The 46,397-nt window shown below is 62.3% G+C and carries 48 protein-coding genes and 1 tRNA gene; 32 read left to right on the top strand and 17 right to left on the bottom strand.

Annotation, left to right across the window (positions count from 1 at the left end):
• Nucleotides 1-150: 150 nt before the first annotated feature.
• Entirely contained in the window at nt 151-663 is a 513-nt protein-coding gene (locus tag ACTHNE_RS02985) for a hypothetical protein (protein WP_324945729.1), read from the bottom strand.
• Nucleotides 664-855: 192 nt separating this feature from the next.
• Between ACTHNE_RS02985 and ACTHNE_RS02980 the strand changes: the two genes are divergently transcribed.
• Nucleotides 856-1,359: a DUF4142 domain-containing protein gene (locus tag ACTHNE_RS02980; protein WP_440268537.1), complete on the top strand. Its 504-nt coding sequence runs from the start codon at nt 856-858 to the stop codon at nt 1,357-1,359.
• Between the two features lie 315 nt (nt 1,360-1,674).
• On the opposite strand, the gene ACTHNE_RS02975 is transcribed toward ACTHNE_RS02980, so the two are convergent.
• Nucleotides 1,675-1,875: a hypothetical protein gene (locus ACTHNE_RS02975; RefSeq protein WP_324945724.1), complete on the bottom strand. Its 201-nt coding sequence runs from the start codon at nt 1,873-1,875 to the stop codon at nt 1,675-1,677.
• Between the two features lie 188 nt (nt 1,876-2,063).
• Between ACTHNE_RS02975 and ACTHNE_RS02970 the strand changes: the two genes are divergently transcribed.
• A complete protein-coding gene (locus tag ACTHNE_RS02970) occupies nt 2,064-2,537 on the top strand; it encodes a DUF421 domain-containing protein (RefSeq protein ID WP_324945721.1) in 474 nt (157 codons plus the stop codon).
• Between the two features lie 72 nt (nt 2,538-2,609).
• Nucleotides 2,610-3,119: a DUF6496 domain-containing protein gene (locus tag ACTHNE_RS02965; protein ID WP_324945718.1), complete on the top strand. Its 510-nt coding sequence runs from the start codon at nt 2,610-2,612 to the stop codon at nt 3,117-3,119.
• 341 nt (nt 3,120-3,460) lie between these two features.
• Here the strand turns inward: ACTHNE_RS02965 and ACTHNE_RS02960 are convergent, their stop codons facing one another.
• From ACTHNE_RS02960 to ACTHNE_RS02925, 8 genes are all read right to left on the bottom strand, one after another.
• Nucleotides 3,461-3,664 carry a hypothetical protein gene (locus ACTHNE_RS02960; RefSeq protein ID WP_324945715.1) on the bottom strand — a complete coding sequence of 68 codons (204 nt, stop codon included), beginning with the start codon at nt 3,662-3,664 and terminating at the stop codon, nt 3,461-3,463.
• Nucleotides 3,665-3,691: 27 nt separating this feature from the next.
• Nucleotides 3,692-6,265: a DNA ligase D gene (gene ligD, locus ACTHNE_RS02955; RefSeq protein WP_324945712.1), complete on the bottom strand. Its 2,574-nt coding sequence runs from the start codon at nt 6,263-6,265 to the stop codon at nt 3,692-3,694.
• Nucleotides 6,266-6,565: 300 nt separating this feature from the next.
• Complete coding sequence (locus ACTHNE_RS02950) at nt 6,566-7,429, bottom strand: DUF72 domain-containing protein (RefSeq protein WP_324945709.1); 864 nt, start codon at nt 7,427-7,429, stop codon at nt 6,566-6,568.
• 100 nt (nt 7,430-7,529) lie between these two features.
• Complete coding sequence (ku, locus tag ACTHNE_RS02945; protein WP_324945706.1) at nt 7,530-8,426, bottom strand: non-homologous end joining protein Ku; 897 nt, start codon at nt 8,424-8,426, stop codon at nt 7,530-7,532.
• Nucleotides 8,427-8,500: 74 nt separating this feature from the next.
• A complete protein-coding gene (locus ACTHNE_RS02940; RefSeq protein ID WP_324945704.1) occupies nt 8,501-8,893 on the bottom strand; it encodes a response regulator in 393 nt (130 codons plus the stop codon).
• Nucleotides 8,894-9,001: 108 nt separating this feature from the next.
• The gene (locus tag ACTHNE_RS02935) at nt 9,002-10,537 is read right to left on the bottom strand and encodes a DHA2 family efflux MFS transporter permease subunit (RefSeq protein ID WP_440268536.1); all 1,536 of its coding nucleotides are present in this window, start codon (nt 10,535-10,537) and stop codon (nt 9,002-9,004) included.
• A gap of 261 nt (nt 10,538-10,798) precedes the next feature.
• Nucleotides 10,799-12,139 (bottom strand): efflux RND transporter periplasmic adaptor subunit, encoded by a 1,341-nt coding sequence (locus ACTHNE_RS02930; protein WP_324945697.1) that lies wholly within the window; start codon nt 12,137-12,139, stop codon nt 10,799-10,801.
• A complete protein-coding gene (locus tag ACTHNE_RS02925) occupies nt 12,136-13,647 on the bottom strand; it encodes an efflux transporter outer membrane subunit (protein ID WP_440268535.1) in 1,512 nt (503 codons plus the stop codon). Before ACTHNE_RS02925 ends, ACTHNE_RS02930 begins: the two co-directional genes overlap by 4 nt.
• A gap of 277 nt (nt 13,648-13,924) precedes the next feature.
• Here ACTHNE_RS02925 and ACTHNE_RS02920 point away from each other — a divergent pair, with 277 nt between their 5' ends.
• The 4 genes from ACTHNE_RS02920 to ACTHNE_RS02905 all read left to right on the top strand — a co-directional run bounded on the left by ACTHNE_RS02920 (nt 13,925) and on the right by ACTHNE_RS02905 (nt 17,730).
• On the top strand, nt 13,925-14,086 hold the full coding sequence (locus tag ACTHNE_RS02920; protein WP_324945690.1) for a hypothetical protein: 162 nt from the start codon (nt 13,925-13,927) through the stop codon (nt 14,084-14,086).
• 32 nt (nt 14,087-14,118) lie between these two features.
• Complete coding sequence (gene tkt, locus ACTHNE_RS02915) at nt 14,119-16,191, top strand: transketolase (RefSeq protein ID WP_440268533.1); 2,073 nt, start codon at nt 14,119-14,121, stop codon at nt 16,189-16,191.
• Nucleotides 16,192-16,428: 237 nt separating this feature from the next.
• Nucleotides 16,429-16,683 (top strand): hypothetical protein, encoded by a 255-nt coding sequence (locus ACTHNE_RS02910; protein ID WP_324945684.1) that lies wholly within the window; start codon nt 16,429-16,431, stop codon nt 16,681-16,683.
• A 567-nt stretch (nt 16,684-17,250) separates the two neighbouring features.
• Nucleotides 17,251-17,730, top strand: coding sequence for a PA2169 family four-helix-bundle protein (locus ACTHNE_RS02905; protein ID WP_440268532.1), 480 nt, complete (start codon nt 17,251-17,253; stop codon nt 17,728-17,730).
• Nucleotides 17,731-17,739: 9 nt separating this feature from the next.
• Here ACTHNE_RS02905 and ACTHNE_RS02900 read toward each other — a convergent pair whose 3' ends face one another.
• The gene (locus ACTHNE_RS02900; protein ID WP_324945678.1) at nt 17,740-17,868 is read right to left on the bottom strand and encodes a hypothetical protein; all 129 of its coding nucleotides are present in this window, start codon (nt 17,866-17,868) and stop codon (nt 17,740-17,742) included.
• Nucleotides 17,869-18,101: 233 nt separating this feature from the next.
• Between ACTHNE_RS02900 and ACTHNE_RS02895 the strand changes: the two genes are divergently transcribed.
• The 3 genes from ACTHNE_RS02895 to ACTHNE_RS02885 all read left to right on the top strand — a co-directional run bounded on the left by ACTHNE_RS02895 (nt 18,102) and on the right by ACTHNE_RS02885 (nt 20,858).
• Nucleotides 18,102-18,452, top strand: a complete 351-nt coding sequence (locus ACTHNE_RS02895) for a response regulator (protein WP_324945675.1) — start codon at nt 18,102-18,104, stop codon at nt 18,450-18,452.
• A 115-nt stretch (nt 18,453-18,567) separates the two neighbouring features.
• Nucleotides 18,568-20,415, top strand: coding sequence for a CHASE3 domain-containing protein (locus ACTHNE_RS02890; protein WP_324945672.1), 1,848 nt, complete (start codon nt 18,568-18,570; stop codon nt 20,413-20,415).
• A 98-nt stretch (nt 20,416-20,513) separates the two neighbouring features.
• The gene (locus tag ACTHNE_RS02885) at nt 20,514-20,858 is read left to right on the top strand and encodes a glycine zipper 2TM domain-containing protein (RefSeq protein WP_324945669.1); all 345 of its coding nucleotides are present in this window, start codon (nt 20,514-20,516) and stop codon (nt 20,856-20,858) included.
• A 164-nt stretch (nt 20,859-21,022) separates the two neighbouring features.
• Here ACTHNE_RS02885 and ACTHNE_RS02880 read toward each other — a convergent pair whose 3' ends face one another.
• A complete protein-coding gene (locus ACTHNE_RS02880; protein ID WP_324945666.1) occupies nt 21,023-21,922 on the bottom strand; it encodes an SDR family oxidoreductase in 900 nt (299 codons plus the stop codon).
• A gap of 152 nt (nt 21,923-22,074) precedes the next feature.
• Here ACTHNE_RS02880 and ACTHNE_RS02875 point away from each other — a divergent pair, with 152 nt between their 5' ends.
• The 19 genes from ACTHNE_RS02875 (at nt 22,075) to ACTHNE_RS02785 (ending at nt 38,150) form a co-directional block, all read left to right on the top strand.
• A complete protein-coding gene (locus ACTHNE_RS02875) occupies nt 22,075-22,323 on the top strand; it encodes a hypothetical protein (RefSeq protein WP_324945663.1) in 249 nt (82 codons plus the stop codon).
• Nucleotides 22,320-22,511 (top strand): hypothetical protein, encoded by a 192-nt coding sequence (locus ACTHNE_RS02870; RefSeq protein WP_324945660.1) that lies wholly within the window; start codon nt 22,320-22,322, stop codon nt 22,509-22,511. Before ACTHNE_RS02875 ends, ACTHNE_RS02870 begins: the two co-directional genes overlap by 4 nt.
• Nucleotides 22,512-22,604: 93 nt before the next feature.
• On the top strand, nt 22,605-23,099 hold the full coding sequence (locus ACTHNE_RS02865) for a hypothetical protein (RefSeq protein WP_324945657.1): 495 nt from the start codon (nt 22,605-22,607) through the stop codon (nt 23,097-23,099).
• A 100-nt stretch (nt 23,100-23,199) separates the two neighbouring features.
• Complete coding sequence (locus ACTHNE_RS02860; protein ID WP_324945653.1) at nt 23,200-23,847, top strand: cytochrome c3 family protein; 648 nt, start codon at nt 23,200-23,202, stop codon at nt 23,845-23,847.
• A complete protein-coding gene (locus tag ACTHNE_RS02855; RefSeq protein ID WP_324945650.1) occupies nt 23,835-26,774 on the top strand; it encodes a TAT-variant-translocated molybdopterin oxidoreductase in 2,940 nt (979 codons plus the stop codon). The genes ACTHNE_RS02860 and ACTHNE_RS02855 overlap by 13 nt, the downstream gene beginning before the upstream one ends.
• Nucleotides 26,771-28,129 carry an NrfD/PsrC family molybdoenzyme membrane anchor subunit gene (gene nrfD / locus ACTHNE_RS02850; protein WP_324945647.1) on the top strand — a complete coding sequence of 453 codons (1,359 nt, stop codon included), beginning with the start codon at nt 26,771-26,773 and terminating at the stop codon, nt 28,127-28,129. Before ACTHNE_RS02855 ends, nrfD begins: the two co-directional genes overlap by 4 nt.
• Nucleotides 28,129-28,659, top strand: coding sequence for a DUF3341 domain-containing protein (locus ACTHNE_RS02845; RefSeq protein ID WP_324945644.1), 531 nt, complete (start codon nt 28,129-28,131; stop codon nt 28,657-28,659). The genes nrfD and ACTHNE_RS02845 overlap by 1 nt, the downstream gene beginning before the upstream one ends.
• Nucleotides 28,660-28,901: 242 nt before the next feature.
• Nucleotides 28,902-29,438 (top strand): c-type cytochrome, encoded by a 537-nt coding sequence (locus ACTHNE_RS02840; protein WP_440268531.1) that lies wholly within the window; start codon nt 28,902-28,904, stop codon nt 29,436-29,438.
• Nucleotides 29,435-30,502 carry a hypothetical protein gene (locus tag ACTHNE_RS02835; protein WP_324945638.1) on the top strand — a complete coding sequence of 356 codons (1,068 nt, stop codon included), beginning with the start codon at nt 29,435-29,437 and terminating at the stop codon, nt 30,500-30,502. Before ACTHNE_RS02840 ends, ACTHNE_RS02835 begins: the two co-directional genes overlap by 4 nt.
• Nucleotides 30,499-30,843, top strand: a complete 345-nt coding sequence (locus tag ACTHNE_RS02830; RefSeq protein WP_324945635.1) for a hypothetical protein — start codon at nt 30,499-30,501, stop codon at nt 30,841-30,843. Before ACTHNE_RS02835 ends, ACTHNE_RS02830 begins: the two co-directional genes overlap by 4 nt.
• Nucleotides 30,840-31,628 carry an SCO family protein gene (locus tag ACTHNE_RS02825; RefSeq protein ID WP_324945632.1) on the top strand — a complete coding sequence of 263 codons (789 nt, stop codon included), beginning with the start codon at nt 30,840-30,842 and terminating at the stop codon, nt 31,626-31,628. The genes ACTHNE_RS02830 and ACTHNE_RS02825 overlap by 4 nt, the downstream gene beginning before the upstream one ends.
• Nucleotides 31,625-32,575 carry a cytochrome c oxidase subunit II gene (coxB, locus tag ACTHNE_RS02820; RefSeq protein ID WP_324945629.1) on the top strand — a complete coding sequence of 317 codons (951 nt, stop codon included), beginning with the start codon at nt 31,625-31,627 and terminating at the stop codon, nt 32,573-32,575. Before ACTHNE_RS02825 ends, coxB begins: the two co-directional genes overlap by 4 nt.
• 177 nt (nt 32,576-32,752) lie before the next feature.
• Nucleotides 32,753-34,369 (top strand): cytochrome c oxidase subunit I, encoded by a 1,617-nt coding sequence (gene ctaD / locus ACTHNE_RS02815; protein ID WP_324945626.1) that lies wholly within the window; start codon nt 32,753-32,755, stop codon nt 34,367-34,369.
• Nucleotides 34,369-35,022, top strand: a complete 654-nt coding sequence (locus ACTHNE_RS02810; protein WP_324945623.1) for a cytochrome c oxidase subunit 3 — start codon at nt 34,369-34,371, stop codon at nt 35,020-35,022. The genes ctaD and ACTHNE_RS02810 overlap by 1 nt, the downstream gene beginning before the upstream one ends.
• Nucleotides 35,019-35,318 (top strand): cytochrome C oxidase subunit IV family protein, encoded by a 300-nt coding sequence (locus tag ACTHNE_RS02805; protein WP_324945620.1) that lies wholly within the window; start codon nt 35,019-35,021, stop codon nt 35,316-35,318. Before ACTHNE_RS02810 ends, ACTHNE_RS02805 begins: the two co-directional genes overlap by 4 nt.
• A 395-nt stretch (nt 35,319-35,713) precedes the next feature.
• A complete protein-coding gene (locus tag ACTHNE_RS02800) occupies nt 35,714-35,869 on the top strand; it encodes a hypothetical protein (protein ID WP_324945616.1) in 156 nt (51 codons plus the stop codon).
• A 3-nt stretch (nt 35,870-35,872) separates the two neighbouring features.
• Nucleotides 35,873-36,370 (top strand): cupin, encoded by a 498-nt coding sequence (locus tag ACTHNE_RS02795; protein WP_324945613.1) that lies wholly within the window; start codon nt 35,873-35,875, stop codon nt 36,368-36,370.
• Between the two features lie 167 nt (nt 36,371-36,537).
• The gene (locus ACTHNE_RS02790; RefSeq protein WP_440268530.1) at nt 36,538-37,557 is read left to right on the top strand and encodes an SDR family oxidoreductase; all 1,020 of its coding nucleotides are present in this window, start codon (nt 36,538-36,540) and stop codon (nt 37,555-37,557) included.
• 32 nt (nt 37,558-37,589) lie between these two features.
• On the top strand, nt 37,590-38,150 hold the full coding sequence (locus ACTHNE_RS02785; RefSeq protein ID WP_440268529.1) for a DUF4142 domain-containing protein: 561 nt from the start codon (nt 37,590-37,592) through the stop codon (nt 38,148-38,150).
• Here ACTHNE_RS02785 and ACTHNE_RS02780 read toward each other — a convergent pair.
• On the bottom strand, nt 38,147-38,326 hold the full coding sequence (locus ACTHNE_RS02780) for a hypothetical protein (RefSeq protein ID WP_324946312.1): 180 nt from the start codon (nt 38,324-38,326) through the stop codon (nt 38,147-38,149). The genes ACTHNE_RS02785 and ACTHNE_RS02780 overlap by 4 nt on opposite strands.
• A 353-nt stretch (nt 38,327-38,679) precedes the next feature.
• Here ACTHNE_RS02780 and ACTHNE_RS02775 point away from each other — a divergent pair, with 353 nt between their 5' ends.
• On the top strand, nt 38,680-38,886 hold the full coding sequence (locus ACTHNE_RS02775; protein WP_324946310.1) for a DUF2795 domain-containing protein: 207 nt from the start codon (nt 38,680-38,682) through the stop codon (nt 38,884-38,886).
• Nucleotides 38,887-38,966: 80 nt separating this feature from the next.
• Here ACTHNE_RS02775 and ACTHNE_RS02770 read toward each other — a convergent pair.
• Nucleotides 38,967-39,041 (bottom strand) — tRNA-Val (locus tag ACTHNE_RS02770).
• A gap of 399 nt (nt 39,042-39,440) precedes the next feature.
• On the opposite strand from ACTHNE_RS02770, the gene ACTHNE_RS02765 reads away from it, so the two are divergent.
• A complete protein-coding gene (locus ACTHNE_RS02765) occupies nt 39,441-39,770 on the top strand; it encodes a lipid-A-disaccharide synthase N-terminal domain-containing protein (RefSeq protein WP_324946308.1) in 330 nt (109 codons plus the stop codon).
• Between the two features lie 67 nt (nt 39,771-39,837).
• Here the strand turns inward: ACTHNE_RS02765 and metH are convergent, their stop codons facing one another.
• From metH to ACTHNE_RS02750, 3 genes are all read right to left on the bottom strand, one after another.
• Nucleotides 39,838-42,522 carry a methionine synthase gene (gene metH / locus ACTHNE_RS02760; RefSeq protein WP_440268528.1) on the bottom strand — a complete coding sequence of 895 codons (2,685 nt, stop codon included), beginning with the start codon at nt 42,520-42,522 and terminating at the stop codon, nt 39,838-39,840.
• A gap of 184 nt (nt 42,523-42,706) precedes the next feature.
• Nucleotides 42,707-43,792, bottom strand: coding sequence for a homocysteine S-methyltransferase family protein (locus tag ACTHNE_RS02755; protein ID WP_440268527.1), 1,086 nt, complete (start codon nt 43,790-43,792; stop codon nt 42,707-42,709).
• Between the two features lie 9 nt (nt 43,793-43,801).
• Nucleotides 43,802-44,728 carry an ArsR/SmtB family transcription factor gene (locus ACTHNE_RS02750; RefSeq protein WP_440268526.1) on the bottom strand — a complete coding sequence of 309 codons (927 nt, stop codon included), beginning with the start codon at nt 44,726-44,728 and terminating at the stop codon, nt 43,802-43,804.
• 292 nt (nt 44,729-45,020) lie between these two features.
• Between ACTHNE_RS02750 and ACTHNE_RS02745 the strand changes: the two genes are divergently transcribed.
• Nucleotides 45,021-46,181 carry an acyl-CoA dehydrogenase family protein gene (locus ACTHNE_RS02745; protein ID WP_440268525.1) on the top strand — a complete coding sequence of 387 codons (1,161 nt, stop codon included), beginning with the start codon at nt 45,021-45,023 and terminating at the stop codon, nt 46,179-46,181.
• The last annotated feature ends 216 nt before the right edge of the window (nt 46,182-46,397 follow it).

Below are 46,397 nucleotides of genomic sequence, written 5' to 3'. Positions count from 1 at the left end.
TGAGCGTTGGCTAACACCACGCGGCTTGCGCCTGTAAGCGCGGCAATAATGCCGTGCGTGTTGAATTCGTAGGTTGGTTTAGCGCAGCGTAACCCAAAAACCGCTTCTAACACGTTGGGTCACGCTGCGATAACCCAACCTACGGGTCATTCATCGACGCCGTCGCGTGTCCAGCGATGCACCGCCTTTGGCGGCATCCACGCTGCGCTGAACGTCTTCGCGCGATGCGCGGCCGATCGATGGCCACATATCCGGGTTCTCCTCGATGCGCCGCTTGACGTGTTCATGCGCACGAATGGAGTTGGCGCCGGCGTTGTCGAGCAGGGCGCAGGCATCGTCCATCGACATCTCGCCGCGCAATTCCACTACCAGCGTGGTGTGGCCGATCAGCGCCGGATCAGGCAGCGTCGGCGTGCGGGAAGCAGAGATCAACGACGAGCCGCCTTTCTTTTTCTCGCGGCCGGTGCTGGTATCCATGCGGCCGGTGTGGCTGGCGGTGGACACCACCGAGGTCGGCGCACTGGAGCTGGATGGCGACTTGCCTACGCTTTCGTCGAAGCTCAACACGATCTGTTCACGTTGCAGCCCGCGGGACAGCAGCTTTTCTGCTGCGGCGTTGGCGTCGAATTGCGTAGCGAAACAGGCAACGACTAGTTCGGCCATGACGTGCCTCCTCAAGGTCGTTCGTCGCTGCACTGTAGGACGGCCTGCATAACCCGCGCGTGAGTGGAGCATGTCATACCCATGTTCGCTTGCTGGATACGCACGAGTCACGCCGGCGATGTTAACTATGAAGTCGCCTTCCGCTTTGGAGATGCAATCATGTCGCGACTCATCAAGGCCTTTATTGTGCCCATGTTTATGTTGGTGACGGTTTCGTCCGCACTCGCACAAAGCGGCACATCCAACGCGGTGCCGGCAGTCGGTGCGGCCGGTGCGCATACGGCACAGGACGTCCGCTTCGTGATGAACGCTTCGGCGGCGGGACAAACCGAAATCCTGGCCAGCAGGCTGGCGCAGACGCAAGCGCAATCGACCAAGGTCAAGGCGTTCGCTGAAACCATGATCCGCGATCATGGCAAGGCCAACAGCGAACTGAAGACCATTGCGCAGAAAGACGGCTACACCCTGGCAAGCACACCCACGCAGGAACAGCAAAACAATCTCGCCAAGTTGCGTTCATTGCACGGGAAGGATTTCGATAGCGCATTCGCGGCGATGATGGTCAAGGACCATCGCGATGCAGTGGCGCTGTTCCAGGCCGAATCGACGTCGGGCAACGATGGTGATTTGAAAAATTTCGCGACGCGGACGCTGACGACGCTGCAGCATCATCTGGCGTTGGCGAATGCGCTTTGATGATGTGAACGCTGGTTGGCGTTGATTATCTGAGCGCACCGAAATGCATCTCCCTCCCCTGCGAGCACTTGATTGGCGTCGAATCTCAGCTTGCCGGAATGTGTTCCCTCCCCTGCGAAGTAGGGCAGGGGTTAGGGTGGGGTTGCACGAGCTTGCCGAGAAACACGAATCATCGCGAGATTGCTTGACCCCACCCCCCCCCTCCCCTGCCCGTGGGGGTTGGTGGTAGTCATCTTTGGCGCTGCTGAGATTCGACGCTACTCAGATGCAAGCAGGGGAGGGAGCCATTGATTCACGCAACTTTATCCGGCGAACTTAAATCAACGCCTGCGGCACCGGCGGCGTACCCACCGGATCGCCGATCGGCGCCGGCGGCGGTTCAGGATCGGTCAGCGGCGGACGTTCCGGTGTCGGCAATGGCGGCTCCGGACCGGGGTCGGGGAGATCGGGTGACGGTGTCGGCGCGGGTGGCGTTTTGGGATCCGGTGCCGGCACTTCTGCATGGATACGGTTCATGACTTCACCAACACGCCTTGAAACGGTAAGGCTCACTGTGAGCGCGCAGGTGTGCAAGCGAAAGGAATTCCTTGTGACGATCGCAGCGCATGCGCGCGCATGAAAACAGGCGTTCACATGTGTTCCACGGTTTCTCATCCGCGCACGCGACATAGTGCCGGCGTATCAGGGAAACAGGAGCATGTCACATGAATACGTTCGAGCTGGCTTTGCCGTGGTGGGAATTCGTATGGCGTGGCATCGGTGCCTATCTGGCGGCCTTGATCATGATGCGCATTGTGGGCAAGCGATCGTTCGGCGACATGTCCACGTTCGACATCATCGTGCTGGTGCTGGTCGGCGGCACCCTGCGCAATTCCATTCTCGGGCCGGACGTGTCCTTCTTCGGTGGACTGATCGCCGTGGCAGCCATTCTTGCGGCTGACCGCGCGCTCGCGTGGGCCTGCACGCGCTCGCCATGGCTCAATCGCCTGGTGGAAGGGCACCCCACCGTGCTGGTGCACGAAGGCGACATCGTGCCGGGGTCATTGGAAAGCGTCAGTCTTCCCATGGCGGCGTTTCGGCGCGCCTTGCATTCGGCGGGTATGGAAGACACCCACAATATTCGCATTGCACGCCTGGAACCGAATGGCCGCATCACCTTCATTCGCAAGCATTCCTGATTGATTGCATTGACAACGTATCGACGCAAACGCGAGTAAAGCTGTTTCGCCCGCACAGATGGGAGACACGACATGCCTGAGAAGAAAACGCGACAAGCGGCCGCCAAAGCCAAGCGTCAAGGTAAATCACCCAGCACGCAGGCCGGCGAATACGTCCATGAGGAAATCGAGCATGTGCGCGAAGGCAAGCATGGCGCGCGTTCGCCGCAGCAGGCCATCGCCATCGGCCTTTCCAAGGCGCGGCGTGCCGGCGTCAAGGTGCCGCGCAAGAAGTCGTCCAGCTCCAAGAAGTCCTCGACGCGCAAGCGTGCCAGCACCGGCAAATCCACTTCCAGCCGCAAGCGCGCCACCACCAAGCGTTCGAGCGCCAAGCGCGCCCGCGCTTCGTCGCGTGCGTTGAAGCGCGAAGGCAAGAGCGCAACTTCGAAGCGTTCGCTGTCGGCGCATGCCAAGCGTGCAGCGTCCAAGCGCAGTTCGTCATCGCGTTCGGCGGCAGCGAAGAAGGCGGCACGCACGAAGGGTGCACGCGGTCGGTCTGCGGCGGCGAAGAAGGCGGCGAGGACGAGGAAGAAGGCGGCGTAGTGTCCATGTCACGTGCCGCGCGGGTCCCTTTCCCTCCTTCAGCCTGATTGGCGTCGAATCTCGGCTGCGCAATTGATGGCTCCCTCCCCTATGACGTAGGGGAGGGCTGGGGCGGTCAGGCAACCTCGCGATGAACTTGTGTTGCGCGGCAAGCTCATGCAACCCCACCCTGGCCCTCCCCTGCGCGCAGGGGAGGGAATACATTTGGGCGCAACTGAGATTCGATGCTAATCGGGTCCGGGTGAGAGATTCACTCAGAAAGTATTTCGCATGCCGCTACATGAGATGGTGTCGCGGAACCACCGCCATCGGCCATTGACGACCGTGGTAGATCGCGAAATCTACCCCTGCTCATTTGCTACCGATGCATTCAAGGCCGCCGCCACCGCCGCATCGCCGTTGATCACATCGCTCCATTTCAGCTCGATGCCTTTGCGATGCGCCTTGCGCGTGATCTTGATGCCCTGGGCATCGAGCACCACCGTATACGCTTGTCCCTCCACGTCGATTTCGCGTCTCAAGGGTTTATCCAGCGTGGTCGTCATGTGCGAACCTCCGGGTCGAAAAGATGGCTAGCTTTGCTTCAACTGCTCGATTGCGGTGTCGAGTGATTGCTCGACCGAGTCGATGCCTTCCCATGGATCCTTGCGCAGCCGCGCCAGGCGCTTGGGCAGGGTGTGGATGTTGAACGCGTCGCCGCTCTCGATCTTCGCCAGTTCTTCCCAGCGTAGCGGCGTGGCGACGGGTGCGCCTTTGCGGGCACGCAGCGAATAATTGGTGACGCTGGTCGAGCCGCGCGCATTGCGCAGGTAGTCGACAAAGATCTTGTCGGTGCGCTTGGCCTTGGTGGCGGTGTCGACGAATTCGTCCGGATAGGCCGCGGCCATGGTGCTGGCGATGGCGCGCGCAAAATCCTTGACCTGCGGCCATGGGCAGCCAGGGTTGAGCGGCACCACCACATGCAGACCCTTGCCGCCGGTGGTGCGCAGGAAGGATTGTAGGCCGATACGATCCAGCCATTTCTTGAGCAGGCGGGCGGCGGCGACCACGCGCTCCCACCCCACCTTCGGCGCAGGATCGAGGTCGAACACCACGCGATCGCACTTGTCGGGCTGCTCGGCGGTGGCGCCCCATGGATGGAATTCCAGCGTGCCGAACTGCACCAGTTCCATCACCGAATCGGCATCCTTGGCATACATGTAGACCGCTTGCGAACCTTTTTCCTCCTTCAAGCGCTTCAGCCCGACGCGGTGCAAACCTTGCATCGGGTGTTTCTGGAAGAAGCAGGCTTTTTCCGAACCTTCCGGACAGCGGATGATGGAGAGCGGACGGCCGAGCATGCCGCGCAGCAACCATGGCATGACGCCCTGGTAATAGTCGGCCACGTCCTGCTTGGTGATGTTGTCGCCCGGATAGACCACGCGTTCCGGATGCGTGATCGTGACGTTGCCGTTGGATGCGCTGCGCGTACTTGCCGATGTCTTGGTCGGCGCTTTTTTTGCCGTCTTTGTGGCTTTGGGCGCCGCCGGCGCACGGTCGGCATTTCTCAGGTCGTTCGGGTTCTTGTCCATGCGCAGCGTTTTCAGGCTCGGTTGACGCAACAGATCGTTGTTGCCGATGCCACGATAATTCACTTCCACCACCAGGCGCGGCGTGACCCACCAGGCATCGCGCAGCAGGGGATCGATGTTGCGAAGATTCGAAGGCGTCTTGCGCGATGCGTTCTTGGTGACCAGGGCGGCGGTTTTCGCCAGCAGCATGTCGGTAAAGCCGGTGCCGACGCGACCGGCGAACAGCCATCCGTCGCGATGCTCCGGATCGGGCTTGGCCAGCAGCAAGGAACCAAAACCGCTGCGGCTGCCTTTCGGCGGCGTATAACCGACGACGGCAAATTCGTCGCCTTCCAGGCGCTTCACCTTGATCCAGTCACCACTGCGCCCGGCGTGATAGCCCGAGTCGATACGCTTGGAGACGATGCCTTCCAGATGAAATTCCACCGCATGCTGCATGGCCTGCGCGCCATCGCCTTGCGTGTGCGAGCTGAAGGCCAGATGCCGGCGGCCATGGCCGAGCATGCGCTCCAGCAGGGTCTTGCGTTCCAGCAGCGGCGTGCGCGACAGGTCGTAGCCTTCGAAGTAGGGCAGGTCGAACAACACATAGACCAAGGGATGTTGCGACTCGCCGGATAGCGTTTTCTGCAGCGCGTTGAAATCGCTGTGCCCGCGGCTGTCGGTGGCGATCAATTCGCCGTCGAGACGCGCCGAATCGAGCCCTAGGGATTGGATCGCCTGCAGGATGTCGGGAATCTTCTCGTCCCAGCGCAGTGCATTGCGCGACCAGAGCGCCACCTTGCCTTTGGCGATGGTGGCGAGGATGCGGTAACCGTCCCACTTCACCTCATGGATCCAGTTGTCGCCGGATGGCGGTTCCAGCCGCAGCTGGGTCAATGCGGGCGGAAAGAACTCTGCCTTGGGCGCAGCCTGTTTGGCATGCGTCAGCGCCTTGGCCTGGTTGATCAGGGTGCTCTTGCTGAGCTTGCGCCCGCTGGGCGGCTTGCGCACGCGTGCGGTCGATTTTTTTGCCGCGGCGCGCGTGCTTGCCGACTTGGCAGCTTTGCGCGTGCTGTCGCGCATCTTCGCGTCGAGCAGATCGTCGGCTTCGATCTCGCCGGCAAAGGCGTCCTTGTCCTTGATCAGGAACCACGGCTGCTTGCTTTCCCTGCGGCTGCTGCGCACCAGGTGCCAGCTTCCCTTGAGACGCGTGCCGAACAATTCGAAATGCAGATGGCCTTTCTTCAGCTGCGCTTGTGGATCGCCGTCGGTGGCCCACACGCCACGATCGAACTGATCGACGTGGCCCTTGCCGTAACCTTCCTCGATGTCGCCTTCGAAATCGGCATAGGCCACCGGATGGTCTTCCACTTCCACCGCGAGGCGCTTCACCTGCGGGTTGTAGCTGGGGCCCTTGGGCACTGCCCAGCTTTTGAGCGTATTGCCTACCTGCAGGCGAAAATCGAAATGGCGGCGCCTGGCGTGATGCAGCTGCACCACGAACAGCGCGCGGCTTCCCTCGGGAATGGCGGCATCGGGTTTGGGCTCCCGGGTGCTTTCGAAATTGCGTTTACGCTGGTATTCCCGAAGGGTCACGGTTGCTCCGCTGGCAGGCCGTACGGATGCGCTCAACGGTAACTTGCAACGGCATATGTCAAGGACAGGGCAACTGAATGTGACCAGGATGTTGGGTGGGTTTTGATTTCGGTGATTCGGTGTGCGCTTTGACGGCTTTGGATGAATGTCTCTGCTTGCCATGATTTGCTCCCTCCCCTGCCTGCAGGGGAGGGCTGGGGTGGGGTTGTTCGAGCTTGCCGTATCACTCACTTTCATCGCGAGGTTGCTTCACCCCACCCCGACCCTCCCCTACTTCGCAGGGGAGGGAGTAGTTCCGGATCAGCCCAGCTTTTCCGCCAGCTTGCGCGCATCGAATGGCGCTTTCACCTTGGTGTCGTTGTCGAAGTAACAATAGATGTCGCGACCGGCACGCTTGCGCGGTGGCGTGTTGCTGCAGCGGGTGGCGTCTTTCGGTTCGCTTCCGCGCCGCCATGCGTCGATATGCCTGCACCAGCGATTCAGCGCTGCATTGGTATAGCCGCTGGCGTACAACTCCTTGTCGCCATGCAGGCGCATATACACGAAGCTGGCGGTGACGTCTTCCAGGAACGGCCACTTGCCGGCGGTATCGGCCACCACCAGGGCCACGCCATGGCGGCGAAGCTGCGCAATGAAGGTTTCGTTGACAAAGCTGGTATGCCGCACTTCCATGGCGTGCCGTATCGAACGCTTGCGGTCGGCCTTGACCAGCGCCTTGGCGATGGTGCGGTCGTGATTCCTCGCCACCGCGGCGAGCGTTTCGCTGTCGTGCGGCAATTGCGAAAAGAAGGTTTCCAGCCGCTCTTCGTCGTAGCGAAAGCTCGGCGGAAGCTGCCACAGGATCGGGCCGAATTTTTCGCGCAGCGCCAGCACGCCGGAAGCGAAAAAATTGGCCAGGCCCTGCTCGACGTTCTTGAGCCGATGGATATGCGTGATATAGCGCGGCGCCTTGACCGCGAAAACGAAGCCGCGCGGCGTTTCGTCGTACCAGCGTTGGTAATTGGTCGGGTTTTGCAGCGAGTAGAAACTGCCATTGATTTCGATGGTATTGAACTGGCGCGAGGCGTAGTGGAGTTCTTCACGCTGGGGCAGGTCTTCGGGATAGAACACGCCACGCCAGGGAGCGTAGCGCCAACCGGAGATGCCGATGCGGGTTTTTGCCATGTGGGAGCTCCGTCACTAGCAGGGCATGCTGGTCTGCCACATCGTCATTCCGGCGTTCGCCGGAATGACGATGTGGAGGATATGCGGATCATCGTTCACATCAACTTGCCTTGCGCCGCGCACCACTCTTCTTGGTCGCCTTGCCTTTCTTCGCCGCCTTGCGCGCAGGCGTCTTCTCCGCCTTCTCCGCCGGCGTACGCTTCTTGGTATCGATGCTCTTTTTGAGCAGCGCCATGAAGTCGACCACGTTGGTGGCTGCTTCAGCTTCCTCGGCTTCGGGCTCTTCGATGGAGGCCAGGGCGCCCTTGGACTTCATGCGCTTCTCGATCACCTGGCGCAGGCGATCGCGGAAGTCGTCCTTATATTCCACCGGGCGCCATTCGCTGGTCATCGATTCGATCAGCTGTTCGGCCATCGACAGCTCGCGCTCGCTGATGCGGTAATGCTTGATGTCTTCGGAAGGAATGGAAAATTCCTCGGCGTCGACCAGTTCCTGTTGAAAACGCATCAGTACCAGGATCAAGGCATGCTCGCGGGGAATCACAGCGGAAAGGTATTCGCGCGTGCGAATCACCACCCTGGCGATGCCGACCTTGCCGGTGCGCTTGAGCGTTTCGCGCAGCAGCACGTAACCCTTCTCGGCCTTCTTGCCGGGCACCAGGATATAGGGTTTTTCGAAATATTCCGGACCAATGTCCGCCGCCTCGACAAAGGCTTCCACCTCAACCGATTCACGGTTTTCGCTCGAGGCGGATTTGATGTCCTCCGGCTCGAGCACGACGTAATTGCCTTTCTTGTACTCGAAGGCCTTGACGATTTCCTTCCACGGCACTTCCTCGCCGGTTTCGGCATTGACGCGCTCGTAGCGCACCGGCGCCTTGTTGCGGCTGTCCAGCATGCGGAAGTGCAGGTCGGTGCCGCGTTCGCCCGACATCAGCGAAACGGGCACGTTGAGCAGGCCGAAGGTGAGATTGCCAGTCCAGATCGGGCGCGCCATGACTGCCTCCGGCTCGGGAAAGGATCTTCTTTATTCCGGATGACACGTGATGCCGGCGACAAATTGCGCCTGGGTCACGCCTCGCGCTGCAGCGAGCCGGCAAACACCGCGCATGCCTTGCCGGTGCAGATGCTGATGGCGCGCAAAACATCCTGCTTGCCATAGGGTTTGCGCAACATGGTCATGTCTTTCTGGCAGGAGGACGCATGCGTGTCCCAGTCGCCTGAGGCCAGGATGTAATGCCCATCGGGCAGGCGCTGGCGCAGTTCCTGCGCCAAGGTCATCATCGCTGGCCAGGGCCAATGGGGCAGGTCCATGAACACTACGTCGATATTTGGATGCACGCGCGTAACCCGCAACGCGTCGGTGGGCCCGAAAGCCTGGAACACCTCGTGACCTTCCTTCCTCAGTGCATGCTGCAGCAAGTCGCGGGTATCCAGATCGTCCTGGACGAGCAGCACGTGCATCCTCGCCTCCGTTCAACACGGCGTCCTGCAATTCCCCCTTCAGCATCTTTCACTTGGACGGTGACCTGGGTGTGAAAAGAAAATGTCGTAGATGTGTCAGCGTGTGCTTCAGCCTGCCTGCCCGCTGGATGCGAACGGCGGTTTTGCGAACCAAATCGCGACCATGGCGAACAGGAAGATCAGGCTGAAGCACCAGAACACATCGTTAATGGCCAGCGTGGCGGCCTGGTTGTTGAGCATCTGGTTCAGCGCTGCGTACACCGATCCGTCCTTCAAGCCCAATGCCTGGATGCGGGCCAGCCCTTCGGTGGTGGAGCGCGCGTCCGTGTGCGTGTGCTCGCTGAGCACCGCGTGATGGTAGATGCTGCGATGGGAATACAGCGTGGTGCTCACCGCCGTGGCCACGCTCATGGCGATGGTGCGAAAGAAATTGGCCAGCCCCGACGCGCTGGCGACTTTCGCCGGCGGCAGGCCGGATAGGATCACCTGATTCACCGGCACGAAGAACAGCGCAATGCCACAACCCATCAGCATGCGCGGCAAGGCCAGCTTGAAATAGCTCACATCGGCGTTGTAGTGGGCCATCCAGTACGAGCAACTGGCGAAGATCGCAAAGCCGGTGGTGATGATGATGCGCATGTCGATCTTGTGCTGGAACTTGCCCACCAGCGGCGACATGAAAATGGCCGGGATGCCGATCGGCGCCACCGCGAAACCCGCCCAGGTGGCGGTATAGGACATCACCTGCTGCACCCAGTTGGGCATTACCACGGTGCCGCCGAAGAAGGCGAACATGCCCGTGAACAGGCACAGCACGCCGACGGCGAAATTGCGGCGCTTGAAGAGATAAAGATCCATCACCGGCTGGTCGTGCATCAGCTCCCAGGCGATCAGGAAGGTGAGGCACACCAGCGAGATCAGGCCGAGGGTGAGGATCATCTTGGAATTGAACCAGTCGTAGTCGTTGCCGTTGTCGAGCATGAATTGCAGCGAGCCTACGCCGACGGCGAGCAGGAACAGGCCCAGGCCATCCATCTTGACGATGGAGGTTTTGCTTTCCCGATCGCGCAGCAGCATGTAGGTGATCAGCAACGCGAAGGCGCCGACCGGTATGTTGATGAAGAAGATCCACGACCAGCTGTAGTTGTCGGTGATCCAGCCTCCGAGTATCGGTCCGAAGATCGGGGCCACCACCACCATCATCGCCCATAGCGCCAGCGCGATCGGGCGTTTGTCCGGCGGGTAGTTGTTGAGCAGCAGCGTTTGCGAAAGCGGCACCATCGGGCCGGACACGGCGCCCTGGCACAGCCGGAACACGATCAGCATGCCCATGTTCGCCGATAGCCCGCATAGGCTGGAAAACACCACGAACAGCAGCACCGAAAACGCGAACGTGCGCACCTCGCCAAAGCGCCGCGCAATCGAGCCGGTGAGCGGTTGCATCACGGCGCTGGCCATGGAATAGGCGCTGATCGCCATGGTGCCTTCGGTGCGACTGACGCCGAGATTGCCGGAGATGGTGTAGACGGCTACGTTGACGATGGAAATGTCCAGCACTTCCATGAAGGTGGCCAGCGATACGCCGGCAGTGAGCAGCACCAGTGCGCCGCCGGTGAGGGGTGGTTTGGAGGATGCGTCAGGCATGCGTTGCTTCCGCCTGTCGATGCCTGCTTATTTGGGGGAGGCACGAGCTTGTCCGATCGTCATTCCGGCGAACGCCGGAATCCAGTAAAAGCATGTTGTGCGCAGCACTCAACATATATATCCCGTGTGCTTCGCACGGCATATTTAAACTGGATTCCTCGCTCCTCAAGGCCGAGCACATCCCTGTGCTCTCCCCGCGTGCCGGCGTTCGCCGGAATGACGTTGAGGTACAACGGATCTTTTCGCGGAAAGGGGAGTATTTCACGGCGTATACACCGTATTCGCACGAATGATCGCCTCGGCCTTCTCGTCCGCTTCCTTCACCTCGCGCTCGTACACGTCGGTGCTCATCAGCGGCTTGTTGCGCACCTGCGTCTGCAGCATGGTGCCGCGGTGGTCGTGCGTATCCACCTTCACGTAGGTGGAAAGGCCGATCATCAGCGGATGCTGCTGCAATTCCTTCGGATCCAGCGAGATGCGCACCGGCAGGCGTTGCACCACCTTGATCCAATTGCCGGTGGCGTTTTCAGCCGGCAGCAACGAGAACGCGCTGCCGGTGCCGGCGTTGAAGCCGACGACCTTGCCGTGATACGTCGCGTGCGAATACATGTCGGTGGTGATCTCCACCGGCTGCCCGATGCGGATGTCCTGCAACTGGGTTTCCCTGAAGTTGGCGTCAACCCACAGATCCGACAGCGGCACGATGGTGAGCAGGTCCTGGCCGGGCTGCACGCGCTGACCCACCTGCACCTGCCGGCGCGAGGCAATGCCGTCGATGGGCGAGACGATCGCATCGCGATTGCTGTTGATCCATGCATTGCGAAACTGCGCGCGTGCCTGCACCACCGCAGGGAACGTGCGCACGTCCGTGCCGTCTACCTGTGCATGCGCAGCGGATGCCTGGCGCTCGGCCTGTTCCAGTGCGGCATGGGCGGCGCGCATCTGCCGGCCGGCGTTATAGGCTTCTTCCTTGGATACGGCGTTCGCGCCTACCAGCGGAAAGCGCCGCTGGTAGTCGTCGCGCTGCGTTTCGTATTGCGCGCGGCGCTGCACCACCGCGGCATCCGCTTCGGCGGCTTGCTCCAGCGCTTGCTGCGCATTGCGCACGGCCTGGGCGAGCTGGCCCTGCGCATTCATCAGCGTGACCTGCGCATCGGCTGGATCCAAACGCAGCAGCACCTGTCCGGCATGCACCCGTTCGGTTTCATCCACCGCGATTTCCACCACCGTGCCCGGCACGCGCGGCGAGATGGTAACCAGATTGCCGCGCACGTAGGCATCGTCGGTGGTTTCGCGCTTGCTGAAGACGAACAGGTACAGCAGCAGCCAGATCAGCCCGGCAAGCACGAACACGCCGGCGATGATGCCGATGACGATGATGCGCTTGCGCTTCTTCTTGCGTTGCTGCTGCGGATCCTGATCGCCGTTGTGCTGCTTGTCCTTTTTGCCTTCGTCCTGTTTCTTGTCGCCCTCGGAGGGCTTGCCGTCTTTTTCGTCCTTCTCGTCGCCGTATTTGTACAGATACTTGTAGCGGTACCTGTATTCGCCGGGATGTTCGTCCTGATGCTCGCTTTCGTGGTGAGGACTGTCGTGGGGACTCATTGCGAAGCGTCCTGTGCAGTGGCGCGGCCGGCGGGTAGAGCCGGCACGTTGGCATCGTGGTAGCCGCCGCCGAGCGCGTAGATCAAGCCCAGATGGGTGGCCAGCAATTGGCCGTCGAGCTGCACTTGCGCATCGCGTTGCTGATCGAGCTGCAATTGCAGGCCGAGCCAGGTGCGGTCATCGTCCAGCCCCTGGCGGCGGCGCCGGTCCGCACGCCGGTTCTGCGAATCGACGTCGGCAAGCTGACGTTCGATCTGCGTTTGCTCAGCACGCAACTGCTGCAGGGTAGTGACCTGTTCGGCGACGTCGTGCGCCGCCTGCACCACGGTACGGTTATAGGAAGCAACGGCTTCGTCCAACTGCGCCTGCTGGTTTTCCAGTTGCGCCTTCAGGCGGCCGCCGGAAAAGATCGGCAGGTTCATCGATGCACCGACATTGCCGAGCAGCGCATTGGCGCGCATGCCGGAACCGAGATTGGGATACAGGCGAAGGTACGCGCCGAGCCCCAGCAGGCTTACGTCCGGATAATAGGCAGCGCGCGCCGAATCGATGCCCTTTACGGAGGCTTCGATCTGCCAGCGGCTGGCGACGATGTCCGGCCGCCGCGCGATCAGTTCCAGCCCTGCATAGGGCGGTATGTCAGCATTGGTGGCAGGAAGCGCATAGGCTTGCAGCGTGCCCAAGGTTTGCACGGATACGCCGGTCACCGCGGCGAGCTGCGCCATGTCCAATGCGCTGGCGCCTTCCAGCGATGCCTGATTGCGCAATTGCTCGGCCACTTGCGCATCGGCGCGGTCGAGCAGCTGTGGATCGTCCAGACCTGCATGTACGCGCATCGCTTCCAGCGTGCGGTATGTCGAGGCATGCTGTGCTGCCTGCTTGGCGAGCGCGAGCCGCGCTTGTTGGTTTTGCCAATCGAAGTAGCTGCGCGCGACGCTGTAATGCAGCGAATTGGCCGCCATCGCGCGTTCGGCCTTGGCCGCATTGGCCTGGCCGATCGCTTGCGCGACGGCAGCTTTCTGCTTGCCCCACAGATCCAGATCCCAGGTAAACAGCGCGGCGCCCAGTCCATCGTTGGCCCAGTGATGCTCGGGATTGATGTGGATGCTTTGTGAGCTTGCTGCGGCGCCCGCCGGCATATGGGTATCGATCTTGCTGTACGCATGTGCGGCATCGAAGTAGCCGCGCACTTGCGGATTGAGCTGCGCCGCTTGCGCATCGACCGCGCGCTGTGCGGCGGTATAGCGTGCTTGAGCTTGTTCCAGATCGGGCGAATCGCGGGTGGCCAGGTCCATCAGGCGATCGAGTTGTGGATCGTGGTAGCGCTTCCACCATTCGTCCTGCGGCCAGCTTGCCTGGCCGGTTGGCGTACCCGCCAGCGGCGCCTGTTCCCGCGGCGCAAACTGCGGCGGTCGCGCTGGCGGCGCACAGGCCGCGATCAACGAAACACCGAGAAGAAGCGGGCATCCGTGCCGCCAGCGGCCGCGTATCCGTTGCGGCGTTGGCATGTCTACCACCATGAGTCCACGCACTGCTACGGCTTGCTCTCCGATGTCTGGAGAGGGGAAGCGGGTATGTAGCCTGCACGGGCGTGGTGATGATGTGATTTGCGGCGTTCACGCGATCGCGTGTTGAAGATTGCATCCGGCGGACGCGAAAACAAATGAATTCTTCCCGCGATGTCTCCATCACGGCGATCTCATTTTCACTTCATAAAAACCGCCAACATCGCATCGTGCACGCCTGGCGGTGAGCTTCCGCAGCGATTAAAGAGGCGACCTCGGCATGCAGATCGATCACAAATGCGAGTACGGCCCCTGCCAATGCAAGGTGCCTGAGGCCGAGCAGTATTGCAGCGACCATTGCAACCAGGCCGACAAGCTGCGTGCGGAAAGCACGCAATGCAGTTGCGGGCACGAAGAGTGCAAGGCCGCACAGGGCGTCTGATTTTTCTTCCTCATTTTCTTTTCGATCCCGGCATGGCTTCCCAGCTCGATCAGCAATGCATCGATACCCTTCGTTTTCTGGCCGTGGACATGGTGCAGAAGGCGGACAGCGGACACCCCGGCCTGCCGCTTGGTGCGGCGCCGATGGCGTACGTGTTGTGGGATCGCTACCTCAAGCATCATCCGGGCAATCCGCACTGGGCCGATCGCGATCGCTTCGTGCTTTCCGCCGGCCACGGGTCGGCATTGCTGTACGCGCTGCTGTTCATGACCGGCTACGGTCTTACGTTGGACGACATTCGCCAATTCCGCCAATGGGGCAGCAAGACGCCCGGACATCCGGAACGCGGACACACGCCGGGCGTGGAAGTGACCACCGGCCCGCTGGGGCAGGGCTTCGCCAATGCGGTAGGCATGGCGATTGCGGAGGCACAGCTTGCTGCGCGCTATAACCGCGAGCCGTACAAGATCATCGACCATTACACCTATGTGCTTGCCAGCGACGGCGACCTGATGGAAGGCGTGGCTTCCGAAGCGGCTTCGCTGGCAGGACATCTGAAACTGGGCAAGCTCATCTGTTTCTACGATGACAACAACGTGACCCTGGCGGGCAGCACGGCGGTGACTTTTTCGGAACATCGCATCGAGCGTTTCCAGGCCTACGGATGGCACACTGCGACAGTGGAGGACGGCAACGACCTGGCCGCGATCGATACCGCGTTGAGCCAGGCAAGACTAGAAGTGGCGCGTCCTTCGCTGATCCGGGTGCGCACGCATATTGGTTTTGGCTCACCCGCGCAGGACAGTTACAAGGCGCACGGTTCGCCCCTTGGCGAAGAGAGCGTGCGCAAGACCAAGGAGAAACTGGGCTGGCCGGTCGAGCCCGCTTTTCTGGTGCCCAACGACGTGCTGATGCATATGCGCAAGGCGACGGCGCGCGGCGAGGATTGGGAAACCCAATGGATGCAGCGCCTGCAGGATTACCAGAGCCATTACCCGGAGCTTTTCCAGGAACTGGACACGCGCCTACGCGGTGCCTTGCCGCCCGGCTGGGATGCGGACGTGCCGGTGTTCGAGCCGGATCAAAAAGGCCTCGCCACGCGCGAATCCTCGGGCAAGGTGATGAACGCGTTGGCGCCGAAACTGCCTGCCTTGATGGGCGGTTCGGCAGACCTGGACCCCTCTACCAAGACGGCCTTGAGCGCATCCGGCGATTTTCGCCCGCCGCGCACGGGTGAAACCGACGCGCACGATCCGGCCGAGGAGCACGGCGATTACACCGGCCGCAACATCCATTTCGGCGTGCGTGAACACGCGATGGGTTCGATCGTCAACGGCTTGGCGGCGCACGGTGGTTTCATTCCCTACGGTGCAACCTTTTTGGTGTTTTCCGATTACATGCGTCCGCCGATCCGCCTGGCCGCCTTGATGGGCCTGCAGGTGGTGCACGTGTTTACGCACGACAGCATCGCGCTGGGCGAAGACGGGCCGACGCATCAGCCGGTGGAGCATCTGGCCAGCTTGCGCGCGATACCGAATGCGATCGTGATTCGACCAGCCGATGCGAACGAAACGGCGGTGGCGTGGAAAGTCGCGGTGGAAACGCGCGATCGCCCCGTGCTGTTGGCGCTGAGCCGACAGAAACTGCCTACGTTGGATCGCCAACGCTATGCCTCCGCCGAGGGCCTGCGCCAGGGCGCCTACGTGCTGGCCGATGCGCCGGGCGGCAAGCCTGCGCTGATCCTGATCGCCAGCGGTTCGGAAGTGCCGTTGATCGTGCAGGCGGCCGAACGGCTGCGCGAGGAAGGCATCGCGGTGCGCTGCGTATCGATGCCCAGCCACGAACTGTTCGAGGCCCTGCCGCAAAGCGAACGCGACAAGGTGCTGCCGCCCTCGGTCGGCGCACGCCTGGCGGTAGAAATGGCTGCCACGCAGGGCTGGGAGCGTTATGTCGGCGCGCAGGGCGCCATGCTGGGCATCGACCGTTTCGGCGCCTCGGCGCCGGGTGAAACGGTGGTGCGCGAATATGGCTTTACGGTTGACCGGGTGTGCACGGCAGCCCGGGCGCTACTTGGACACAGACGGGAGACGGCACAGATGCGATGAAGCTCCATTCAGTTAAACCCCTATTTGCGGGGCGAACGGGGCGGTTTGTCAGCGTCCATTCGGTTTTTCAAACGGGACGTTGACAATTACTCCACAAAGCCTTGCATACAAGAGGATCAAGGTGAGGCTGGTAATCGTTAAGTGAGATGCACGGCCCAGTCCGTGGGGATGCATGAAGGCGGTTACGGCCCATTCGGCCAAGACGCGAAACATCACATGTCACGTCAGGAGAAAATCATGAATCGCACGGCACTTGGTATCGCAGTCGCCTGTATTGGCTTGGCCATTGGCGGATGCAACAACAACCCCAACAACGGCGGCGGCGAAGCCCCGGGCAATCCGTCCACCGCGGCGGCCCCGGCCGCACCGGCCAATCCGCCGCCGGCGCCTGCGCGTACGGCCATGACGCCGCCGTCCAGCAGCACGGCAGCCAACCCGGCAGCCACCGGCACCGCCGCAAAGCCGGCGACGCCGTCGACGGCCGGGCACTAAGCGATAAACCATCGCGCGCCGATGCACCTTCTCCCATGCGGAGGAGGTGCGTCGGCGTGTGTGCATATATCGGTGCCGACGAGATGAGGCCGCGGGAAGCATCCATCGCTTCCCACGGCCTCCGTCCACGGCTCTGTTCGCGCTGGCTGTTTAGCGCGGCGAAGGCAGCGTGCGGCATGGCGTGTAACGTTTGCGGCTGTGCCAGGTGAGGGCGATCGTCATGTGCGTGAATGGGCGTGCTTGGGTTGTTTCCCGTCGACCTGGTTGGCGTTGAATCTCAACGTGCCGGAATGCGCTCCCTCCCCTACGTGTAGTAGGGGAGGGTCGGGGTGGGGTGAAGCAAGCTCGCGGTGCATTTCGATCATGCGGCAAGCGCGTGCAACCCCACCCCAGCCCTCCCCTGCAAGCAGGGGAGGGAGTCGTTATCCGCACAAATGCGCCAACCGCAAACAGCCGCACCGCATTAAGCCGCAAAAAAATTTTTACCTCATATCTGCCACCGCTGAACGGTCACTCGTTCACCATCGGCGTTCCAAGCCAGCACAGTTCCACGCGGGGAGGCCGCTCATGAACGCAGACGACGACATCAGCATCCTCACGAGCCTGGTGGGCGCAACGCTGGATAGTGCCCGGCATTACCGCAAAGTAGCCGGCAGTATCGGCAATCCGCGCATTCGCGCCCTGTTCGAACAGCTTTCCGCACAGCGCCGGAATGTCGCCCGCGTACTGCAGAGCCGGCTGGAAGCGATCAGCAGCGATCCGTTGAAGAAAGGACTGTCTTCGATCCGTGCACCGCACGTGTTCGGCAATCTTTGCCATGCGATGGATTACGGCTACAGCGCGCTGGTGGACGAAGTGGAGCGCAGCGAGGAGCACGTCAAGGCGAAATACGAGTGCGCGCTGGAAAACGGACGGCTGTCCTGGTTTTCGCGCACGGTAGTGCAGAACGCCTATGCCTCGGTGCGCGAAGGGTCCGACGAAATGCTCGCGCTCAAGCGCTATCCGCAGGCTGCGCAGACGCACAGCGAGCGGCTCGGGCAATGGTGAGCTGGTGGACTAACGATACGGCGCGACGCGAGGCGTGGGCGGGCGTGCCTCTTTGTGACGCGAAGCACGGTACGCGCCGGCCAGGATGATGGCCGCCAGCAGCAACACGAACACGATCCAGCCGATTCGTTTCAACATGAAGGGCAGCAGGTAGGGCGGAATGTCAAACTAGACAGGCAAGAGTCGCCCAGCCGTGAACGAATACGCTTCCTTGACGAACTGGGCAGCCCAATTTGATCCTGTTTTCACATTGCGTGCAGATGTTTTAGCTATTGTCCGCACTTCGGGTACACGTTCATTATTCGTTGCGTTGACACCGCATACGGTCAGCAGACCGCCGGCGACCGGCATTGAAATCGGGTGGGGATGGCATGAAGACTGTTCTGCTCGTTGATGACAATCGTGACGTGCTCGAAGTAACCGCGTTCATGCTCGAAGATGCAGGCTACGACGTCGTGGCCGCCAGCAATTCCGCGCAGGCGTTGCAGGTGGCATCCGTGCGCCCGGACATCGGTGTGGTCCTGACCGACCTCAACCTGGAGCGCGGCATGAGCGGCATCAAGTTGGGCGAAACCATGCACCAGAAGGGGCTGAAGTGCCCCATGATCGTGATGTCCGGCGATGGGGAGCCGCCCGAAAGTGGCCTGCATTCGTGGATGAAATACCTGGCCAAACCATTCGACCGCAAGACCTTGCTGGCGGCGATTACCGAATACGCATAAATCTGTCTTCGATGGGGCCGGTACATCGGCTTGGCGGGCGGGGATCGCCCTAACGATCCGGAACAAGCACGCAGCGATGCACGCCTGCCACCCGGTGTGATCAAAGGCTTGGCGTATGGAGCACGAATCGGCGCAAGCGCGAATTCGCCTCGGGCTCATTGGGGGATTCCTATTGCTGCTGTGCGTATGCGCGCTGGTGATCATCGCCGCATCGTCCAGCATGAGCGCCGACCGGCTGGTCGAGCACTCCATGCTGGTGCGGCAAGCGCTGGAGCAACTCATCGGCACGGTGCGCGAAGCGGAAACCGGACAGCGCGGTTATCTGCTCACCGGCGACGCCAGCTATATCGAACCGTTCTACGCGGCAAAAGCCCAGTTGCCCGTGCTCGAGGGGCAATTGCGCCAGCTCATCGAGAAAAGCCCCGCGCACCAGCAGCAACTGGACGAGCTCTATCCGCTGATCGCGGCGAAGATGGACGAGCTTTCCGGCACCATCGAACAACGCCAGGCCGGCCATCCCGGTGTCTCGATGAAGCTGATCAAGAGCAGCCTTGGGCGCAACCTGATGCGCCGCATCGGCGACCTGGCTGACGATTTCGACCGAACCGAACTGGACATGCTGCGTGAACGCAGATCCACCGCGATCGCGCAGCGCGCGTTCCTGACCACGGTCACGATCGTGCTTACGCTGCTGGCTGGCGCCCTGGGCTTTGTGATCGTGCTCAAGGCGCATCACTACGCCAACGACATGCGCCAGAAAAACCAGGCATTGCGCGAAGAAGCCGGGCAGCGCGAAGCGGCCGAGCTGCAATTGCGCCAGTCCCAGAAAATGGAGGCGCTGGGCCAGCTTACCGGCGGCGTAGCGCACGACTTCAACAATATGCTGGCGATCATCGTCGGCAACCTGGAAATGCTGATCAAACGCCTGCCCGAAAGCGAAGGCCGCATGCGTACCTTGGGCATGAATGCGCTGACCGGCGCGCAGCGCGCCGCGGAACTCACCAAACGTCTGCTGGCGTTTTCGCGGCAACAACCGCTGCAGCCCAAGTCGGTGGACGTGAACCAATGCGTGCACGATGTTTCGGTGATGTTGCGCCGTTCGCTCGGCGAGAACATCCAGATCGAAACGGTGCAAGGCGGTGGATTGTGGCGGGCCTTCGTTGATCGTCCGCAGTTGGAGAGCGCCCTGCTCAACCTGGCGGTGAACGCACGCGACGCCATGAAGGGCATCGGTAAGCTCACCATCGAAACGGCGAACGTTTTCCTCGATCGCAGTTATGTCGACGCGCACAGCGACGTGGCGCCGGGCCAGTACGTGATGATCGCCATCACCGATACCGGCTGCGGCATGTCCGCCGACGTGATGAACCGCGCGTTCGAGCCGTTCTTCACCACCAAGGAAATCGGCGAGGGCACCGGGCTGGGGCTCAGCCAGGTGCACGGTTTCGTCAAGCAGTCGCACGGGCACGTGAAAATCTACAGCGAACCCGGCGTGGGCACGACGGTGAAACTCTATTTGCCGCGCGGCAACGCCAATCACGACGAAGCCCTGCCGCCACCAGCGGCGGAAACCGCGGCCGATCCGCAGCGCAAGGTGCTGGTGGTGGAGGACGATGCCGACGTGCGCGAATTCGTCGTGTCGATACTGCAGGATCTCGGCTACGAAGCCATCGCCGCCGACAGCGCCGAATCGGCGCGCCGGATGCTCGAGCGCGATCAGCAGATCAACGTGATGCTGACCGACGTAGTGATGCCGGGCGCCAACGGCAAGCAGTTGTACGACGATATCCACGTAATGAGGCCGGAAATGGCGGTGCTGTTCATGACTGGCTACTCGCGCAACGCTATCGTGCACAACGACGTGCTCGATGCGGGCGTAAGGCTGATTTCCAAGCCGTTCACGATCGACGAACTGTCGCGCGAACTGCGTGCCGCCATCGTCGCGCACGGCACGGTGCACTGAGCCGGCACGCGGTATGAACGCACTCACGCCGCAGTGACCATCGACTCACGTTTGCCGAAAAATAATGCTGTCACCTCATGTGAAAACAGGTGGTGCTTATGAACGCACGAATGCCGGCAAGTCTTGGACTGGTCGCCTGCTTGATGCTGGCGGGTACCAGCGCCGCCGTGGCGCAAAGCAACAACGGCACGCCCCATCAGATTTGCCATCGCGTACGCGTGCAGGATCGCCCGAAGGACAGCCACCAGATTGCCGGAACGCTGGTCGGCGCCGCCGCGGGTGGCTTGCTCGGCAATCAGTTCGGTGGCGGCAAGGGAAAAGTGTTGACCACCGCTGGTGGCGCGGTGGCGGGTGGTTATGCGGGCAAGAAGGTGCAGGAGGCGCATCAGTCGAACCATGCGACGTATCACTATGAGGAAAGGTGTTACGAGCAGCAACGTTGAGCCTCTGCTTGCAGATGCGTTCCCTCTCCTACGTGTAGTAGGGAGGGCCAGGGTGGGGTGAAGCAATCTCGCGATGTATTTCAACAATGCGGCAAGCTCGGACAACCCCACCCCAACCCTCCCCTGCGTGCAGGAGAGGGAGTTGTCAGCTGCGAGAAGTCAGCTCACGGCAACGGATGCCCGCCCGTTACGCCGAACACCTCCGCCGTCACATAACTCGATTCCTGTGACGCCAGGAACACATAGATCGACGCCAGTTCCGCCGGTTGTCCTGGCCGGCCGAGCGGAACGTTCTTGCCGAATTCCTTCACCTTGTCCTGCGGCTGTCCGCCGGAAGGCTGCAGCGGCGTCCAGATCGGGCCAGGAGCAACGGCGTTGACGCGTATGCCTTTGTCGACCAGCTGTTTCCCCAGCACCTTGGTAAACCCGACGATCGCCGATTTCGTCGGCGCATAGTCGCCGAGGATCGGCGACTGATCGTACGCCTGGATCGAGGCGGTGTTGATGATGGTCGCGCCGCGCGGCAGATGCGGTACCGCCGCCTTGCAGATCCAGAACAGTGCGTAGACGTTGGTCTTGAAGGTTTCGTCGAATTGCTTGGTGGTGATGTCCATGATGGTTTCCTGGTACGCCTGCTTGCCGGCGATGTTCACCACGATATCCAGGCCGCCCATCTTCTTGACGGCGGTTTCCACCAGGGTGTTGCAGAACGCTTCGCTCTTGAGGTCGCCGGGCACCGCATGCACCTGCACCCCGCTTTCACGGATCAGGTCCAGCACTTCCTTGGCGTCTTCCTCTTCCTCGGGCAGGAAGTTCAGGGTGATGTCCGCGCCTTCGCGCGCGAACGCGATCGCCACTGCGCGGCCGATGCCCGAATCGCCGCCGGTGATCAGGGCCTTGCGGCCTTTTAGACGGCCAAACCCGACGTAGCTATCTTCGCCATGGTCGGGCCGCGGTTTCATGTCTCGTGCCAAGCCGGGTGCCGGTTGCGGCTGTTTTTCGAAGGGCGGGCGCGGATACTGCGTAACCGGGTCGCGCATGGTGTACTGATTGGTCGAGCTCATCGCTGCCTCCTGATTACTGACCGCGCATCAATACGCCGGCTGCCGTACAAGCTGCGTATGCAGCGCACGAGTGCTTTGTTGATCTTACGAATGCGCTTTCTTCAAGGGCCGTATGGCAAGGTGCCGGCGTGATGGATGGCAAGGAGACGAGCATGGCGATGCAGCGACTGCCGAGGCTGGCTGCCGGGTTGACGCGGGTTGTGTTTGCCGCCGCCTTGCTTGGTGTCGGCGCATGCCATGATCGCAACCCCACCACGCAGCAACCTTACGGGCCCACCGAGCCGTCCACCTCGCCCGGTTCCACTACGCCGCGGCAGCCCGCCTCCAACCGGACGATCCTGAGCCCGGCCAAACCCGCAAGCACCACGCCGACGCTGCCTTCGTCACGGACAACCTCATGACCATGCAGAACAAATACCTGGCCGATCGCGCCACGCCCGACAGCGGCTGCAGCGATCGCGGCTCGCTGGTGGTGAGCAGTGATCCGGCACTGCTGGCGACCTTGCACTGGATGGCGGACGACCACTTCGTCGGTCCCAAGCTCGAAGCGGCGCTGAGTGAACTGCTGCATGAGGCGGATCTGATGTAAGGCGTGCATCGGCGAGCGCCATTCACGCCCATCTCACGCCCGCTTGAAGCCGATCCGTCTACTTTCACTGCAGACCCCACGGAGAGCTCAACCATGAAGAAGCGCGTGGTGTTCAGCGTGAAGGACATGGCCGGTGCGCGCGCAGCGATGGATCGTGCGCGTGCGGCGGGCGTTGCCGATGGCGATATCTCGTTGATCGCGCGCTCCGACAAGTCGGTGATGGTGCCGGACGAACGCAAGGTGGTGGAGGGCGATTTCTATCCGGCTGCAGCGAAGGGCGCGGCCGGCGGTGCGGCGATCGGACTGGTGGCCGGCTTGGTGGCGGTGGCGTTTCCGCCCTTGGGGATTACCGTGGCCGGTGCGCTGGCGATGGCGGTGGGCGGCAGTGTGCTGGGTGCGTGGTCGACTGCGCTTTCCGGATCGGCGGTGGACGATCCGGTGCACCGCGCCTTCGAGGGCGAAGTGGAAGCGGGACGCATCCTGGTGGTGGTGGACATTCGCGAGGAAAACATTCCGGCCGTGCGCGATGCGATCGCCGCCAGTGGCGCCAAGCCGCTGCCCTTCGAGCGGCCGACGATGATCACCTGATCGTCGCCGCCGATCATCAACGCAGTTACGGCAAAACAGAGACCGCGCATTCACTTTTCGCGGAATACGGTCGAGCGGCGATGACACGCATCCGCCGACCATGAGCCAGATCTTTTCCCCCAGTTTCGGCCTGTACGCCAAGCTGGCCGTTTTCGGCGTGCTGCTGGTGGCCGTCAGCGCATGCCTGGCCTGGCGCAGCGTTACCACCGATCCGCATCGCCTGGATGAACCGGTCAACCAGCCGGTGCCTTTCAGCCACAAGCATCACGTTGAGGACGATGGACTGGATTGCCGCTTCTGCCACGCCAGCGTAGAGAACTCCGCGTTTGCCGGCATGCCGCCGATGTCCACCTGCATGACCTGCCATTCGCAGTTGTTCACCGATGCGGCAATGCTCAAGCCGGTGCGCGACAGCTGGAAAAGCGGCGTGCCGTTGCATTGGAATCGCGTGTACCAGCTGCCCGACTTCGTGTATTTCAATCACAGCATCCATATCGCCAAAGGCGTCGGCTGCGTGTCGTGCCATGGGCGCGTCGATGAGATGCCGCTGACGCAAAGGGTGGTTTCGCTTTCCATGCAGTGGTGCCTGGATTGCCATCGCAATCCACAAAAATTTTTGCGACCGCGCGAGAAAGTCTTCGACCTGGCCTGGCAGCCGAAGGATCAGCAACGCCTGGGCGCGGAACTGGTGCGCGCCTACCGCATCGACACCGGCCGCATGACGGATTGTTCGCTATGTCATCGATAAGGCTCGAACAGGCCGCTGCCTTGGCGCGGCGCAGGTTGGGTGACGCGCAAGGCCGGCGCTTCTGGCGCGCGCTGGACGCGCTGGCGGACGATCCCGGTTTCAAGCGCGAGCTGGGCGAGGCATTGCCGCAGTTTTCTTCTTTCGCGGCGATGGACCGTCGGCGTTTCCTGCAACTGCTTGGCGCATCGCTGGCGTTCGGCGGCCTGGCCGCATGCAGCGGTCCACCGCCGGAACAGATCGTGCCGTGGGTAAGCGAGCCGCCCGGCACCACGCCCGATATGCCGCAGTTCTTCGCCACCACGCTGGCGTACGCGGGCGACGTGCTGGGCGTGCTGGTGGCAAGCCATATGGGGCGGCCGACCAAGGTCGAAGGCAATCGGCTGCATCCGGCCAGCCTCGGCGCTACCGGGCCATTGCCGCAGGCGGCGGTGCTGGAAGTGTGGGATCCGGATCGTTCGAAGCGGCCGTTGTATCTGGGCAAGCCGACGAGCTGGGATGCCTTCGCCGTCGACCTGAAAGCGTGGCCTGCCTCTTTTGCACACGATGGCAGCGGTTTGCATGTGCTCAGCGATCGCATCGTTTCGCCGACTTTGCGCGCGCAACGCGACCGATGGCTGGCACAGTTTCCGCGGCTGCGCTGGTACGAATACGCGCCGGTGGCACAGAACAACGCCGAGCAAGGTGCGCAGCTGGCGTTCGGTACGGCGATCGCGCCGCGCTATCACTTCGATAAAGCCGATGTGATCGTGTCGCTGGAGGCGGATTTCCTTGGCGACATGCCTGGACGTGTGGCCTATGCGCGCGCATTTGCGGATCGCCGCAACCCTGCTGCGGCGGGCATGAATCGCCTTTACGCGGTGGAAGCCACGCCGTCGCTGACCGGTGCGATGGCGGATCATCGCTGGATCCTGGAATCGTCGTCCATCGCGGTGTTCGCGCAGGAACTGGCGCAGGCGCTCGGCGTCGGTACGGGTGCGGCCTCAGGCAGCGGCATCTCCGATCAGCGCCTGCAGGCGTTGCGCTCCGATCTGTTGGCGCATCGCGGGCGATGCCTGATGGTGGTTGGCGAATCGCAACCGCCGCAGTTGCACGCGCTGGCGCATCTCATCAACGAAAAGCTCGGCAATGTAGGGCGCACGGTCGACTATGTGGCCTTGCCCGACGACACCGGCAAGCGCTACACCTTGAGCGAGCTTTGCCAGGCAATCGCGCACGGCGAGGTGCAACGGCTGGTGGTGCTCGATTGCAATATCGGCTACCACGCGCCCGCCGATCTGAACCTTCCGGCGTTGTTGAAGAAAGTGCCGCGCGTGGTGCACTGGGGACTGTATGCGGACGAGACGGCGCAGCTTGCGCAGTGGCATCTGCCGGCCAGCCATACACTGGAAAGCTGGTCGGATGCGCAGACGCGCGGCGGCGTCGCCAGCATCGTGCAGCCGTTGATCGAGCCGCTGTACCAGGGACGCTCCGTGCACGAATTCGTGGCGATGCTGATGGGCGATAAGGTGCAGGACGGGCGGGCGCTCGTCGAGGACTATTGGCGCACGCACGATGCGGGTGTCGACTGGACGCAAAGCGTGCGCGCCGGTGTCATCGCCGACAGCGGCAAGGATGTAGCGACCGTCAGCAGCCGTACCAACGCGCTGGATGACTGGTCGCCGCAGCCGTTGCCGTTCGGCGCTGTCGAGCTGGTGTTTCGTCCCGATCCCACCGTGTGGGATGGCCGCTACGCCAACAATGGCTGGCTGCAGGAATTGTCCAAGCCGCATACGCAGCTGACCTGGAGTAATGCGGCCCTGATAAGCCCGCAGCTTGCGGCGCAATACGAGCTGGACAATGGCGACGTGGTGGTGCTCGAACACGAGGGGCGAAAAATCGAAGCGCCGGTGTGGATCACGCCAGGGCAGGCGGCGCGCAGCATCACGCTGCACTTGGGTTACGGACGAACTTGTGCGGGCCGCGTTGGCAATGGACTTGGTTTCAATGCGTATCGCCTGCGCACCTCGACGCAGGCCTGGGCCGCGCCGGGCGTGAGGCTGCAAAAGGCCGATCGATCGGTGCAGCTGGCCAGTACGCAGGATCACTTCGACATGGAGGGCAGGGCGCCGGTGCGCAGCGTGAGCCTGGCCGAACTGATAGCCGATGCGAAGGTCGTGCAACAAGGTGACAAGACACCGGCATCGCTGTATCCGGAGCAACCACAAGGCGAATACGCGTGGGGCATGGCGATCGATCTCAACACCTGCATCGGTTGCAAGGGCTGCACCATCGCCTGCCAGGCGGAAAACAATATTCCCGTCGTCGGCGCCGATCAGGTGCTGCGCGAGCGCGAGATGCACTGGATCCGCGTGGATCGTTATTACTCGGGGCCGCCGGAGCATCCCGCCACGCATCATCAGCCGGTGCCGTGCATGCATTGCGAGCATGCGCCGTGCGAACTGGTCTGCCCGGTCGGCGCCACGGTGCACGATGCGGAAGGCTTGAACGTGCAGGTCTACAACCGCTGCATCGGCACGCGCTTCTGCTCCAACAACTGCCCGTACAAGGTGCGGCGTTTCAACTTCCTGCAGTTCGCCGACCTGGAAACCGAAACGCTCAAGGCGCAACGCAATCCGGAGGTGAGCGTGCGCAATCGCGGCGTGATGGAGAAGTGCACGTACTGCATCCAACGCATCGAGAACGCGCATATCGCGGCCGATCGGGAACAGCGCAGCATCCAGGATGGCGAAGTGGTCACCGCATGCCAGGCGGCGTGCCCCACCCAGGCGATCACCTTCGGCAATGTGCGCGATCCGGCGAGCGCGGTGAGCCGCGTGAAAGCATCGTCGCGCAACTACGCACTGCTGGAAGAACTCAACACGCGCCCGCGTACCACGTATCTGGCGCAGGTGCGCAACCCCAATCCCGCCTTGGGGGATGACGCATGAGCGCCGCACGAACGGCACGGCACGAACGGTTGCTGGCCAGCGGCCACACCTATACCAGCCTTTCCGACAAGATCGGCAAGCTGGCGCTGCGTCCCAACGGCACGCTGTGGTTCGTATCGTTCGCTTGCTCCCTGCTGCTGACCTTGCTGTTCGCTGCGGGCGTGGGCGAGTTGCTGGAAAAGGGCGTCGGCATCTGGGGCATCAATATTCCGGTGGCGTGGGCGTTCGCGCTGATCAATTACGTGTGGTGGATCGCCATCGGCATGGCCGGCACTTTCATTTCCGCGGCGCTGTATCTGGCGCGGCAGGATTGGCGCTCCTCGCTCAATCGCTACGCTGAGGCGATGACGGTGTTCGCCGTGGCGGTGTCGGGCCTGTTTCCGATCTTCCATCTCGGGCGGCCGTGGTTCTTCTATTGGGTGGCGTTCTATCCGAATCGCATGTCGCTGTGGCCGCAGTGGCGCAGTTCGCTGGTGTGGGATTTCCTGGCCATCATCGCCTACCTGCTGGTGTCGATCATGTACTGGTACGTGGGTTTGCTGCCGGACCTGGCCACCTTGCGCGACCAGGCGCGCACGCGCGGCGAGCAGGTGTTCTACGGTCTGCTCGCCCTGGGCTGGCGTGGCGAAGCGCGGCATTGGAAGCGGCTGGAAAGCCTGAACCTGGTGTTGGCCGGGCTGGCGGTGCCGCTGGTGTTTTCCGTGCACAGCATGGTGGCGCTGGATTTTTCCGAAGGCACGTTGCCGGGCTGGCATTCCACCCTGTTTCCGCCGTTCTTCGTAGCCGGCGCGTTCTTCTCCGGTTTTGCGATGGCGCTGGTGCTGGGCATTCCGCTGCGCCGATGGTTGGGCCTGGGCGACATCATCACGCCGAAGCATCTGGACAATCTGTCGAAGATGATGCTCGCCGCTGGTTTGTTCGTGGGCTACAACTACGCCGTCGAGTTCTTCATGGCGTTCTACAGCGGCGATCCGTATGAAATAGCGGAGATGAAGGACCGCCTGCTCGGGCCGTACGCCTGGGTGTTCTGGACGGTCATCGCCTGCAACGTGGTGGCGATCCAGTTCCTGTGGTCGCCGCGCGTGCGTCGCAACCCCATCGCCTTGTTCGTGATCTCGATGCTGGTGCTGATCGGCATGTGGTACGAACGCTTCATACTGATCGTCAATTCCTTGTTCCGCACCTATCTGCCATCCAGCTGGGGCATGTTCTATCCCACGCTGTGGGATTTGATTTTCCTGTTCGGCTCGATCGGCCTGTTCCTGCTGTTGTTCACGTTGTTCGTGCGCTGGCTGCCGATCGTGGCGATGTACGAAATGCGCAAGCTGCTGCACAAGCTGCAAGGAGCGGGCTGATGGCGGGCGAACAGGAACGGTACGGTTGCATGGCGTTCTTCGAAACACCGGAGACGCTGGTGGACGCCGTGCGGGCGCTGCGCGAGGCCGGCTATACGCAGATCGAGGCCTATACGCCGTTTCCGCTGCAAGCCTTGGATGAAGCGCTGAATATCCGCGGCAATGCGGTGCCGCTGGCCACGTTCGTCGGCGGCGCGATCGGTGCGATCGGCATGCTGGTGATGCAGTACTTCTCCGCGGTGATGCATTACCCGATACGCGTAGGGGGACGGCCGTTTGCGAGCTGGCCGGCGTTCATTCCGCCGGCATTGGAGATCACCTTCCTGCTGGCGGCGCTGGGTGGCGTGCTGGCGATGCTGATCGGCAACCGGCTGCCGAAGTTCTATCACCCGGTGTTTCATGTCGAGCGGTTCGAGCGTGCGAGCCAGGATGCGTTCGTGCTGGTGGTGCGGTCGGAGCGGGCGGAGCAGCGGTTGCGAAGTTTGTTGCAGGGCTTGGGGGCGGTGCAGGTGGACGAGGTGCCGCTATGAAAATCGGTTCACGCCGGAGACTCTCTCCTGACCGCACGTCATTCCGGCGAACGCCGGAATCCAGTGCAAATATGATGTGCGAAGCACTCAACATAGATGCTATGTGCTCTGCACGGTCTACTACAATGGATTCCAGCGTTCGCCGGAATGACGGCGAAGCAGGGTGGAACTTCATAGTGAAGTTGTATCGCTGCCTGCTGTACCTATGCATCGCGTGTTCACTCGCCGGCTGCGAACGCGCCATGCACGACATGTACAGCCAGCCCAAATACAAACCAGGCTCCCCAAGTTCCTTGTTCGCCGATGACAAGGCAGCACGCAAGCCACCGGAAGGAACGCTCCCGATCGCCACCGGCGAACGGGCCGGACCTTCCAGCGGACGGCTGGGGCGTGTCGACGCGGCGCCCGCTCCCGCATCTTCGGGCGCCAGTCCTTACCCCGTCACGCTGGCGCTGCTGCAGCGCGGACGCAACCGCTACGACATCTATTGCGCCGGCTGCCACGGCCTTGCCGGCGAAGGCAACGGCATGATCGTGCAACGTGGTTTTCCGCGGCCGCTGTCGTATCTGGATGACCGTTTGCTGCGCGCTACGGATGCCGCGCTTGCGCATGCCATAAGCGACGGTTACGGCGTGATGTATCCGTTCGGCGACCGGGTCGATGCGCACGATCGATGGGCCATCGTCGCGTATATCCGCGCGCTGCAGCTCAGCCAGCGCGCGCCGGTGGAGCATCTTGCGCCGCAGGATCTGAAAGCGCTGGGTGAAGGAGCAAGATGATGCGCAACCTCGCTCCCCAGCTTTACGCCTTTATCGTGGCGGCATTGCTGCTGGCGGCAGGTTTCGGCTTCGCTGCAGGCCACGTGCGGCATGCGCTGTTCGTGTATCTGGCGAGCTGGCTGTTCGTGCTCGGGGTGATGCTGGGCAGCATGATGCTGCTGATGACCCATGCGCTCACCGGCGGTGAATGGGGTGAGCGCCTGGGCGGCGAATGGTTCGCGGCCAGCCGCTTGTTTCCTTACGTGGCGATCGCGGCGATGCCGCTGTTGATCGGCATGCACGTGCTGTTTCCGTGGCTGCAGGCCGGCGTGCCGGTGGACGATCCGCATCTGGATCAGCAGCGCTGGTATCTCAATGCGCCGGGCCTGGTCATTCGAGCGGTCGTCGTGTTCGGTGTGTGGGCATGGATCGGTTACGGCGTGATCCGGCGTGGACAACCGATTCGCGCCAGCACCGCGGCGGCGGGCATGATCGCCATGCTGTTCACCGTCACCATGGCCGCGGTGGACTGGGTGATGTCGCTGGTGCCGCACTGGCATAGCACCGATATCGGCCTGCTGCTGTTCACCAGCCAGCTGCTGATTGCGTTGGCGCTGGCCGTGCTGGTGCGGTTGATGCGCGACGCCGAGGCGAGCGCCGCGTCGCCGCGGCTGTTGCACGATTTCGGCAACCTGATGCTGGTGATGGTGCTCGGCTGGGGCTACGTCAGCTTTATCGACTATCTCACCAGTTGGGTCGCGGACCTTCCGGCGGAAACGGCGTGGTACCTGCCGCGCCTGCTTACCGGCTGGTGGTGGCTGGGCGTGACGGTGGCCTGCGTCGGATTGGGTATTCCGTTCTTCGCGTTGTTGCTGGGCAAGGTCAAGGCGTCCTGGCGCGCGCTGTGCGTGCTGGCCTGCATCAGCCTGTTTGCGCAATGGCTTTATCTGATCTGGCTGGTGTTGCCGAGCGGGGAGTTGCACGGCGTCACGCTGCGATGGACCGATCCGCTGATCTGCATCGGCTTGCTGGGCTGCTGCGCGGCCGGTTATCGCACCTGCCTGCAACGCGGAGGTGTGCGATGAGCAAACGGCATGAGCCGCATCGCGTTGACGCACCAGCCCTGCACAAGCTGGGCGCGATCTTCCTGCTGATCTTCGTGCTGATCCTGTGGGTGATGCACGTGCTGTGGCAGCACGTGCATCCGGGGGCGCTCAGCACGCCGCCAGCGGTGATTCCGCCGCAACCGCGCCTGCAGGTGGTGGCGCCGGCGGACCGCCATGCGCAATACGCGGCGCAGGCACGGCAGTTGAACAGCTACGGCTGGGTCGATCCTGCGCACCGCGTGGCGCGTATTCCGATCGAGCGCGCGATGAGTCTGCTCGCAGCGCAATCGAAGCAGAACAGCGGAGGCGCAGTACCGTGAACGCGCTCAAATACGTGCTCCTGCTGTGTTGCATGTGGGCGGTTTACGCAAGCGCGACAGTGCCACCGCGTGACCTGACCCAGCGCGCCGGCTTCGAACAAAAGCTGGGTTCGCAACTGCCGATGACGTCGCTGTTCGTCGACGCATCGGGACGTAAGGCCAGCCTCGGCGACTGGATGGCGGCGAGGCCCACGCTGCTGATGCTTGGCTATTTCCGCTGTCCGAACCTGTGCGACGTGACCGAGCAGGGCTTGGCGCATGCGATCGCGAAATCGGGCTTGAAACCGGCCGATGGCTTGAGCGTATTGTTCGTGAGCATCGATCCGCGCGACACGCCCGCCGATGCGCGCGCCACGCAGGCAAAGCTTGCGCACATGCCGGCTGATGCGAATGCGGCGGCCTGGCATTTCCTGGTCGGCGATGCCGCGTCCATCGATGCGTTGGCGCGGGCGGTCGGCTTTCATTACTTCTACGACGCGCGGCTGGATCAATACGCGCATCCGGCCGGCCTGGTCATCGCCACCGCCGACGGCCGGGTGAACCAATACCTGATGGGCGCCAACTACGTGCCGCAGAGCGTGCGTCTTGCGGTGGTCGCCGCGTCGCATCACACGCTTGGCAGCATCGTCGATCAGCTGGTGCTGCTGTGTTGCGGCTACGATCCGGCCACGGGGCGCTACACGGTCACCATCACGCGCATCATGCAGGGGCTGGGTATCGGCTTCGTCGCGCTGTTGCTGTTGATGTTTGCGCTGCTGCGCCGTCGTCCGGGAGCTGCGGGATGATCGCCTTGCAGCCGCAAGCGTCAAACTTCGCCGTGCCGATCGATCGCATGTTCGACGCCATGCTGGCGCTGTGCGGCACGGTGTCGCTCGGCGTGTTCGTGGTGATGTTCTGGTTCTGCATCAAGTACCGGCGCGGCAGCCATGCCGATCGCGAAGGACGGGAAACGCAGAAACTGGGCCTGGAAATCGCCTGGACGCTGATTCCCTTCCTGCTGTTCGTGGGCATGTTCGCGTGGAGCATCGATCTGTGGACCATGCTGCGCACGCCGCCGGCCGGTGCCATGCCGATCTACGTCGTCGCCAAGCAGTGGATGTGGAAAGTGCAGCATGCCAATGGCCGGCGCGAGATCGATGCCCTGCACGTGCCGCTCGGCGTACCGGTGCGCTTGATCATGACTTCCGAGGATGTGATCCACAGCTTTTACGTGCCGGATTTTCGCGTGAAGCAGGACGTGGTGCCGGGGCGCTATACCGCGTTGTGGTTCACGGCGACCAAGCTGGGCAATTACCCGTTGCTGTGTTCGGAATATTGCGGCACGGATCACGCGGCAATGCTCGGCACGGTAACGGTGATGTCTCCAAAGGATTACCAGCAATGGCTTAAGGCCAGCATCAGCCTGGCGCCGGCACAGGCCGGACGCCGCCTGTTCGTGCAGTTCGGCTGCAGTGGCTGCCACGACCCGGGATCGGGCATACGGGCGCCGGACCTGCGCGGCGTGTACGGAACGCAAGTGCGGCTTGCCGATGGGCGGCGCGCGAACGTGGACGATCGTTACCTGCACGACGCGATCATGCTGCCAGCCGGGCAGCGCGTGGCGGGTTATGCGCCGATCATGCCGGCGTATCAGTCGCGCATCGACGAAGAAGATGTGCTGGCGTTGATGGCGTATATCAAATCGTTGAAGGCGTCGTCTTCGAGTGCGGAGGTGGGGCATGCGCCGCATTGAATCTCAATTGCGGGAAAGCTGGCTCCCTCCCCTGCGTGCAGGGGAGGGCTGGGGTGGGGTTGCTCGGGCTTGCCGCATCGTTGAAATGCAACGCGAGGTTGCTTTACCCCACCCTAACCCTCCCCTGCACGCAGGGGAGGGGATGCATTCCGGCGAACTGCAACCCTGGAGAAGACCGTGAACGCAACAACCTTTCCCGGCCACGCCGAAGCGACGGATGGCGGTTACCTGGTCGAAGGCGGTCGCACTTTATGGTCGTGGCTGACCACGCACGATCACAAGCGCATCGCGGTGTTGTACACGATCGCCATCACGCTGTTCTTCTTTTTGGGCGGTGCCGCGGCGACGCTGATGCGCCTGACCCTGGTCCATCCGGACGGGCGGCTGATGTCCGCCGAGAACTACAACAAGACTTTCACCTTCCACGGCGTGGTGATGGTGTGGTTTTTCCTGATTCCTTCCATTCCTTCCACCATGGGCAATTTTCTGGTGCCGCTGATGATCGGTGCGCGCGACGTGGCGTTTCCGCGCTTGAATCTCTTCAGCTGGTATCTGTACATGATCGGCGGCCTGTTCACGGTGGCGGCGCTGTTGCTAGGCGGCGTGGACACCGGATGGACGTTTTACACGCCGTTCTCGACCATGTTCTCCAATTCGAACGTGATCCTGGTGGTGGTCGGCGTGTTCGTGACCGGGTTTTCCACCATCCTCACCGGCATGAACCTGATCGTGACCACGCACATGATGCGCGCGCCGGGCATGTATTGGTATCGGCTGCCGTTGTTCGTCTGGGCCATGTACGCCACCAGCGTGGTGATGATGCTGGCTACGCCGGTGCTGGCGATGACCTTGTCGCTGATCGGTCTGGAGCGCCTGGCTGGCGTGGGTATTTTCGACCCGGCACTGGGCGGCGATCCGATCCTGTTCCAGCATTTTTTCTGGTTCTACTCGCATCCGGCGGTGTACATCATGATCCTGCCGGCGATGGGCGTGGTCAGCGAGCTGATCTGCAACGGTGTGCGCGGCAAGATCTTCGGCTACAAGTTCATGGCGTGGTCGTTGTTTGCGATCGCTTTCATCGGCTTCCTGGTGTGGGGACACCACATGTTCGTGGCCGGGCAGTCGATGTACGCGAGCATCGTGTTTTCGATCCTGAGTTTCGCGGTGGCGGTGCCTTCGGCGATCAAGGTGTTCAACTGGCTGGCCACGCTGCACAAGGGCAGCATCGTGTTCCATGCGCCGATGATCTATACGCTCGGCTTTATCGGCCTGTTCACCCTGGGCGGCATGACGGGGTTGTTCCTGGCCGCGGTGGCGCTGGACGTGAATCTGACCGACACTTATTTCGTGGTGGCGCATTTCCACTACATCATGGTTGGCGGGTCGGTGATGGCGTATCTGGGAGGAATTCATTACTGGTGGCCGAAAGCGACCGGCCGCCTGTATTCCGAAGGCGTGGCGAAGATTGCTGCGTGGATGATGTTCGTCGGTTTCAATCTCACCTTTTTTCCGCAATACGTGCTGGGCTATGAAGGCATGCCGCGGCGTTATCACCAATACCTGCCGCGCTATCAGGACCTGAATATTCTTTCCTCGCTTGGCGCGGCGATTCTTGCCGTCTCGTACCTGATGCCGCTGTTCTACCTGGGTTATTCGCTGTTTCGCGGCAAGCCCGCGCACGCCAACCCATGGCGCGCCACCGGGCTGGAGTGGACCACCTCTTCACCGCCGCCGGAACACAATTTCCACGAGACGCCTGTGGTGACGACCGGGCCTTACGAGTACCGCGACTGATGAACGCGACGTTGCCCGAAGCGGCGGTACAGCAGCAGTTCGACGATGCGTCCCAGCAGAAAGAAGCCGCCATGCTGGGCATGTGGGCGTTCATCGCCACTGAAGTGCTGTTCTTCGGCGTGCTGTTTGCCGCGTACGTGGTGTGCCGCTGGCGTTTTCCGTTGGCCTTCGTGGAAGGCAGTGCACACACCGATTTCGCCATGGGCACGGCGGAGACGGCGATCCTTTTGACCAGCGGTTGCCTTGCCGCCATCGCGTTGCGCCAGATCCAGCTCGATTGCGCGCGCCAGAGCGCGATACTGCTGATGATCACCAGTGCGCTCGGCGTGGCGTTCCTGGTCTTGCATGGCATGGAATACCACGACGAATTCGAGGAAGGGCTGATCCCTGGCATCCGCTATACGCAGACGGGGCCTGATGCGCGCGGCGTGGAGTTGTTCTTCAGCCTGTACTACGTCATCACCGGCTTCCACAGCCTGCACGTGCTGATCGGCGTGGTGCTGCTCTTGGTGATGGCGATACGAACTTGGCGCGGCACGTTCTCCAGCGCGTATTACACGCCGATCGAAATCACCGGTTTGTACTGGAGCCTGGTCGATATCGTGTGGATTTTCGTGTATCCGGCCATCTATCTGGTGGGGAGCGCGGGATGACCGGGCAGCCGATTCCCAGCCTGCGCAGCCAACTCGCCGTGCTGGCGGCGCTGTTGATTCTGCTGGCCGCATCGGCGAGCTTGTCGCGACTGCCGCTCGGCTGGTGGGGGCTGGTGATCGGCACCGTGATCGCCATTGGCCAGGCACTGTTGGTGCTGGTGATCTTCATGCGGCTCAGGCACAGCCATCCGGTCATGCGCATGATCGCCGTGCTGAGCTTCGCGTGGCCATTGCTGCTGGTGGCGCTGACGCTGGGCGATTACCTCACGCGCTATTTGCTGCATGCGCCCTGGTAAGGCTGTTTTCAGTCCGGGCCTTTGGCGGGTACGAAGGGCGACACTGGATCGCTGCACGGGAAGGTTTCTTCCAGGCCCTGATCCTGGTTCTCGCTCTCGTGCTGCTTGCGCCGCTCACGCGCTTGGCGGCTTTCCGTCCTGGGTTGGTCGTTGTCGTGAGGATGCGGGGAATCTTTGCGGTCATGCCGTGACATAGCGATTACCTCGACGGTGTGCTTACATCTTCCCAATGCAGCTGTGATGCATGGATGGAGAAGATGTAAACGCGAGCCGCTGCCGTTGTATTTCAGTCATCAGCATGATGGCCGCATCAGCGCGAAAGGGCCTTGTATTCACGCCGGATCACGTCACGGTGGCGCACAGTCGCTACACCTTCCCTGATCGAGAGTGGAACCATGGAAGAGCGCGAACCCACCAAACCGCCGCACAATTCCGGCTATCCGGAACCGCGTCCGGAGCCGGCCAAGAAACATCAGAAGGCGCCGGATGCCGAGTCGCCGCACGAGCCGCAGAATGTTCCAAGCAAGAAACCTTATCCTTCGTCGGGCTGACCCATGCAGATCGAAACGTTCCAGTTCGAGAAAAACGGCTGGATGCCGAACAACCCGCGCTTTCCGGCAGTGCTCTACAAGCAGGCGCTGGCCGATGGTGGCGAACTCAGTGCAAAGGATTTCGAGGAACTGTTCAGCCGCAACGGTTGGGAACCGCGCTGGCGCGACGGCGTATACGGCTATCACCACTACCACACCACTGCGCACGAAGCGCTGGGATTCGTGGGTGGCAAGGCGCGCCTGATGCTCGGCGGCCCGCGCGGCAAGGAGGTGGAAGTGGATGAGGGCGACGTGCTGGTGCTGCCCGCAGGCGTTGGCCATTGCAGCATGCGCATGGACAAGCATTGTCTTGCCGTTGGCGCGTATCCGCCGGGGCAGGATTGGGATATGTGCAAGACCATGGCTGACAAGGCTGCGCTCGAACGCATCAGCAACCTGCCTGCGCCGGAATCCGATCCGGTAGAAGGCAAGCAGGGCATCTTGCTGGACATGTGGCGATAGGGCCCTTGTAGTTGGGTAGAGGCGATGCCGAAACCCAACGGCGCCATGTATGGTCGCGCGTCATGCCGTCTTAACGGCAGGTTGTGCATTCGTAGACCTGGCATCCACTGCCTCGGCGACTAGCATGCGTATCTCCGACCCAGGCCGGAAAACGTGAAGGTGGCGCCATGAGCGACGACGACCGTATTTCCCCATCGCGCAGACGGCTGATGCAGGGCGCCTCGTTGGGCATGGCCACCGCCGTGGTCGGTGTGGCCTGGGGCACGCAGCCGGAAGACCGGGCCAGCACAGGCCGTCGTGAGGCCGCACCGTTGCAGGATCCACGCAAGGGTTACCCGCAGCCGCCGTTCGAACAGCAATCGCAACCCTGGCCGGGACTTGCCGGCAAGATGACGCCGCGTCCCGATCATGGCGAAAGCAGCTATCGCGGCAGCGGAAAGTTGCTTGGGCGTCGGGCGTTGATCACCGGTGGCGATTCGGGTATTGGCCGCGCGGCGGCGATCGCGTTTGCGCGCGAAGGTGCGGACGTGGCCATTTCCTATCTGCCGGCCGAAGAGCCGGACGCGCAGGAAGTGATCGGGCTGATCCAGAACGCGGGCCGCAAGGCGTTGGCCTTGCCGGGCGACATTCGCAACGAGTCGTATTGCGCAGACATGGTGGCAAAGGTGATCGCCGCTTTCGGCGGCATCGATCTGCTGGTGAACAACGCCGCCAGGCAGCACAGCGCCGAATCGATCCTGGACATCACCACGGACTATTTCGACTGGACCTTGAAAACCAACCTGTACGCGATGTTCTGGATCACCAAGGCGGCGGTGGCGCATATGCCGCCCGGTTCGGCCATCATCAATACCGCGTCGGTGAATGCATACGATCCTTCGGAAAACCTGCTGGATTATTCGCTGACCAAGGGCGCCATCGTCACCTTCACCAAGGGCCTGGCCAAGCAGATGATCAAGCGCGGCATTCGCGTCAATGGCGTCGCGCCCGGGCCGTTCTGGACGCCGCTGCAGGTGAGCGGCGGGCAGACGCAGAAGAATCTGAAGGAATTCGGCGCCACCACGCCGATGGGGCGTCCCGGGCAGCCAGCGGAGATCGCGCACGTGTACGTGCAGCTCGCCGCGGCCGAATCGAGTTATGTGACCGGGCAGATCTATGGCGAATCCGGCGGAAGAGGGCAACCGTGACTATGCGTAATGTTGTGTTCGCTTCCATGCGCATGGCTGTACTGATGTGGCTGGTTGCCGCTCCGGTCGTTGGTGCGGCGACCAAGGCACCCGCACGTCAGGCGCCTGCACGTCCGGTCAAGCTCGATGCACGCGAGCAGGCGTTCGTCGCACAGGCGACTGCCGACGACGCCATGCAGATCGCATTGGCGCAGTTGGCGATGGCCAAGTCGGGCAATCCGAAGCTGAGGGCACTGGCGAGCAGGATCGTCAGCGATCACGCTGCGCTCAACCTGCAGTTCGCACGACTTGCTGCGGCGACTCATGGCAGCAAGGGCAACGCACACGGCGTTCCACCCGGCAACATCAGCGCGATGAAAGCGCATTTGCAAACCCTGCAGGGCGAAGCGTTCGATCAGGCCTTTGCCGGCATGATGGTGAACGAGCACCGCAAGATCATCGCGGCTTACGAAGTGGCGGCGAAGACTTCCGCCGACGACCGCCTGCGGACCATCGCCGCGCGCGGGTTGCCGGTGCTGCAGAGTCATCTGGATGAGGCGCAGGCGTTGCTGAAGAGCAACAACGCCGCGGAAAAACAGGTGGCCGGCGGCTAGGCGCCGTGCCACGGCGCACGTTGCGCCTTCTTCGTTGGCGAAGCGTCCTTCTTCCTCGGCCTGGCCGGCAGGCTGACGCGCTGTGGCCACTCATGTTCCGCGGACGCGATGCGTTCTTGCTCGAACAGGCCGATCGTGCGCTTGCGCCTGGCGATGGTGGCGTTGCGAATGCTCATGGACGTTTCGGGACAGGCAGAGGAACGTGGCACCTTGGCAAAGGGGGCTTCAAAAGGATGCGCAAGCGGCGTCAACGGCGCTCTTCACGACCTTGCGGGCGTCGCCCTTGCCGAGGCTGCGCAGTATCGCTGCGCGATATGTCACTGGTATGAAGCGCGCTGGGTGTCGGTAACTCGCGTTCGATTGCCGGCACCGTTGACATTTCCCTACACAGGGTTCCATGAGCGTTTCACCGTGCCCTCGCTAGGCTCCATCCAGTCGATATACGCAATGCGTTCCCGCAAGCCGCCGTGCTTGCCGGCATCGACACGTGAAGAGGCAACACAACTTACGACGTTGAAGAGGTGCAGCCATGACCAGAGGTGTAGGTGGTCAATCCCCCGCGAACCTGCAGAAATACCTGCGCGATGTCGGTTACCCGGCAAGCAAGGACGACCTGCTTGAGCAGGCCCGGCGCAACGAAGCGCCCAAGGAGATCCTGGAGACGATCCAGCGCCTTCCCGAAGACCAGTTCGGCGGCCCCCAGGACGTGATGAAGGGCTACGGGCAAATCGAATAATCTGCACGCCCGGTGCGCCCGCCGCGGACCTGTCATGAAAAAGGCCACCCTTGCGAGGTGGCCTAATTCATTGAATACGTTGGTGGGCGGTACAAGGATCGAACTTGTGACACCTGCCGTGTGAAGGCAGTGCTCTACCGCTGAGCTAACCGCCCGCCGGGAACGCGCAACTATACGGATCGTGGATGAGTACGTCAACCACCCACGAGGGCGCCGCGTTGCCCTCCGGTAGCAGCCGCCCAGCCGGTTAGGGCCAGTTCGCACTATTGGCGTGGCCCGCGCCGGGATCTGTTTGCGCGCCAGGCAAGGAAGAGCGAAGGAGTGTACGTCGGTACACGACTGAGCGATGACGCGGCATGGCGCGCAAACAGACCCGGCCCTTCGGGTTGCCGTTGAGTGGCCGTCAGGCGGCAGCGCGCGGCTTGCCCTGGTAGCCAGCCAAGCCTGCCCCCCCAACAACCACCTCACACCCCCAAAACGACAAGGCGGGCTACCCAATTTTTGCGAACAGGCCCTAAAATGCCCCGTTTCCCTTCGCCAAGCGGCCGTGTCCCATGCACTTCGATCTCTCCCACATCCTGCATTCCCTGCAGAACTTTCATGTGACGCCGTGGAAGGTCGTCGGCTACATGGGCACGCTGATGTTCACGGGCCGCTGGTTCGTGCAGCTGTACTACACGCGCAAGTACAAGCGCGTGGTGATGCCGCTGTCGTTCTGGTGGATGTCGGTGACGGGCAGCGCGCTGTTGCTGGCCTACTTCGTGTTCGGCAAGAACGACTCGGTGGGCATTCTTTCCAATTTCTTCCCGGTGTTCGTGTCGGTCTACAACCTGGTGATGCATTTGCGCAATCACGGCAGGGATGAGGTGGGTGGCAAGGTGTAGGTTTGGGGTGCGAACCCCAACGCCCGATACCATCACGCATGACCTTCGTTGGGGTTTGCACCCCAACCTACTCGGGGTCGTAATCGAGGTTGGGGGCGAGCCAGCGTTCGGCTTCCTCGCGTGTCCAGCCCTTGCGCTTGGCGTAATCCTCGACCTGTTGGCGCGTGACGCGGCCGACCACGAAGTACTGGCTGTCCGGATGCGAGAAATACCAGCCGGAAACGGCGGCGGTGGGATACATCGCGAAGCCTTCGGTCAATTGGATGCCGGCGTTCTGGGTGGCGTCCAATAGCTCGAACAGCGTGGCTTTCTCGGTATGGTCCGGACAGGCAGGGTAGCCGGGCGCGGGGCGGATGCCGCGGTACTGTTCGTCGATCAGCGCTTGATTGTCCAGCGCCTCGTCCGGCTGGTAGCCCCAGAACTCGCGCCGCACGCGTTCGTGCATGCGTTCGGCGAAGGCTTCGGCGAGCCGGTCGGCGAGCGCCTTGAGCAGGATGGCGGAGTAATCGTCGTGATCCGCTTCGAAGCGGGCGATGTGTGCTTCGATGCCAATGCCGGCGGTAACGGCGAAGGCGCCGATCCAGTCCTGCTTGCCGGCTTCCTTCGGCGCGATGAAATCGCTGAGACAGAAGTCGGGGCGTTCGACGGGTTTTTCCGCTTGCTGGCGCAGATGATGCAGGCGGCGAGTGCCCGCGGAAGACTGGATCTCGATATCGTCGCCGGTATTGCACGCAGGCCAGAGCCCAATCACCGCACGCGCGGTCAGCCAGCGCTCGGCGATGATCTTGTCGAGCATCGCCTGCGCATCGGCGAACAGTTCGCTGGCCTGCTGACCGACTACTTCGTCCTTGAGGATGGCCGGATAGCGTCCGGCCAGTTCCCATGCCTGGAAGAATGGTGTCCAGTCAATATACCTGCGCAGTTCGGCCAGGTCGTAATCGTTGAACACGGTGATGCCGGGCTTGTTCGGCTGCGGCGGCGTGTAGTTCGCCCAGGCACAGCTGTAGCGTTGTTTGCGCGCATGGTCCAGCGGCACCAGGGTCTTGGCTGCGCCGCGCTGCTTGTGGCGTTCGCGGATGTCGGCGTACTCGGCGCGGATCTTCGCCATGAAGCCGTCGACCAGCTCCTTGCTCACCAGCGATTGCGCCACGCCCACCGCGCGCGAGGCATCCTTTACCCACACTGTGGGCGCCTTGTAATGCGGCTCGATTTTCAGCGCCGTATGCGCGCGTGAAGTCGTCGCGCCACCGATCAGCAGGGGGACAGTGAAATTCTGGCGCTGCATTTCGCGCGCGACCTGGCTCATTTCCTCCAATGAAGGCGTGATCAGGCCGGACAACCCGATCAAATCCGCGTTGTGCTCGCGCGCGGTGTCGAGGATCTTCTGCGCCGGCACCATCACGCCCAGGTCGATCACTTCGAAGTTGTTGCAGCGGAGCACCACGCCGACGATGTTCTTGCCGATGTCGTGCACATCGCCTTTCACGGTGGCCATCACGATGGTGCCGTTGTTTTTGCCGGCATCGCCGGTGCGCAGTTTTTCCGCCTCGATGTAGGGCAGCAGATAGGCCACCGCCTTCTTCATCACGCGCGCGGATTTCACCACCTGCGGCAGGAACATCTTGCCGGCGCCGAACAGGTCGCCGACGATATTCATGCCGTCCATCAGCGGGCCTTCGATCACGTCGAGCGGACGCGTCGTCTGTTGGCGTGCTTCCTCGGTATCTTCCTCGGCGAACTGGTCGATGCCGTGCACCAGCGCGTGCGCCAGGCGCTCATGCACCGGCTTGTCGCGCCAGGCCAGGTTTTCGACAACGGCCTCGCCTTTCTTGGCCTTGTAGCGGTCGGCGATTTCCAGCAGGCGTTCGGTGGCGTCGGCGCGGCGGTTGAGCACCACGTCTTCCACGCGCTCGCGCAGTTCCCCGGGCACGTCGTCGTAGATCATCAACGCACCGGCGTTGACGATCCCTAAATCCATGCCCGCCTTGATCGCGTGGTACAAAAACACGGAATGGATCGCCTCGCGCACAGTGTTGTTGCCGCGGAACGAGAACGATACGTTGGACACGCCGCCTGAAATATGGCTCAACGGGAAGCGCTTTTTCAGCTCGCGGGTGGCCTCGATGAAGTCCACCGCGTAGTTGTTGTGCTCCTCGATGCCAGTGGCGATGGCGAAGATGTTGGGGTCGAAGATGATGTCTTCGGGCGGAAAGTCGAGTTTCTCGGTGAGCAATTTGTAGGCGCGCGAGCAGATTTCCACCTTGCGCTCGCAGGTGTCGGCCTGGCCTTGCTCGTCGAACGCCATCACCACCACGGCGGCGCCGTATTCGAGCACCTTGCGCGCATGCTCGAGGAAAATTTCCTCGCCTTCCTTCATCGAGATGGAGTTGACCACGCCCTTGCCCTGCAGGCAGCGCAGGCCGGCTTCGATCACGCTCCACTTAGAGGAGTCGACCATTACCGGTACGCGCGCAATGTCCGGTTCGGCGGCGATCAGATTGAGGAAGCGCGTCATCGCCGCTTCCGAATCGATCAGGCCTTCGTCCATGTTGACGTCGATGATCTGCGCACCGTTGGCGACCTGCTGGCGCGCGACTTCGACGGCTTCCTCGTAGCGATCTTCCTTGATCAGCTTCTTGAATTGCGCCGAGCCAGTGACGTTGGTGCGTTCGCCGATGTTGACGAAGAGCAGGTCTGGGGTGATGACCAGGGGTTCGAGGCCGGAGAGGCGGGTGTGGCGAATTGGATTCATCAGGGTCAATGTTGCAGCCAGCAGTCCCCTCTCCCCTCCGGGGAGATGGTTAGGGTGAGGGGCCAATCTTGCGAGGATGTTTGGTTTTTGCTGTTCGACAGGAAGAAGGCTTCTGGCGAGGTTGACCCCTCACCCCAGCCCTCTCCCCGGAGGGGAGAGGGGGTCACAACGTGCAGCATCATGCTCATGCCGCCTCTTTCTGCTCGCTCGCCAACGCCCGCGGCGCATACTTGCTAGCCGCCTCCGCAATCGCCTTGATATGCGCCGGCGTCGTTCCGCAACACCCGCCAACCATGTTGAGCAACCCATCGCGCGCAAACCCGTCGATCACCGCCGCCATCTGCGCCGGCGTCTCGTCGTATTCGCCGAACGCATTCGGCAAACCGGCATTCGGATGCGTGCTGACGTAGCACTCCGCAACATTGGCCAAGGTCTGCACATGCGGGCGCAGGTCGGCCGCGCCCAGCGCGCAATTGAGGCCCACCGACAACGGACGGATGTGCTTGACCGAGTAATAGAACGCTTCGGCAGTCTGCCCGGACAGCGTGCGGCCGGAGCGGTCGGTGATGGTGCCGGAAATCATCACCGGCACGCGGCTGCCGCGTGCGCGGAACAATTCGCTCAAGGCGAACAGGGCAGCCTTGGCGTTGAGCGTGTCGAAGATGGTTTCCACCATGATGACATCGGCGCCGCCATCGAGAAGGCCGCTGGCCGCTTCGGTGTAGTTGTCGACCAGCTCTTCGAAGGTGACGTTGCGAAAGCCCGGATCGTTAACGTCGGGCGACAGCGAAGCGGTGCGGCTGGTTGGGCCCAGGATGCCAATGGCGAAGCGCGGCTTGGCCGGATTTTTCGCGGTATACGCATTGCACGCGACGCGCGCGAGCTTGGCGCCTTCGCGGTTGAGTTCGTAGGCCAGATGTTGCAGGTGGTAGTCGGCCTGGCTGATGCGCGTGGAGTTGAAGGTGTTGGTTTCCACCAGGTCCGCGCCGGCTTCGAGATAGGCCTCGTGCACGCCCTGGATGATCTCCGGTTTGGTCAGCGTGAGCAGGTCGTTGTTGCCCTTCAGGTCGCAACTGCCTGGATGATCGTGCGCATGCGCGTGCTGGCTGTCGCGGCCTTCGACGAAGCGATCGCCGCGAAAACCCGACTCGTCCAATTGACGGCCTTGCAGCATGGTGCCCATGCCGCCGTCGAGAATCAGGATGCGTTCGCGCAATGCGTTTTCCAACGCGGCTACACGATCGGGATGACGCCAGGGGAGGGTGCTCATGGGGACTCCTTACGGCTTGCGTGCAAGCAGACTGATCACTTCGAAATGCGGCGCCTTGCGCTCGCGGCTCAGGCGACTGCAACTGAGCACGTCGAGCCCGGCCTGCGTCGCCAGCTTGTTGAGGTCGTTCGGGTTGAAGCCGAGATTGCGATGATCGAACGGTTCCACCACGGCGCGGTGGTCGTGCTTGCCCAGCGTCACCGCCAGCAGCTTGCCGCCGCGGCGCAGCACGCGCGCGGCTTCGGCCATCGCCTTGGCGGGATGCTCGGCATAGGTGAGGGCGTGCAGCATCAACACCAGGTCGAAGCGGTTGGCTTCCAGCGCCAGCGCGTGCATGTCGCCGGAACGCACTTCGACGTTGCCGAACGGTGCGAGCCGTTTCGCGGCCGCCTCCACCACGCGTTCGCTGGCGTCCACGCAGACGATCGAGCGCGCGTGCGGTGCCAGCAGCTCGGCGGTGACGCCGTCGCCCGAGGCGATATCCAGCACGTCGCCGGTTTCCACCAGTTGCAGCAGCGAGCGCGTGAGCGTCTCCCAGGTGCGGCCGGGCGAGTAGTGGCGCTCCATGTCACCGGCCACCGTATCGGCCCAGCCCTGTTCGCGCGCGCGCTGCGCCAGCACGCCGGGCAGGCGCGCCGCGTCCTCGCGCAGCAGGGCGTCGTCGATGCTTTCGCGCAGCGAGCGGATCAGCGCGTGCTGTCGCTCGTCGCCTTCGCTGTTGGCGCGGTAATACGCCGAAACCCCAGCGCGGCGATCGCGCACCAGCTCGGCTTCCTTCAATTTGGCCAGGTGGGTGGATACCCGCGGCTGCGCCAGGTGCAGTACCGACGCCAGCTCGGCGACGGTCAACTCCTCCCGCTCGAGCAGGGCCAGCAGCCGCACGCGCGTGGGATCGGCCAATAGGCGCAACACGCTGGAGGCGGTGGCCAGATCCATCGTGCATCCTTATATCGCGATAGAGAGATGGGTAAGGGTAGGCCGGGAGGCTGTGTGCGTCAAGGCAGGTAAGAGCTCATGATCCCGGCTGCAGGGCTCGCGAACCCGGAAGTAGGCTGGAATGACAATCCCAGCACATGCATTCTTCGCGGGTTCTGGATGCTGGGATTGTCATCCCAGTCTGTTCGGCGGTGAGCGCTCTGGTTTTTCCCTGCTGCCCCGCAGCAAGGTCCATCCGGCTCGCACAGCTAAAATAAGCGGCTTTCCCCATCTCTTTTCCCCGGAGCCGCTCATGGATTTCCGTTTCACCGAAGACCAGTTGTCCATCCAGTCCATCGCCCGCGATTTCGCGCAAAAGCGCATCGTGCCGGTGGCGGCGGAGCTCGATGCGAAGGGCGAGTTTCCGTTGGACAACATCCGCGAGATGGGCCAGCTCGGCCTGATGGGTATCGAGGTGCCGCACGAATACGGCGGTGCGGGGATGGATCCGGTGGCTTATGCGCTGGCGATGATCGAGATCGCGGCGGCGGATGCGGCCACTTCCACCATCATGTCGGTGAACAATTCGCTGTTCTGCAACGGCATCCTGAAGCACGGTACGGAAGCGCAGAAGCAGAAATACGTGCGCGCGATCGCGCAGGGCGAGGCGATTGGCGCGTACGCGCTGACCGAGCCGCAATCGGGTTCGGATGCATCGGCCATGCACACGCGCGCATCGAAGAACGCCGGTGGCGACTGGGTGATCAACGGCAAGAAGAGCTGGATCACCTCCGGCCCGGTGGCGCGCTACATCGTGTTGTTTGCGATCACCACGCCGGGCATCGGCGCCAAGGGCGTATCTGCTTTCATCATCGACACGCAGCGTGCCGGTTTCCATGCGGGCAAGACCGAACCCAAGCTCGGCATTCGCGCTTCGGCCACCTGCGAAATCGAATTCAACGATTACCTGTGTCCGAAGGAAGACCTGCTGGGTGACGAAGGCAAGGGCTTTTCGATTGCGATGGGCGTGCTCGACGCCGGTCGCATCGGTATCGCCTCGCAGGCTGTCGGCATTGCCCGCGCCGCGTACGAAGCCACGCTGCAGTGGTCGCGCGACCGCAAGGCGTTCGGCCACCCGATCGGCACGTTCCAGATGACGCAGGCGAAGATCGCCGACATGAAATGCAAGCTCGACGCGGCCACGTTGCTGACGCTGCGCGCCGCGTGGACGAAGGGCGAGGCGGAAAAGAACGGCGGGCGTTTCGGCACCGAGGCGTCCATTGCCAAGCTCGTCGCTTCCGAAGCGGCAATGTGGATTACGCACCAGGCGGTGCAGATCCACGGCGGCATGGGTTATTCGAAGGAGATGCCGCTGGAGCGTTACTTCCGCGATGCGAAGATCACCGAGATCTACGAAGGCACCAGCGAGATCCAGCGCCTGGTGATTGCGCGCGCGGAAACCGGCTTGCGTTGAATAGGTTGGGGTGCAAACCCTGACGTATCCCCACGTTTTTGCTCGATGATTTCAATAAAATCAGCGAGCTATACACCTTGCACATGATCTTCCAGATTACTGGGCCGTCATTCCCGCGTTCGCGGGAATGACGGCATTTCGGGCACATATGCACCAAACGAAAAAACGTGGGGATATATCAGGGGTTTGCACCCCAACCTACGTGCGAATCGGCAA

It is taken from the genome of Dyella sp. (assembly GCF_051954575.1).
In the GTDB taxonomy this organism is placed as follows: Bacteria; Pseudomonadota; Gammaproteobacteria; order Xanthomonadales; family Rhodanobacteraceae; genus Dyella_B.
This window is presented reverse-complemented; position numbering and strand designations above follow the sequence as displayed.

Bases quoted from the DNA above. Each gene is read 5' to 3' on its own strand.
- ACTHNE_RS02905 (WP_440268532.1), top strand. From the start codon at position 17,251: ATGAACGCAGACGACGACATCAGCATCCTCACGAGCCTGGTGGGCGCA.
- ACTHNE_RS02910 (WP_324945684.1), top strand. From the start codon at position 16,429: ATGAATCGCACGGCACTTGGTATCGCAGTCGCCTGTATTGGCTTGGCC.
- ACTHNE_RS02750 (WP_440268526.1), bottom strand. From the start codon at position 44,728: ATGGATCTGGCCACCGCCTCCAGCGTGTTGCGCCTATTGGCCGATCCC.
- ku (WP_324945706.1), bottom strand. From the start codon at position 8,426: ATGGCGCGCCCGATCTGGACTGGCAATCTCACCTTCGGCCTGCTCAAC.
- ACTHNE_RS02975 (WP_324945724.1), bottom strand. From the start codon at position 1,875: ATGAACCGTATCCATGCAGAAGTGCCGGCACCGGATCCCAAAACGCCA.
- ACTHNE_RS02765 (WP_324946308.1), top strand. From the start codon at position 39,441: ATGCACTTCGATCTCTCCCACATCCTGCATTCCCTGCAGAACTTTCAT.
- ACTHNE_RS02895 (WP_324945675.1), top strand. From the start codon at position 18,102: ATGAAGACTGTTCTGCTCGTTGATGACAATCGTGACGTGCTCGAAGTA.
- ACTHNE_RS02885 (WP_324945669.1), top strand. From the start codon at position 20,514: ATGAACGCACGAATGCCGGCAAGTCTTGGACTGGTCGCCTGCTTGATG.
- ACTHNE_RS02890 (WP_324945672.1), top strand. From the start codon at position 18,568: ATGGAGCACGAATCGGCGCAAGCGCGAATTCGCCTCGGGCTCATTGGG.
- ACTHNE_RS02920 (WP_324945690.1), top strand. From the start codon at position 13,925: ATGCAGATCGATCACAAATGCGAGTACGGCCCCTGCCAATGCAAGGTG.
- ACTHNE_RS02790 (WP_440268530.1), top strand. From the start codon at position 36,538: ATGAGCGACGACGACCGTATTTCCCCATCGCGCAGACGGCTGATGCAG.
- ACTHNE_RS02985 (WP_324945729.1), bottom strand. From the start codon at position 663: ATGGCCGAACTAGTCGTTGCCTGTTTCGCTACGCAATTCGACGCCAAC.
- ACTHNE_RS02780 (WP_324946312.1), bottom strand. From the start codon at position 38,326: ATGAGCATTCGCAACGCCACCATCGCCAGGCGCAAGCGCACGATCGGC.
- ACTHNE_RS02855 (WP_324945650.1), top strand. From the start codon at position 23,835: ATGTCATCGATAAGGCTCGAACAGGCCGCTGCCTTGGCGCGGCGCAGG.
- ACTHNE_RS02830 (WP_324945635.1), top strand. From the start codon at position 30,499: ATGAGCAAACGGCATGAGCCGCATCGCGTTGACGCACCAGCCCTGCAC.
- ACTHNE_RS02800 (WP_324945616.1), top strand. From the start codon at position 35,714: ATGGAAGAGCGCGAACCCACCAAACCGCCGCACAATTCCGGCTATCCG.
- coxB (WP_324945629.1), top strand. From the start codon at position 31,625: ATGATCGCCTTGCAGCCGCAAGCGTCAAACTTCGCCGTGCCGATCGAT.
- metH (WP_440268528.1), bottom strand. From the start codon at position 42,522: ATGAATCCAATTCGCCACACCCGCCTCTCCGGCCTCGAACCCCTGGTC.
- ACTHNE_RS02980 (WP_440268537.1), top strand. From the start codon at position 856: ATGTTTATGTTGGTGACGGTTTCGTCCGCACTCGCACAAAGCGGCACA.
- ACTHNE_RS02870 (WP_324945660.1), top strand. From the start codon at position 22,320: ATGACCATGCAGAACAAATACCTGGCCGATCGCGCCACGCCCGACAGC.
- ACTHNE_RS02940 (WP_324945704.1), bottom strand. From the start codon at position 8,893: ATGCACGTGCTGCTCGTCCAGGACGATCTGGATACCCGCGACTTGCTG.
- ACTHNE_RS02950 (WP_324945709.1), bottom strand. From the start codon at position 7,429: ATGGCAAAAACCCGCATCGGCATCTCCGGTTGGCGCTACGCTCCCTGG.
- ACTHNE_RS02930 (WP_324945697.1), bottom strand. From the start codon at position 12,139: ATGAGTCCCCACGACAGTCCTCACCACGAAAGCGAGCATCAGGACGAA.
- ACTHNE_RS02835 (WP_324945638.1), top strand. From the start codon at position 29,435: ATGATGCGCAACCTCGCTCCCCAGCTTTACGCCTTTATCGTGGCGGCA.
- ACTHNE_RS02805 (WP_324945620.1), top strand. From the start codon at position 35,019: ATGACCGGGCAGCCGATTCCCAGCCTGCGCAGCCAACTCGCCGTGCTG.
- ACTHNE_RS02865 (WP_324945657.1), top strand. From the start codon at position 22,605: ATGAAGAAGCGCGTGGTGTTCAGCGTGAAGGACATGGCCGGTGCGCGC.
- ACTHNE_RS02875 (WP_324945663.1), top strand. From the start codon at position 22,075: ATGGCGATGCAGCGACTGCCGAGGCTGGCTGCCGGGTTGACGCGGGTT.
- ACTHNE_RS02965 (WP_324945718.1), top strand. From the start codon at position 2,610: ATGCCTGAGAAGAAAACGCGACAAGCGGCCGCCAAAGCCAAGCGTCAA.
- ACTHNE_RS02810 (WP_324945623.1), top strand. From the start codon at position 34,369: ATGAACGCGACGTTGCCCGAAGCGGCGGTACAGCAGCAGTTCGACGAT.
- ACTHNE_RS02900 (WP_324945678.1), bottom strand. From the start codon at position 17,868: ATGTTGAAACGAATCGGCTGGATCGTGTTCGTGTTGCTGCTGGCGGCC.
- nrfD (WP_324945647.1), top strand. From the start codon at position 26,771: ATGAGCGCCGCACGAACGGCACGGCACGAACGGTTGCTGGCCAGCGGC.
- ACTHNE_RS02845 (WP_324945644.1), top strand. From the start codon at position 28,129: ATGGCGGGCGAACAGGAACGGTACGGTTGCATGGCGTTCTTCGAAACA.
- ACTHNE_RS02795 (WP_324945613.1), top strand. From the start codon at position 35,873: ATGCAGATCGAAACGTTCCAGTTCGAGAAAAACGGCTGGATGCCGAAC.
- ACTHNE_RS02775 (WP_324946310.1), top strand. From the start codon at position 38,680: ATGACCAGAGGTGTAGGTGGTCAATCCCCCGCGAACCTGCAGAAATAC.
- ACTHNE_RS02785 (WP_440268529.1), top strand. From the start codon at position 37,590: ATGGCTGTACTGATGTGGCTGGTTGCCGCTCCGGTCGTTGGTGCGGCG.
- tkt (WP_440268533.1), top strand. From the start codon at position 14,119: ATGGCTTCCCAGCTCGATCAGCAATGCATCGATACCCTTCGTTTTCTG.
- ACTHNE_RS02880 (WP_324945666.1), bottom strand. From the start codon at position 21,922: ATGAGCTCGACCAATCAGTACACCATGCGCGACCCGGTTACGCAGTAT.
- ACTHNE_RS02860 (WP_324945653.1), top strand. From the start codon at position 23,200: ATGAGCCAGATCTTTTCCCCCAGTTTCGGCCTGTACGCCAAGCTGGCC.
- ACTHNE_RS02745 (WP_440268525.1), top strand. From the start codon at position 45,021: ATGGATTTCCGTTTCACCGAAGACCAGTTGTCCATCCAGTCCATCGCC.
- ACTHNE_RS02755 (WP_440268527.1), bottom strand. From the start codon at position 43,792: ATGAGCACCCTCCCCTGGCGTCATCCCGATCGTGTAGCCGCGTTGGAA.
- ACTHNE_RS02970 (WP_324945721.1), top strand. From the start codon at position 2,064: ATGAATACGTTCGAGCTGGCTTTGCCGTGGTGGGAATTCGTATGGCGT.
- ACTHNE_RS02935 (WP_440268536.1), bottom strand. From the start codon at position 10,537: ATGCCTGACGCATCCTCCAAACCACCCCTCACCGGCGGCGCACTGGTG.
- ACTHNE_RS02840 (WP_440268531.1), top strand. From the start codon at position 28,902: ATGCACGACATGTACAGCCAGCCCAAATACAAACCAGGCTCCCCAAGT.
- ACTHNE_RS02960 (WP_324945715.1), bottom strand. From the start codon at position 3,664: ATGACGACCACGCTGGATAAACCCTTGAGACGCGAAATCGACGTGGAG.
- ACTHNE_RS02925 (WP_440268535.1), bottom strand. From the start codon at position 13,647: ATGCCAACGCCGCAACGGATACGCGGCCGCTGGCGGCACGGATGCCCG.